Origin of the sequence: Actinoallomurus sp. NPDC050550 (assembly GCF_040655075.1) — a bacterium.
Lineage (GTDB): Bacteria > Actinomycetota > Actinomycetes > Streptosporangiales > Streptosporangiaceae > Actinoallomurus.
Genome location: NZ_JBFAJC010000007.1, coordinates 222563 through 277909, shown reverse-complemented (window position 1 = coordinate 277909; position 55347 = coordinate 222563). Strand labels below are relative to the sequence as shown.

Here is a 55347-nt window from a genome sequence, read left to right as displayed (position 1 = left end):
GCCTGCTGGCCTCGCCCGCGCGGCGTCTCGACTGGGCGCTGATCCTCGCCGTCCTTGCCCTGTCGCTGATCGGCTCCCTCCTGGTCTTTTCGGCGACCCGCGCCGGCCAGGCCGGTGCCGAAGGCTTCCTGGCCAAGCACATCCTCAACGTCTCGATCGGGCTCGTCCTCGGCGGCGTCACGACGGCCCTGGACTACCGGCTGCTGCGCGCGTACGCCCCGATCGTCTACGCCGCCGCCTGCGTCGGCCTGGCCGTCGTGCTGACACCCCTCGGGGCCACGGTCAACGGCTCCCACTCCTGGATCGTGGTCGGCGGCGGATTCCAGATCCAGCCGTCGGAGTTCGCGAAGGTCGGCATGGTCGTGCTGCTCGCGATGATCCTCGGCGAGCCGCGCGACGGCGAGGTCGGCCCGGGACGGCGCGACATCCTGCTGGCCCTGGCACTCGCGGCACTCCCCGCCGGCCTCGTCATGCTGCAGCCCGACCTCGGCACCACCCTGGTGTTCGGCACCGTGATCATCGGCGTGCTCGCGATGTCCGGCGCGCCGAAACGGTGGGTCGGCGGCCTGGTCGGTTCCGGGGCCGCACTCGCCCTGGCCGTCTGGTGGTTCCACCTGCTGAAGCCGTACCAGGTCAACCGTTTCACCGCCTTCGCCGACCCGTCGGCCGACCCGCAGGGCGCCGGGTACAACGCCCAGCAGGCCCGCATCGCCGTCGGCTCCGGCGGCGTCTTCGGCAACGGGCTGTTCCACGGCGAGCAGACCACCGGGCACTTCGTCCCGGAGCAGCACACCGACTTCATCTTCACGGTGGCGGGGGAGGAGCTCGGGTTCGTCGGCGCCGCACTGATCATCGCCCTGCTGGGCGTGGTCCTGTGGCGCGGGCTGCGCATCGCCCGCGAGGCCGCCGACCTGTTCGGCGGGCTCGTCGCGACCGGCGTCGTGTGCTGGCTGGCGTTCCAGACGTTCGAGAACATCGGCATGACCGTCGGCATCATGCCGATCACCGGCCTGCCCCTGCCCTTCGTCTCGTACGGCGGGTCGTCGGCCTTCGCCGACTTCATCGCCGTCGGCCTCCTCCAGACCGTCCACCTGCGCCACAACCCGTACGAGTGATCCGTCACTTTACGTAAACGAGTGGCTACGTTCGAGAGTAATCGCTAGCGTACGGAGCATGCCGTACATCATCTGCCGAAGCCCGAAGGGTTCTGCATGCGCCATGCATGACGCATGTTAATGTCGAGACATGGCGAAGACACTTCAGGTTCGTGATGTGCCCGAAGACGTCCACGCGACCATCACTCGCAAAGCCAGGGCTGCGGGCATGACGATCTCGCAGTACCTCCTTCGTCTGGTGACGGAAGACGCCGCGCACCTCAGCAACGCTGAGGTGATGACACGGGCCAGGAACCTTCCGTTCCGCAAGGAGCGCAGCATCAGCACGTCCGACATCCTCACAGCGCTCGACGAAGGTCGCGCGGAGCGATGACCGTCGTCGTCGATGCGTCAGCGATGGTCGAAGCCTTTGTCGGCGCTCTGAATGGTCAGACCTGTCTTCTCATGGAAGAGATCGAGCAAAACGATGTCGCGGCACCTCATCTGATCGACTCAGAGGTCCTCCATGTGCTTCGTAAGCTCGAGCATCGTAAAGTTCTGAGCGATGACGAGGCGGATCAGGTCTGTGAGTTGTTCACCAGCTTGAAGATCACCCGATATTCGGCGGGAGGTCTCCTCAACCGCATCTGGGCGCTCAGGCGCAATCTCACCTGCTATGACGCGACGTATGTGGCACTGGCAGAGGTGCTCGATGTTCCGTTCCTGACGACTGACGCGAGGATCGCCCGCGCCAGTGGGCATGGCGCCGACGTCCGCGTCTTTGAGGTGGCCCCCGACCGGTAGGGTGAGGGGAATCCCATACCTGTTCCCGGAGGCTTTCCGTCATGGCCGTCGAGTCGCTCTTCGCCCGCCTGGAGCCGCTGCTCCCCAAGGTGCAAAAGCCGATTCAGTACGTCGGCGGGGAGCTGAACTCCACCGTCAAGGACTGGGACTCCGCCGACGTGCGCTGGGCGCTGATGTACCCCGACGCGTACGAGGTGGGTCAGCCCAACCAGGGCGTGCAGATCCTCTACGAGGTGCTGAACGAGCGCGAGGGCGTGCTGGCCGAGCGCACCTACAGCGTGTGGCCGGACCTCGAGGCGTTGATGCGCGAGCACGGCATCCCGCAGTTCACGGTCGACGCGCACCGGCCGGTCGGCGCGTTCGACGTGCTGGGGGTGAGCTTCTCCACCGAGCTCGGCTACACCAACCTGCTGACCGCCCTGGACCTGGCCGGGATTCCGCTGCGGGCGACGGAGCGTTCCGACGAGCATCCGATCGTGATGGCCGGCGGGCACGCGGCGTTCAACCCCGAACCGATCGCCGACTTCCTCGACGCGGCGGTGCTGGGTGACGGTGAGGAGATCGTCCTGGCGGTCACCGAGGTGATCCGCGAGTGGAAGGCCGAGGGGCGGCCCGGCGGGCGTGACGAGCTGCTGATGCGGCTGGCGCGGTCCGGCGGCGTCTACGTCCCCAAGTTCTACGACGTGAGCTACCTGCCGGACGGCCGGATCCAGCGCGTCGCGCCGGGCCGTCCGGGCGTGCCGTGGCGGGTGGCGAAGCACACGGTCATGGACCTCGACAACTGGCCGTACCCGAAGAAGCCCCTCGTCCCGCTGGCCGAGACGGTGCACGAGCGCTACAGCGTCGAGATCTTCCGCGGCTGCACGCGCGGCTGCCGGTTCTGCCAGGCCGGGATGATCACCCGTCCGGTGCGCGAGCGTTCGATCACGACGATCGGGAAGATGGTCGAGACCGGGCTGAAGGAGTCCGGCTTCCAGGAGGTCGGCCTGCTCAGCCTGTCCAGCGCCGACCACTCCGAGATCGCCGACGTCGCCAAGGGGCTGGGCGACCGCTACGAGGGCACGAACACGTCGTTGTCACTGCCGTCGACCCGTGTCGACGCCTTCAACATCACCCTCGCCAACGAGTTCTCCCGCGGCGGGCGCCGCTCCGGCCTGACGTTCGCCCCGGAGGGCGGGTCCGAGCGGATGCGCAAGGTCATCAACAAGATGGTCAGCGAGGATGACCTGATCCGCACGGTCACGACGGCGTACGAGAACGGCTGGCGGCAGGTCAAGCTGTACTTCATGTGCGGGCTGCCGACCGAGGAGGACGAGGACGTCCTCGCGATCGCCGACATGGCCCGGCGGGTCATCCAGGCGGGTCGGCAGGCCACCGGCCGGCGCGACATCCGCTGCACCGTGTCCATCGGCGGGTTCGTTCCGAAGCCGCACACGCCGTTCCAGTGGGCCGCCCAGTGTGACCACGAGACCGTCGACCGCCGCCTGCGCGCGCTCAAGGACGCCCTGCGCCGCGACAAGGAGTACGGCCGCGCGATCGGCCTGCGCTACCACGACGGCCAGCCGTCGATCATCGAGGGACTGCTGTCGCGCGGTGACCGTCGCGTCGGAAAGATCATCCAGGCGGTCTGGGAGGACGGCGGCCGCTTCGACGGGTGGAGCGAGCACTTCTCGTATGAGCGCTGGATGGTCTGCGCGGAGAAGGCGCTGGCCGACGAGCCGGTCGACCTGGACTGGTACACCATCCGGGAGCGGGACGAGGTCGAGGTGCTGCCCTGGGACCACCTCGACGCCGGTCTCGACCGCGAGTGGCTGTGGCAGGACTGGCAGGACTCCCTCGACGAGACCGAGGTCGAGGACTGCCGGTGGACGCCCTGCTACGACTGCGGCGTCTGCCCGACCATGGACACCGAGATCCAGATCGGCCCGACGGGCAAGAAGCTGCTTCCCTTGACAGTCGTCTGACCTCCCGCGCTTGTGGAGCGAGCGCGATCAAGCAGGGAAACAAGAGATCCGGCGGGTCCCCGTGGGGGCCCGCCGGATCGGTTTGTGCTGGGCTGTCCGGCGGCGTCGGTGGCCGGACATGCTCGATGATCGATCATCCCACTGACGGCTCCAGGCGGGGGTCGACGCGATCGGCGGTTCGACGAAGCAGCGTCGCGAGGGCGGTGCGGACGACCGGCGTACGGGGCTCGACGGGCTCGTAGGGCATCTTCGGAGCGTTGGGAAGCGCCGACTGGGCGAGCTCGCGGCCCTTCTCGTGCGCCGCGATGAAGGTGACGACCTGAAGCGGAGTCATCTCTTCCTCTCTTGATCACTTGATCGATTCAGTTACCTCTTCGAGAGTACGTCCTGATGGCTTCTTAATCAATTCAGAACTAGGGTTCGTCTCGTGGAGCGCGTCACACTACAGACGATCGCCGATCGGGTCGGCGTCTCGCGTACGACTGTGTCCAACGCCTTTTCCAGGCCCGACCAGCTCAACGAGGAGTTGCGCCGGCGGATCCTGGAGGTGGCGAGCGAGCTCGGCTACCCAGGCCCGCACCCGGCGGCGCGCACTCTGCGGCGCGGCCGGGCGGGCGTGATCGGAGTGATCTTCACCGAGGCCCTGTCGTACGCCTTCGCCGACTCGTACGCCGTCGGCTTCCTGCGGGGCCTGGCGAGCGTCGCGGAGCAGTCGGGCACCGGGGTCCACCTCATCGGGTGGCCGTCCCCGGACGCCGCCGAAGAGGTGATCGGCGACGCGGTGGTGGACGGGTTCTGTCTCTTCTCGCCCGAAGGGCACCCGCTCGTCGAGACGGTGCTGCGCCGCCGCCTCCCGGTGGTCACCGTGGACTACCCGTACGTCGAGGGCGTGCCGTTCGTGGGGATCGACGACCGGATCGCCGCCCGCCGGGCCGCCGAGTACGCCCTCGGTCTCGGGCATCGGCGCGTCGCCGTGCTGGGCGTGCAGCCCATCGCGGGCCGTACCAACCGCGACTGGCTCGACCTGGATCGGCCCGGAGACCTGCGGTTCGGGGCGGGCCGGGCCCGGCTGGCCGGATACCGGGACGCCTGCGAGGCCGCCGGTCTGGCCTGGAAGGAGGTCGCCGTGGGCCGGACGCCGAACGACCGGGAACTCGCCCGTCAGGCCGCCGCCGGCCTCCTCGACGCGGACCCGCGGCCGACGGTCGTCCTGGCCCCGACCGACGAGGTCGCCTTCGCCGTCCTCGACGTCGCGGCGCAACGGGGGATCGAGGTGCCACGCGATCTGTCGGTGATCGGTTTCGACGACGTGCCCGCGGCCGCGCCGGCCGGCCTGACCACCGTGCGCCAGCCGATCACCGAGAAGGGCACCACGGCGGGGCGCCTGCTCCTCCAGCCGTCCCGGAGCGACACTGCCCCCTGCGTGCTCATGGAGACCGATCTCGTCGTCCGCCGTACGACCGCGCCGCCGCCCGGCGCCGGAGCCTGACGCGGGCCCTGCAGACGCCCCCTGACCGACGCGGAGCGTGCCGCGGGCTCGGCCGGCGTTCCACGTGACGGCGGCCCCCTACCGGCGGCGTACGGCGTGTCCTACGGTGGCGTCTGCCCGCCGAACGACGTCGGACGCGCTCCGGGCGTACGGACGGTCCGGGTCGCCCGAGTGGACGAAACGAGAACGGAAGATCGTGCGTCGAACAGGCGTGAACGAAGGACCCGGGTGCCTCACCGTCCCCGCACTGATCATCGTCGTACCGATCCGGCTGCTCTGGGAGCTGCTCGCCCTGATCGGGCGCGCCGTCGGCCGGTACGTCCTGCGGCCGATCGGATGGCTGGTGTACCAGGTCCTCCTGCGGCCCCTCGGCTGGCTGATCCGCGTGCTGATCGTCATTCCGCTTCGGTGGGTGGCCGAGGCGATCATCGCGCCGCTCGGCCGCGCGATCTACCGCTACCTCCTGCGGCCTCTCGGACGGGGCCTGGCCTGGTGCCTGGCGATCCTCCTGATGCCGTTCGCGTACGCCGCGCACTGGATCGGCCGGGCCCTGGTCGCGCTGTGGCGCGCGGTACGACCGGTACTGGCCGCCATCGGCCGGGGGATCGCCTACGTCTGGCGACTCGCCGGAATCGTGCTCTTCCACATCCTCGTTCGGCCGGTGCGCTGGGTCTGGCGGACGTTCGTCCGGCCGGTCCTGCGGGCCCTGGCCTGGGCGTGGCGCGTCACTGTGCTGACAGCCGCCCGCTGGGTTCGCGTCAACGTCCTGAAACCCGCTGGAGCGGCCGTTCGTTCGGCATTCCGGGCACTGGGGCTGGATACGCGGCGCCCGTGACCCCGTACTCTTAGGAGACAGAGACTTTTGGATTGGCACGAGTAGGAAGGACCGAAACCCTGGCACCCATGCCGGAGGGCCCGGCGCCGGCCCCCGTGACCCATCGCCTGCGCGTGCGGTACGCCAAGCGCGGCAGGATGCGGTTCACCAGCCACCGTGACATCTCCCGGGCCGTGGAACGCGCCGTACGGCGTGCCGGGATCCCGGTGGCCTTCAGCGCCGGATTCTCTCCGCACCCGAAGATCTCCTACACGGGTGCGGCGGCAACCGGGGTCGCCAGTGAGGCGGAGTATCTCGAGATCGGGCTCACCGCCCACCGCGTTCCGGAGCAGGTGCGGACCGCCCTCGACGCCGTGTTGCCCGACGGACTCGACATCGTCGAGGTCGTCGAGGCGCGGGCCGGGGCTCTGGCGGACCGCCTGGAGGCATCGCGGTGGCTCGTGCGTCTCGACGGCGTCGTCCCCGACGTCGCCGACGCGGCCGTCCGTGCGTTCATGGCGGCCGATGAGATCGAGGTGGAACGCCTCACGAAGAAGGGACGCCGGCGCTTCGATGCCCGCGCCGCGGTCATCGCGTGCGAGCTCGATCGGCGTGCCATGGAAGACGCGGATGTCGGCTGTGCCATACTTCGAATGGTTGTTCGGCACACGACGCCCGCCGTCCGACCGGACGACGTCCTCACCGGACTTCGTCAGGTGGCCGACCTCGCGCCGCCGTCACCGCCCATGGTGACGCGGCTGGCGCAGGGGCCGCTCGACGAGCCCACCGGTGAGCTCACCGACCCGCTGGCCTCCGACCGGCAGACCGCACCGGCAGGCGATGACGCCGCCGCGACCGCGGACGCCGTACGGGCCGTGGTGCCGGACGCCGTCGGCGCTCAGCCGTAACCAGATCCGTGCGACGCATGGGTCCTCGGGGACGGCCGGGCGCACCCCTGATGACTTTGTCGGTACGGCCCGCCAGGGCCACGCCGGCGACGACGACAAACGAAGAGCTCCTGTGCGGCGCACCCCTCGTGGGTCGCGCCCGGGAGCCTGACGGGAGACAGCCCGCATGCTTGACAAGGAATTCGGTGACGCCACCGGCGGCACCGAGGACAACGACATTGAAACCGGCGAACAGACCGGGAGGACGTCCCGGCCGCGACGCGCGAGTCGACCGGCGGGGCCTCCGCCGGAGCCGGAGGAGGACACCACTCCGCGTACGGTGACGCGGCCCGCGTCGGCCCAGGTGACGACGGCGGCCGACGCCCCGGCGAGTGCCGGTGACGCCGCGAGCGCCGAGAAGACCGCCAAGCCGACCCGCACGCGCCGCGCCACCCGTAAGGCCGCGCCCCCGCCGGAGCCGGCCGCCGAGGCGCCCGCCGCCCCGCAGCCGGAGTCTCCGGCGACTCAGCCGGCCGTTCCGGAGGCCGCGGCGACCCGGCCCGCCGTTCCGCAGCCCGAGTCGTCGGCGCCCACGGGGCCGGTGACCCGGCCCGCGGGCCCGCCGCCGGTTCCCGAGGCGGCGTTCCAGCCGCCGATGGTCGTCTTCCAGCCGCCGCAGCTGATGGAGGAGAAGGCCGAGCCGGCTCCGCGCACCCGCGCCGAGGCGCAGCCGAAGGTCGAGGCGAAGGCCAAGGCCAAGCCCGAGCCGAAGGAGAAGGCCGAGCCGGCCCCGGCGCCCGAGGAGCCGGAGGACGAGCAGGGCGACGAGGACGACGGTACCGACCGGTCCAGCCGCCGGCGTCGCCGCCGTGGCGGCCGGGGACGTGGCAAGACCCGTGACGGCCAGGAGACCGAGGAGATCACCGGCAAGGCCGAACCCGAGGACGAGCCCGAGGGCGAGTCGCGGCAGGCCGACGAGGAGCCCGAGCAGGACTCCGACGACGACGATCAGACCGAGGGCGGCAGCACCCGCCGCCGGCGCCGCCGGCGTCGCCGCAGCTCCGGCGCTGACGGCGACGATCTCGCGGCCGACGACCCGCCCAACACCGTCGTACACGTCCGTGAGGTCCGCGAGCCGCGCGTCGTCGAGGACGAGGTGCAGGCCGTCAAGGGCTCGACCCGCCTGGAGGCCAAGAAGCAGCGCCGCCGCGAGGGGCGCGAACAGGGCCGCCGCCGCCCGCCGATCGTCACCGAGTCGGAGTTCCTGGCCCGGCGCGAGTCGGTGGAGCGGATCATGGTGATCCGCTCGGAGGGCGACCGCACCCAGATCGGCGTGCTCGAGGACAAGGTGCTCGTCGAGCACTACGTCGACCGGTCCAGCCACCAGTCCTACATCGGCAACGTCTACCTCGGTAAGGTCCAGAACGTCCTGCCGTCGATGGAGGCGGCGTTCGTCGACGTCGGCAAGGGCCGCAACGCCGTCCTGTACGCCGGTGAGGTCAACTGGGACCTCGCGGGCCTGGAGGGCCAGCCGCGCCGCATCGAGTCGGCGCTCAAGTCCGGCCAGTCGGTGCTGGTGCAGGTCACCAAGGACCCCGTCGGTCACAAGGGTGCCCGGCTGACCAGCCAGATCTCGCTACCCGGCCGCTACCTGGTGTACGTCCCGGACGGTTCGATGACCGGGATCAGCCGCAAGCTGCCCGACAAGGAGCGCTCGCGGCTCAAGCAGATCCTCAAGAAGGTCATGCCCGAGAACGCCGGCGTGATCGTGCGCACGGCGGCGGAGGGCGCCACCGAGGACGAGCTGTCCCGCGACGTCTCCCGGCTGGCCGCCCAGTGGGAGAACATCAGGCGCCAGTCGAAGACCGCGTCCGCGCCGGCGATGCTGTACGGCGAGCCGGACCTGACCATCCGCGTGGTCCGTGACATCTTCAACGAGGACTTCACCAAGCTCGTCGTCCAGGGCGAAGACGCGTGGGACATGGTCGAGGAGTACGTCGGCTACGTCGCCCCGCACCTGGCCGACCGCCTGCAGAAGTGGACCGACGAGGACGACGTCTTCACGTCCTACCGGGTCGACGAGCAGATGGCCAAGGCGCTCGACCGCAAGGTCTGGCTGCCGAGCGGCGGTTCGCTGGTGATCGACCGCACCGAGGCGATGACCGTCGTCGACGTCAACACCGGCAAGTTCACCGGGCAGGGCGGCAACCTCGAGGAGACGGTCACCCGCAACAACCTCGAGGCCGCCGAGGAGATCGTGCACCAGCTGCGGCTGCGTGACATCGGCGGCATCATCGTCGTCGACTTCATCGACATGGTGCTCGAGAGCAACCGCGAGCTGGTGCTGCGCCGGATGCTGGAGTGCCTGTCGCGGGACCGCACCAAGCACCAGGTCGCCGAGGTGACCTCGCTCGGCCTCGTCCAGATGACCCGCAAGCGGGTCGGCGGCGGTCTGCTGGAGTCCTTCTCCGAGCCCTGCGAGTGCTGCAACGGCCGGGGGATCCACGTCACCCTCTCGCCGGTCGAGCCGAAGCCGGACAAGGCCGGCACGCCGAGCCGCCGGAAGAAGCGCAAGGGCGAGGTCGAGAAGGTCGTCGAGGAGAAGATGGCCCGCGCCGAGCGCCGGGCCGCCCGCTCCGAGGCCGCCAAGTCCGGCGCCGAGGCCGAGGAGGCCGTGAGTGCCGGGGCCGATGAGGCGGCCGAGGCCGCCTCCGGCCCGGTGGAGGCCGAGCGGACCTCCGCTGGGAGCCCGTCCGCCGAAGCCGCCGAACCGGCCGCCACGGAGGCCGAGGAGGCCGGGCACGAGGCACCCGAGACCGAGCCCTCGGCCAACGGCCGTCGGCGGCGCACCCGCCGGTCCACGCGGGCCCGGTCCGACGCGACCGCGGACTGACGCGCGGTGACGGGCCGCCGCTGATCGGCGGCGGCCCTGTCCAGCGAGGCACCGCGCAGGACGGCGCGCCGCCCACGGTGGACCTCGCTGGTTCGGTGGCACGCCGGAGAAGTCGTACGTATGGCGAACATCCGCCCGTGCGTCTCGGCGCGCGCCGCGCATGTCGTTCGCCGGTCGCTCGTCCACGCGGTCCCTGGCCATAGCCCTTCGGCCGGGATCGCGCCGGTTCGACCTCCGGCCGCAGGATCCGGTACTCTAGGTATCCGGCGCTTTCCCGCGCCGTTGTTAGCGCGCCTGAGGCCCCCGGCATTCGGTGGGAGCGGGCTGCAGCTTCCGAGATGAGCTTGTTCGGTTAGTCGTGCCCGAGGCACGCAAAGGAAAGGTTCCGCGGTGTACGCGATCGTCCGTTGCGGCGGCAGGCAGGAGAAGGTGGCCGTCGACGATGTGCTCACCGTCGACAAGGTGGCCGGTGAGGTCGGCTCGACGGTGACGCTCCCGGCCGTGCTCGTCGTTGACGGCGACAACGTCGTCAGCGCGCCCGGCGAGGTGGCCAAGTACACGGTCACCGCCGAGATCCTTGGCGCGACCAAGGGCCCGAAGATCAACATCATGCACTACCGGAACAAGACCGGGTACAAGCGGCGCATGGGTCACCGTCAGCCGTACACCCAGGTCAAGGTCACCGGTATCAAGGCCGGAAAGTAGGTCGCAGACATGGCACACAAGAAGGGCGCCTCGTCCAGCCGTAACGGCCGTGACTCCAATGCCCAGCGGCTTGGCGTCAAGCGGTTCGGCGGCCAGCTCGTGAACGCCGGCGAGATCATCGTCCGGCAGCGCGGCACCCACTTCCACCCGGGTCCGGGTGTGGGCCGCGGCGGCGACGACACGCTGTTCGCGCTGGTCGCGGGTGCGGTCGAGTTCCGCCGTTACCGTGGTCGTCGCGCCGTGAGCATCGTCCCGCCGGCGGAGTAGGTCCGCCGACGCGACAGGTTTTCAGGACGAGGGCGGACCGTTGATCGGTCCGCCCTCGTCGTTTTTTCGATGAAGGGTGAGGACATGCCGGACGAGACGCTGCCGCCGGCGCCGGTGCTGCGCGGTCATTCGGGGCCGCCGGGGGCGCAGTTCATCGACCGGGTCGTCCTGCACGTCCAGGCCGGTAACGGCGGGCACGGCTGCGCCTCCGTACACCGGGAGAAGTTCAAGCCGCTCGGCGGGCCGGACGGCGGCAACGGTGGGCGCGGCGGCGACGTCCTCCTGGAGGTCGATCCCAGCACCGCGAGCCTGCTCGACTACCACCACCGGCCGAGCCGCAAGGCCACCGGCGGCAAGCAGGGCCAGGGGTCGAACAAGAGCGGCGCCAACGGCGGCGACCTCGTGCTGACCGTGCCGAACGGCACGGTCGTCAAGACGCTCGACGGCGAGGTGCTGGCCGACCTCGTCGGCGCCGGCACCCGCTTCGTCATCGCCCAGGGCGGCCACGGCGGCCTGGGCAACGCCGCCCTGGCCTCGGCCAAGCGCAAGGCGCCCGGATTCGCCCTCCTCGGCGAGCCGGGCGATGAGCTCGACGTCGTGCTGGAGCTCAAGACCGTCGCGGACGTCGCGCTGGTCGGGTTCCCTAGCGCGGGCAAGTCGTCGCTGATCGCGGCGATCTCGGCCGCCAAGCCGAAGATCGCCGACTACCCCTTCACCACGCTCACCCCCAACCTCGGCGTCGTCAGCGCGGGCGAGGTCGTCTACACCGTCGCCGACGTCCCGGGACTCATCGAGGGCGCCAGCGAGGGCCGGGGTCTCGGCCTGCAGTTCCTGCGCCACATCGAGCGGGCCTCCACGCTCGTCCACGTCCTCGACTGCGCCACATTGGAGCCGGGCCGCGACCCGATCTCGGACTTCGAGGTGATCGAGGCCGAGCTCCAGGCGTACGACTCCCTGGGCGACGAGCCGCTGTCCGACCGCCCGCGCCTGGTCGTGCTCAACAAGGTCGACGTGCCCGACGGGCGGGACCTGGCCGAGCTGGTCCGTCCCGAGTTCGAGAAGCGCGGTCTGACGGTCTTCGAGGTGTCGGCCGCGACCCACGAGGGCCTGCGCGAGCTGAGCTTCGCGATGGCCGAGATGGTCGCGGCCCACCGCGCCGCGCAGCCGGTGGAGGAGCCGACCCGGCTGGTCATCCGGCCCGAGCCCGTCGGCGGCGCCGACTTCGAGGTGCGCCCGCTCGGCGACGACACCTACCTCGTCACCGGCGAGAAGCCGTTGCGCTGGCTGCGGCAGACCGACTTCACCAACGATGAGGCGGTCGGCTACCTCGCCGACCGGCTCGCCCGCCTCGGTGTCGAGCAGCGCCTCGCCGAGGCCGGCGCCGAGTCGGGGGCCACCGTCTACATCGGCACCGAGGACGAGTCGATCGTCTTCGACTGGGAGCCCGAGGTGCTCGCCGGATCCGAGCAGGGTCTCGGCCGTCGCGGCACCGACCGGCGGCTGGAGGGCCGGTGATGTCGTGCGTGAGGCGGTGATGCGCGCGCGGCGGATCGTCGTCAAGGCGGGGTCGTCGTCGCTGACGACCCCGGATGGCGCGATCGACGCCGCCCGTATCGACGCGCTCGTCGACGTCCTCGCCGGATGGCGGCGGGCCGACGGCCGGCGCGAGGTCGTGTTCGTCTCCTCCGGCGCGATCGCCGCCGGGCTCGGGCCGCTGGGCCTGCCCGCCCGGCCGCGCGACCTGGCACTGCAGCAGGCCGCCGCGAGCGTGGGGCAGGGGCTCCTGTTCGCCCGGTACACCACGTCGTTCGCGCGGTACGGCCTGGGCGTCGGGCAGGTCCTGCTGACCGCCGACGACATGATGCGCCGCTCGCACCACCGCAACGCCCAGCGCACGCTCGAACAGCTGCTCGCGTTCGGGTTCCTGCCGATCGTCAACGAGAACGACACCGTCGCCACCGACGAGATCCGCTTCGGCGACAACGACCGGCTCGCCGCCCTCGTCGCGCACCTCATCCGCGCGGACGCGCTGATCCTGCTGTCCGACGTGGACGCGCTCTACACCGGTGACCCGCGCGAGCCGGGCGCCCGGCGGATCGAGGACGTCCGCGAGCCTGCCGACCTGGACGGCGTACGCCTGGGCGGCTCGGGACGCGTCGGCACCGGCGGCATGGTGACCAAGGTGGAGGCGGCCCGCATCGCCGGTGTCCCGGTCGTCCTGACCAACGCCGACTCGGCGGGGGCGGCCCTGGCGGGGGAGAACGTCGGAACGTACTTCCACCCGGCCGGCGTCCAGCCGTCCACCCGGAGGCTCTGGCTGGCGCACGCCACGACCGGGCAGGGACGGCTCCGCCTCGACCCGGGAGCGGTCGAGGCCGTGGTCGGCCGCCGCAAGTCCCTGCTGCCCGCCGGCGTGACCGGCGTGGAGGGCGACTTCAGCGCGGGCGACCCCGTCGACATGTGCGACGACGAGGGCCGCGTCGTCGCCCGCGGGCTGGTGAACTACGACGCGGCGGAGATCCCCGACCTGATGGGCAGGTCGACACGCTGGCTGGCGCGGGAGCTCGGCCCGGAGTACGAACGCGAGATCATTCACCGGGACGACCTCGTCGTCCTGGTCACGGAGGAAGCGGCGGCCCGGCGGCCCTGAGGCCGGTGCGGGGCCAGGAGGAGGAGAGATGGGCACCCAGGAGCAGGTTCTCGAGGTGGCGCGGCGCGCCCGGCAGGCCGCCGCCGAGCTGGCCCCGCTGCCGCGCGCCGTCAAGGACGCCGCGCTGCACGCCATCGCGGACGCCCTCGTGGCCCGCTCCGCGGAGATCGTCGAGGCCAACGCCGCCGACGTGGCCCGCGCCCGCGAGGACGGCATGTCCGAGTACATGATCGACCGGCTCAGCCTGACCACCGACCGGGTAGCCGCCATCGCCGCGGCCGTCCGCCACGTGGCGTCCCTGCCCGATCCGGTGGGAGAGTCCGTGCGCGGCTACACGCTGCCGAACGGCCTGGAGCTGCGTCAGGTGCGGGTCCCGCTCGGCGTGGTCGGCATCATCTACGAGGGCCGGCCGAACGTCACCGTCGACGCCGCCGCGCTCACGCTCAAGAGCGGCAACGCGGTGCTGCTGCGCGGCTCTTCCTCGGCGTACGACTCCAACACCGCGCTGGTCGAGGTGATGCGCTCGGCGCTGGCCGGCCGGGTGCCGGCCGACGCGATCCAGCTGGTGCCCGGCCGCGACCGCGACTCGGTCAAGCACCTCATGCGGGCCCGTGGCCTGGTCGACGTGCTCATCCCCCGGGGCGGGGCCTCGCTGATCAACTCGGTGGTCGAGGAGTCGACGGTGCCGGTCATCGAAACGGGCACCGGCAACTGCCACGTGTACGTCGACGCGGACGCCGACCTGGACATGGCCGTGGACATCCTCGTCAACGCCAAGACGCAGCGCCCGTCGGTGTGCAACGCCGCCGAGACGGTGCTCGTGCACCGCGACATCGCCGAGGCCTTCCTGCCGCGCGCACTGCGGGCGCTCGGTGAGAAGGGGGTGACCGTGCACGGCGACGCCGCGGTCCGCACGCACGCCGGCGAGGGAGCGACCGTCGTCGAGGCGACCGACGAGGACTGGGGCACCGAGTACCTCTCCCTCGACCTCGCCGCCGCCGTCGTCGACTCGCTCGACGACGCCGTCGCGCACATCCGCCGGTACGGCACGGCGCACACCGAGGCGATCGTGACGACCTCCCAGTCGGCCGCCCGCCGTTTCACGGCGCTCGTCGACTCGGCGGCCGTCATGGTCAACGCCTCGACGCGGTTCACCGACGGCGAGGAGTTCGGGTTCGGGGCGGAGATCGGCATCTCCACCCAGAAACTGCACGCCCGCGGCCCGATGGGCCTGCCCGAGCTCACCTCGACGAAGTACGTCGTCACCGGCGACGGCCACCTCAAGGGTGCCTGAGCCACGGCATTCGGTGGCCGTCGTACCCGAGAGAGCGAGGCCGGGTCCCCGCCAGGGGACGGGAGACCGGCATGCGGCCGGTGAGGTACGAACCGGCCGCGGAGCGGGTGAGGAGGCGAGCGCGGCAGTGACCGGCCGGCGGCTCAGCCGCAGGCGATCAGCCGGAAGGTGTAGCCGCGCTCCTTCAGCGCCTTGAGGATCTCCGGCAGCGCCGCGACGGTCTGGCCGCGGTTACCGCCGCCGTCGTGCATCAGCACGACGGAGCCGGGGTGTACGTGGGCGAGGACCCGATGGACGATCGCCGACGTGCCCGGCCGCGCCCAGTCCTGCGGGTCGACGGTCCACAGGACGACCTTCTTGTGCAGGGCCCGCGCGCGGGCACGGACCGTGTGGTTCACCGCGCCGTACGGCGGTCGCAGGCACTCCGGAGTGACGCCGGTCGCCGCGCGGATCGCCCGGTCGGTCCGGCGGACCTGGGACCGGAAGACGCTCGCCGAGACCCTGGTCAGGTCGGGGTGCGACCAGGTGTGGTTCTGCACGCTCCCACCCTGCGCGACCACCTTCCTGGTCAGGCCCGGGTGGCGGGTGACGTTCTGGCCGAGCTCGAAGAAGGTGGCCCGGGCGCCGTACCTGGCGAGGACCTTGAGCACCTTCGGCGTGTACGGGCTCGGCCCGTCGTCGAAGCTCAGGTAGACGACCTTCGCCCGGCGGGGCCGGGCCGGCGCGCCGTAGGTCTCCGAGTGGGCGAGCGGGGCCGACGCGGCCCGCGCGCTCCCGGCCGCCGATGCGGGCGGTGCGGCGTGCGCGGGCGTGGCGGAGAGGGTGGCGGCGAGCAGAGCGGTCGCGGTTCCGAGCAGGGCGACGGGCCGGCGGAGTGCGGCCGGTCTTCCTCCGGGCATGGGGGGGTTCCTTACTTCACGGGCAAACGGAGCGGACCTGTGAAGTGTCTTGATCAAGAGGACCGCTCAGCGAGGCGTTTTCCCGCCTTTTAACAAATTGCGCCGGATGTGGCCACCGGGGCGGCTCTCAGGGGAGACGGGGCCGGCTCTCAGGGGAGACGGGGTCGGCTCTCAGGGGAGACCGGGCCGGTTCTCAGCGGAGATCCGCGTCCCCGGCTCGGCGCGTCGCGCGTGTCCTCGGTCACGAGGAGCCCGGCGTCGCGCGCCCGCCGTCCCGTACGGCACCGGCCGCGGCGTACAGCAGCTCGCGGACGGCCTCCTCGCGGTCGGCCCGCCAGACGAGGCGCAGCGTGATGTCCGGCGTCTCCACCGGATGCCGTACGAGAACGCCGGAGGCGAGATCCTCGGCGACGGCGAACTCCGGCAGCACGGCCGCGCCGAGGCCCCGGCGCGCCCATCCGTGGATCACGGTGACCGAGGCGAGCTCGGTGCGCTCGCCATCGACGCCGAACACCCGGTCGGCGACCATGCGGAAGGAACAGCCGGGAGGTGTGACCAGCAGCCGCTCATCAGAGGTTCCGGGAGCGGTGACGTACGCCAGCGGCACGTCCTCCACGTCGAGGAAGTCCAGCCGCGCGGGAACGTCGAATCCGAGGTCGCCCAGGGCCGGCCCGCTGTCCAGGAGCAGTCCGGCGTCGAGGGATCCCGCGTCGATGCCGGTGAGGATCTCCCGGCGGTTGAGCGGCGCGACCTCGACGCCCAGGTCCGGGCGGCGGGCCGCGAGGCGGGCGACGATGCCGGGGACGAGCGTGGCGGCCAGCGTCTCCAGGGCCCCGAGCCGTACGACGGACGGTCGGCCGGTCACCTCGCGCCGCGCCTGATCCGCCTGGTCGAGGAGCCGCCGGGCCCAGACCGTCATCCGCCGCCCGGCCTCGGTGAGACGCATGCCCTCCGGCGTCCGGTCGAACAGGGTGACGCCGAGCGACCGCTCCAGCGCCCGTACCTGCTCCGAGACCGAGGAGGGCGCGAGCTCGACCGCGATCGCCGCGTCGGTGACCGTCCCTTCGGCGGCGACGGCGAGGAAGGTGCGCAACTGCCGTAGTACCACGCTGACCTGGCCTTTCGGTTTCACCGAATGAGGGGTTCGCCGTCGCCGGTGGAGGAGACGAGCGGGCGACGTGAGGGTGGGCGCATCCCATTCTCCTGGAGTCGCACGTGGTTTCCGAAACCGTCACGATGTCCCGGCCGAGCCGGCTGTTCGGCCTGTCGCTCGGCTATTTCATGGTCCTGCTGGACACCACCGTCCTGACCGTCGCCCTGCCGGACCTGCGCGCCTCGCTCGGCGGCGGAATCGCCGGGCTGCAGTGGGCGGTCACCGGCTACACGGTGACGTTCGCCGCGCTGCTGCCGACCGCCGGCGCGGTGTCGGACCGGTTCGGCGCGCACCGGGTCTTCGCCGCGGGCGTCGCCGCCTTCGGCCTGGTGTCCCTGCTCAGCGCGGCGGTGCCGAACCTGGCCGTCCTCGTCGTCCTGCGCGCCGTGCTCGGCGCGGCGGGCGCGCTGTGCCTGCCGAGCTCACTGGCGATCATCACCCGGCTGTACCCCGTTCCGGCCGAGCGCGGTCGTGCCCTCGGCACCTGGGCGGCGATCACCGGCTGTGCGCTGGCGGCCGGTCCGGTCGCGGGCGGGCTGCTGGTGTCCGCCGGTGGCTGGCGGGCGGTGTTCCTCGTGAACGCCCCGGTGGCGCTGCTGAGCCTCGTGCTCGTCCGCGACATCCGGGTGCCCGCGACTGGACGGGCCATCGACTGGCGGGCGCAGCTCGTGGCCTGTGCCTTCCTGGCGGTGCTCACCGACGCCATCGTCGACCGGCACGTCGTCTCGGCGATCGCGGCGGCCGTCCTCGCCGTGGTCATGGTCGTCGTCGAGCGGCGCAGCGCGTCCCCGGCCGTCCCGGGCGCGGTGGTCGCCGAGCCGGGCGTGCGCCGTGGCCTCATCGCGGGCGCGGCGGTGAACTTCGCGCTCTCGGGCGGCCTGTTCGTGCTGACGCTGTCCTTGCAGCGTCACCTGGGCCCGGTGGCCACCGGTCTGGCGTTCCTGCCGCTGACGCTGCCGACCGCGTTCAACCCGCTGGTGACCGGCCGGCTGGTGGCGCGGTACGGGCCGCGCCCGCCGGTCCTGGCCGGGCTGACCCTGCTGACCCTCGGCTGCCTCGCCGCCACCCCGGTGCCGTGGCTGGGCATGCTCCTGATCGGCTTCGGCGTGTCCTTCTCCCTGCCCGCCCTGGTCACGGGAGTCGTACAGGCGGCGCCCGAGGGCGCGGCCGGCGTGGCGAGCGGCCTGCTGAACGCGGTGCGCCAGGTCGGCGCCACCGTCGGCGTCGCGGTGATGGGCGGCCTCGCGGCCGGCACGGCGTTCACCGTGGCGGCGGCGCTGTGCCTGGCAGCAGGCCTCGCCCTGGCCCTCGGCGGCCGACGTCCCTGATGCCAAGAGAACCCACGATCGATTCCGTGCGTTCACGGCGCCGTGTCAACGACGCTCGAATCCTGGTTCTGGCACGCGGTGATCGCCGTACGTGTTCGGGGTCGCCGGGATGCCCAGGAGTTCGCTCGCGATCGTGAGAGCCGTAGCTGATCGCTGGTCGGTTGTGCCGCCGAGCTGGTCACCACGGCCGGCGGCCATCACCAGGGCGTTCACGGCGAGACGCCCCCGCATGAGGCCGTCGACGTCGGTTCCCGCGGCGAGCAGCCGCGTGAGGTCCTCCAAGCGGTTCAGCAACGCGGACGCGGCCGGTATGCCGCGCATGGCGTGTTCGTTCACCCTGGCGCAGACGAGCAAGGGTCCGTCCTCGCCGTGGAGGAGCGCGCTGAGTTCACGCAGAGCCCCGGCTCGTGACGGAGTCGCCGTCCGCAGAGACGCGACGAGTTCTTCCAACGCCGGCAGGAGCCTGTCGTAGGAATTCGTGAGCAGGTCTTCCTTGCTGCGGAAATGGTGGTAGACCGCCGGTCGTGTGATGCCGAGCCGGTCCGCCACCTGGGCCAACGTGGTCAGCTCGTAACCCTGCGTTGTGAACATCTCCAAGGCTGTGACACGAATGCGTTCACGAGTGTCGGTACGCCGGCCGTCGACGCGCTGGGGCATGCCGCCATCATCCCACCCCATTAACTGACTTACGCGAAAGTAAGCTAATTTGGCTGGCGCGACCGAAGGCCGGTCGCGGACACCAAGGAGCAGCGATCGTGGAACGTGATCAGAACACACCGGCCGGCGTCGACGAGGAGCTGACCGGCCGTCGGGTGCTCGTGACCGGGGGAAGCCGGGGACTCGGGGCGGCGATCGTCCGGCGCTTCCACGCCGCCGGCGCCACCGTCCTGGCCGCGGCACGCAAGCCGCCGGAGGAGGACCTGCCCGCGACGTTCATCGCCGCGGACCTGGCCACGGCCGACGGCGCCGCGGACCTGGCCCGTCAGGTCATCGACCACACCGGTGGCGTCGACATCCTGGTCAACAACGCGGGCGGCGGCTCCGCACCAGAGGAGACCCTGCGCCGAACCGAGGAAACGTGGGAGGCCGACCTGCACCTGAACCTGCTCAGCGCGGTCCGGATGGACCGCCATCTCGTCCCGGGCATGGTCGAACGCGGCACCGGCGTCGTCGTCCACGTCTCTTCCATCGCCAGTCATCTCCCGCCGCAGGGCCAGGCCGCGTACGCTGCGGCCAAGGCCGCGCTCAACGCCTACAGCCGCTTGCTGGCGGTCGAGTTGGGCCCGGCAGGCGTCCGGGTGGTCTGCGTACTTCCGGGCTTCATCCCCACTCCCGGCGCGATCGCCCAGCACCGCAAGTACGCCGAAAACCGCGGCGTCACCCTCGAACAGGTCCAACGCGACCTCGCCACCAGCCTGAACGTCCCCATGGCGAAACCCGGCAGGCCCGAAGACGCAGCGGAACTGGTCACCTTCCTGGCCTCCAGCCGCGCCCGCTGGCTGACGGGAGCCCAGTACCGAGTCGACGGTGGCATCATCCCGGTCGTCTGACACGCGCAGGGCACGGATGACGGCGCGGTTGCCGCGATGGCCACGGTCGCGGAGTTCCTCCCAGGGAAGTGGTGGGAGGCGGGACGTTGGGGCCCGTCAGGTGTCGCCGGCCGACGGGGGTTCGGTGAAGGCCCCGGCGGATGCGGCGAGGGCGGCGGTTCTGGCCGCGTGGTCGGGTAGGTGCGGGTCGGGTGGCGTACGGAGAAGCACCAGGTGGTGGTACAGCGGCGCGGTGGCGGCGATGAGCAGCCGCCGAGCGTCGGTGTGCGGCGGGAGTTCGCCCCGCCGGACGGCCCGGCTGACGACGATCTCGCAGCGGGCGTACCGGTCCTCCCAGAGCCGCTGTTGGGCCTGGGCGGCCTTCTCGGAGCGGAATGAGGCCGCGATCAGGGCTGCGACGATCGGCGGCTCTGCGGTCAGTGCGTCCTGGATCTCATGGTTCAGCCCTGCCAGGTCCCCTGTCAGGGAGCCGGTGTCCGGTGGCCGCCAGGCGTCGTCGCTCGCCGCGTCGAGGACGTCGGCGAGCAGGCCGCCGACGTCTCCCCAGCGCCGGTACACCGTCGCGCGGTTCACGCCCGCGCGGGCGGCGACGACGTCCATGGTGAGCCCGTCATAACCGCGCTCGCCGAGCTCCGCGAGGACCGCGTCGAGCACCTGCGTACGGATACGGGCGGTACGGCCGCCGGGGCGGCGCTGCGGCGGTGGCACGGGGCGGGTGTCCTCTGGCCGTGGTGCTGGGGGAGTCATCGCTGGTGGTCCGGTTGCTCGGTGGAACAGCGTCGTGGCAGTATCTTAGTGCATCAACTGTCGCACTAGTGGAGTAAGCGATGCTTTTCCGAAGCGTTCACCCGGCCGCGGCGGGTGGGAAACGATTCGTGATGCCGGCTGTTCCCGCCGACCCGACCGTGGTCCATCCAATGCCCGAGCAGCCGCGTGTGGTGCTGCTGAAGCCGCTGATCACCTCGCCGCTGATCGAAGTCGGGGAGTTCTCCTACTACGACGATCCGGATGATCCGAACCGCTTTCAAGACCGTAACGTGCTGTACCACTACGGGCCGGAAAAACTGGTCATCGGGAAATTCTGCGCGCTGGCCGAAGGCGTGCGGTTCATCATGAACGGCGCCAACCACCGCATCGATGGCCCCTCGACGTTCCCCTTCCCGATCATGGGCGGTTCCTGGGCCGAGCACTTCGACCTCATCACCGGCCTGCCCGGACGGGGTGACACCGTCGTCGGCAACGACGTCTGGCTCGGCTACCGGGCCATGGTGATGCCCGGCGTCCGCATCGGCCACGGAGCGATCATCGCCTCCGGTTCCGTCGTCGTCGACGACGTCCCCGACTACGGCATCGTCGGCGGCAACCCGGCCAGACTCATCCGCCGCCGCTACAGCGACGCGGACATCGCCCGCCTTCTCGCCCTGGCCTGGTGGGACTGGCCGCTCCAGCACATCACCGAACACGTCCGCACGATCATGTCTGGCAGCATCGACGGCCTGGAGAACGCGGCGCCCCCGCTCCAGTGATCCACTCTCGTTCCTCTAACGGAAGGACCGGCACATATGACCTTCACCCGGGCCGAACTCGACTACCTGGCCACACAGCACATCGGGCGGCTGGCCACCGTCTCGCCCGACGGCCAGGTGCAGAACAACCCGACCAATTTCCACCTCGACGCCGGCACCGGCACGATCTTCATCGGCGGGGGCGCGATGGGCAGGTCGAAGAAGTTCCGGAACGTCCAGGAGGGCAGCACGGTCGCGTTCGTCGTGGACGACCTGGCGACGATCGATCCCTGGGCGCCCCGGGGCATCGAGATCCGGGGCAAGGCGGTGGCGCTGACCGACCAGGAGCCACCCGTGCCCGGCATGTCCCGAGAGATGATCAGAATCACACCCACCAAGATCGTCTCGTGGAATCTCGACGGGCCGCGGGCGAGCCGTACGGTATGAAAACGCGGAGGCCGCGGGGCGATCGTGGATCGCCCCGCGGCCTCTTCGTGATCAGTCGTGGCCTACGGCCGGTCCGTCAGCCGATCGTCAGGTCGGCGGACTTGTCGCCGGCGACGATCTTGTACAGGCCCGGGAGCACCGCGCGGGTGCCGGAACCGTCGATGTCGCCCTGGGTCACCGCGAGGCGGGACCGGGGGAAGGACAGCGACACAGTGGTCGACTGGCCCGCCTTGAGCGGCACCCGCGTGAAGGCGACGAGGCGGTTCGGCGGGGCGACGATCCGGCTGACCGGCTGCTGGGCGAACACGGGCACCACGAAGTCGCCGTCCCGTGAACCGGTGTTGGCGACCTTCACCGACACCTTCACCGTGCTCCCGCCGGAGACCGTCACGCCCTGCACCGCGTACGTCGTGTAGGACAGGCCCGCGCCGAACGCGAACAGCGGGTCGTAGCCGGAGCTGGTGCCGCCGTTCGTGCCCGGCAGCTGCTGGTAGAACATCGGCTCGTCGCCGGTGGTCTTCGGCCAGGACACCGGGAGGCGCCCGCTCGGGTTGGCCTTGCCGAACAGCACGTTCGCCACGGCGGTGCCGCCCTCGCTGCCCGGCAGCCACGCCATGAGCAGCTGCTTGGCGTCGGCCGCCTTGCCGAGCACCAGCGGCCGGTCGGCGACGACCACCACGATCACCGGCTTGCCGGTGGCCTGCAGGCGGTCGACGAGGTCCTGCTGGTCGGCGGCGAGCTCGGGCTGCTCCTGGTCGTTGACGCCCTCGGCGCCGGGCTTGTCGCCCACGACCACGATCGCCGCGTCGGCGTTCTTGGTCTCATCGACCGCGTCGTCGGCCTTCGCGACGAGCTTGGCGTGGTCGCCGATGACGTTCTTGATGCCCTGGTAGACGGTCACACCCGGGTCGTTCACGCCGGCGGGGATGCCCTGCCACTGGATGGTCCAGCCGCCGTTCTGGTTGGGGATCGAGTCGGCGCTCGGGCCGGTCACGACCACCTTGCCGGTGCCGGTCGACAGCGGCAGCACGTTCCCGTCGTTCTTCAGCAGCGTCTGCGACTCGGTCGCGGCCTGGACGGCCAGGTCCTTGTCCGCGCCCAGCACGGCCGCGTCGGCCTTGGACGGGTCGACGTACGGGTGCTCGAACAGGCCGAGCTTGAACTTCAGGGCGAGGACCCGGGACACGGCCTCGTCGAGGCGGTGCTTGCTGACCTGGCCGTTCTTGACGTCGTCCAGCAGGCCCTGGACGAACCCGTCGACCTCACCGGGCGGCAGCATGCCCATGTCGACGCCCGCGTTGATCGCGATGGCCACCGCGCCCGCGTAGGTGTCGGTCAGGTGGTACGCCGTCCGCAGGCTGTCGACGTCGTTCCAGTCACTGACCACGACGCCCTTGAAGCCCCACTGGCGGCGCAGCAGGTCGGTGAGCAGGTAGTGCGAGGCGTGCGCCGGGATGCCGTTGATCGACCCGGAGTTCACCATGACCGTGTCGGCGCCCGCGTCCACGGCCGCCTTGTACGACGGCAGGAACGTGTCCTGGAAGTAGCGCGGGTCCAGGTGCGCCTCGGTACGGTCGTGGCCGGCGAACGGCTGGGAGTACCCGGCGAAGTGCTTCACCGTCGCGCTGACCTCGCCGGTCTTCTGCAGGCCCTGCACATTGGCCGCGCCGAGCGCGCCCGCGAGGTAGGGGTCCTCGGAGTAGGTCTCGTAGTAGCGGCCCCAGCGGGTGTCGCGCGAGATGTCCTGGACCGGCGCGAAGTCCCACTGCGGTCCGGTGGCCTTGACCGCCTTCGCCGTCGACTCGCCCATCGCGTGAGAGAGCTGCGTGTCCCACGTCGCGCCGACGCCGATCTGCTGGGGGAACTTCGTCGCACCGAGCACGTTGTTGTGCCCGTGCACCGCGTCCACGCCGTACACGATCGGGATGTGCAGCCGCGAGTGGTCGATGGCGTACTTCTGGACCGTGTTCACCATCTCGGCCCAGTCCTTCGGCGTGTTGTTCACCGGGGTCTCGCCGCCCCCGGACAGCACCGAGCCGACCTTCAGGTCGCCGAGAACGTGCTGCATGCAGGACTCGACCAGGGCGCCGCCGGACCACTGGCAGTCGCCCTGCATGTTCACGACTGCGGGCTGGGCGAGCTGGCCGACCTTCTCCTCGATCGTCATGCGCTTGAGGAGGTCGGCGACGCGGGTGGAGACGGAGGCGTGCGGGTCGAGGTAGGGCGACTGGGCGCTGCTGGCGCCGGTCGCGGTCAGGGCCAGGCCTGACACGGTGATCGCCAGGGCCGTCCCGATACGGGCAGCCTTGATCCGGAGTCTCATGAAGCGTGCTCCAGGCGGGGTCAGGAGGGACGAAGCCCTGTGATCAAAGACCCAACACCAAGATCAAATCAAGACCTGAATTAAGATCTGGCCAAAGTGTGCCATTTGCGTTCACTAGTTAAACGGTTTCCCACGCGTTCATGACCAGGGCCAACGCCCCGAGGACCTCCGCCCGGTCGCCCAGCACGCCGGGCACGATCGACACGAGCGCGGCGGCGCTGGAGACGGCCGAGCGCCGTACGGCCTCCAGCATGGGCTCCAGCAGGAGGTTCTCGGCCCGGGCCAGGTCGCCGCCGACCACGACCAGGCGGGGATTGAGCAGGTTGCACAGGCTGGCCACACCCGTGCCGACGTACCGCCCGGCGTCGCCGACCGCCCGCCGGCACGGGGCGTCGCCGGACAGAGCCAGCTCCACGATCCGCGCCGTCGTCAGGCCGTCGCCGTGGGCCGGCCGCAGCAGCTCGGCGAGGTAGCGGCCGCCGGCGTAGGTCTCCAGGCAGCCGCGGTTGCCGCAGCGGCACATCGGGCCGTCCTCGTTCAGCGTGATGTGCCCGATCTCGCCGGCCGTCCCGCCCGGCCCGTGGTACACGCGGCCGCCGATGACGATGCCCGCCCCGACCCCAGAGCTGATCTTGATGTAGGCGGCGTCGGCGTGGCCGCGCGCGGCGCCCCACGTCACCTCGGCCAGCGCGCCGAGGTTGGCGTCGTTGTCCACGTGCACCGGGCGGCCGAAACGCCGCCGGGCCTCCTTGGCCGCCTTGATGCCGGCCCAGCCGGGCAGGATGGTGCTGGATCCGAGGGTGCCGCCGGCCGCGTCGATCGGGCCCGGCACACCGAGCCCGATCCCCGTCACGTCGGCCCGCGTCGCGTCGACGGTGGCGAGCAGCTCGTCCATCAGTCGCTCGGCCGCCGCGAGCCCGTCGGCCGCCGACGCCCCGACGTCCAGGGGCATCGCCCGCTCGGCGACGACCTCGCGGGCGAGGTTGCCGACCGCCACGCGCAGGTGCGAGTGGCCGAAGTCCACGCCGACGGCCAGCCCGGCGGCGGGCGCCAGGGACACCGCGCGGGCCCGTCGGCCGCCCGCCGACGTCGGCGTCGTGATGAGCACCCCGTCCGCCGCCAGTTTCCGCACGATGTTGGAGACGGTGGCCCGCGACAGCCCCGTGCTTCGGGCGATCTCGGCCTGGGTGGGCGCTTCGGCGGACCGCACCGCCTGGATCACCCGCCGCTGGTTCGCCTCCCGGAGCGACGACTGCGAACCCGGGGTCGTGGACGAGCCTGGCCTCGGCATGGAGTCCCCTAGCGTGTTCAAGAAGTGAACCCAAGGTTACGCGGAAACGCCACGCCGCTCACGCCGAAGGCCAGGAGCGGCTTCGGCCGAGGCCGCCCCGGCAGGCTCAGTTCTGGCGGCCATCGTCCCCTGCCCCGGCTGAGGCCGCCCCGGCCGGTTCAATTCTGGCGGCCGTCGTCCCCTGCCCCGGCTGAGGCTGCCCCGGCGGGTTCAGTTCTGCTGGTTGTCGTCCGGGCCCCGGCCGAACCGGCCGAAGAGTTTCTCGCCCGCGTTGACGGCCCCTTCGGCGACCCCCTTCACCGCGCCGATGAACGGGTCCGCGCTGCGGCTCCACGACTCCTGGTAGGCCTTGGCGGCGTTCTTGATCTCCTCGGAGATCGAGGCGCTCGAGTCGTCCGCGCGCCGCTCGTAGTCGCCGCCGAGGACCCGGGCGTACTCGCCGTCGCGGGCCCACCGGTCGAGCTCGGCGAACCGGATCACGGCGTACGGGTGCGAGCGGTTCAGCAGGTTGAGGAACTTCAGCAGACCGTCGCGGACGTCGCCGGCCGCGTCGTACTCCCGAGCCTGCTCCAGAAACGACTCGGCGTCCATCTCCGACAACCGCGCGCCGCCCGCGAGCTTCATCAGCGCCCGCTTGGCCGCCTCGACGTCCTGGCCGGCCAGCAGGCCCGCGCGGTCCGCCGACAGCTCCGACTTGCGCTGCCATTCGTTCAGGCCCATGAGGATCGCCGCGATCGCGATGTTGCCGAGTGGCAGCCACGCGATCCGGGCGCCGAGGTTGGTGAGGATCATGGCCATCGTGCGGTACACGGCGTGCCCGGACAGCACGTGCCCGACCTCGTGCCCGACGACGAACCGCAGCTCCTCGTCGTCGAGGAGGTCGATCAGGCCGGTGTTGACGACGATGAACGGATTGTCGACGCCGATCGTCATGGCGTTCGGTGTCGGGTCCTGCGTGACGTACAGCTCCGGGACCTCGGGAAGGTCGAGGATGTAGGCGCTGTCCCGCATGATGTCGTACAGGTGGCGGTACTGGCTCTCGCTCGCGCGTACCGTGCCGCCGAGGAACATCAGGCGGATCGCGCGCTCGCTGAACAGCCCGGCGAGGCGCCGCAGCACCGTGTCGAAGCCGCTGAGCGACCGGAGGGCGACGAGCGCCGACCGGTCCGCGGGATGCTCATAGGCGCGGGAGCTGATCCCGGGGAAACGCGTGCGAGAACGGTCCGGCGTGTTGCTCGTCATATTCGGCATGCTATGTCTGACGGGCCGTCGTGGCCCGGAGTTCCCCACAGCGGGTGGCGCGGGATTCGACCTGTGCGCTCTTGCGCGGTGGGGCGAGGCGGGATCTACTCCCACCATGGCGGAGTCATACGGGCCGGTGCCCGCGGAGACGATGTCGCGCGACGAGCTCACCACGGTGCGCCAACGTCGGCTGCGCGACCTGGTCGACCGGCTGATCGCCGCGGACGGCCTGCAGGGCGGGCGGCTGCGGGCGGCCGGCGTCGCCGGCGGCCCGGATGTCACGCTCGACGACCTGCACCGCCTGCCCTTCACCACCAAGCAGGACCTGTGGGACTCCTACCCGTACGGGATGCTCGCCGTGCCGATGGAGGAGGTCGCCGCCGTGCACGGCTCCAGCGGCACCGGGGGACGGCCGACCCTCGTCGCGTACACGCGCCGCGACCTGGCGTTGTGGGGGGAGATGTGCGCGCGGTCGCTGGCCTGTGCGGGGGCCGCGCCCGGCAGCGTGGTCCACAACGCGTACGGGTACGGGCTGTTCACCGGCGGCATCGGCATCCACCAGGGCGCGATCGCCCTGGGCGTCACCGTGGTCCCGATGTCGGGCGGCATGACCGAGCGCCAGCTCCGCCTGCTCGCCGACCTGCGACCCGACATCCTGACGTGCACGCCGTCCTACGCCGTACGCCTCGGGGAGGCGGCGCGCGAGGCGGGCGTCGAGCTGAACCTCAAGGCGGGCCTGTTCGGGGCCGAGCCGTGGTCGGAGGGGCTCCGTTCGACCATCGAGGACCTGCTCGGCCTGGCGGCGCTGGACCTCTACGGCCTGTCGGAGATCATCGGTCCCGGGGTGGCCACCGAGTGCCTCGAACGTTCCGGGCTGCACGTCAATGAGGACCATTTCCTCGTCGAGGCGGTGGACGCCACGGGTGCGCCGGTCCCGGATGGCACGCCGGGGGAGTTGGTGTTCAGCACGCCGAAGGAGGCCATGCCGCTGCTGCGGTACCGCACCGGCGACGTCGCCTCCCTGTCCCACGATCCCTGTCCGTGCGGGCGCACGCTCGTACGGATGAGCAAGGTGCTCGGCCGCCGCGACGACATGCTCGTGATCCGGGGCGTGAACGTCTTCCCGCGGGAGATCGAGACCGTCGTCCTGCGGCACGCCTCCCCGCACTACCAGGTCGTCGTCGACCGCCGGAAGGCGATGGCGCGGATCCTCGTCGCCTGCGAAGGGGCCGGGCCGGGGCTGGCGGACGAGCTGTCGGCCGAGCTGGGTGTGTCGTGCGACGTGCGCGTTCTGCCGACCGGGACCATTCCGCGCGTGGAGGTCGGTAAGGCGATCCGTGTCGTGACCTGGGAATCGGGCGAACCGCCGCTCCCGGGGCTCGAGTAATTCGTCCGAGCCTGGCCGGTATTCGCTATGGAGGGCGAACAATTAACTGTTAAAGTTCTTCATAAATAACAGATAAGTCAGGTAAGGCGAGAACATGACGACTGGGCAGGGCGGCGGGCCCGAGTATCAGAACTCGGGATGGGGCACCCCGTCGCAACCGTACGGCGGAGCGCCGTACTACGGCGGGCCGATGCCGGGCGGGGGCGGCACGGTGCCAGGAGGTGGCCCACCGCCGGGCGGTCCCGGGCCGTGGCAGCCGTACGGACCCCCTCCCATGCCGCCCAGGAAGAGCCGCGCCGGCCTGATCATCGCGCTGTCCACCGCGGGTGCCGTCGTCGTCTTCGGGGGGCTCGCCATCCTCATCGGGCTGTCGTCGTCCGGGGACAAGCAGAAGCCCGGCGCGGCCACGGCGGCGCCGTCCGCGTCGTCGAGCGCTCCGGATGCCGCGCCGACGGACACCCCCCGCTCCATCGACGTCCCCGCGTCGATCGGCGACTACAAGCGCATCACGGGCAGCGTCGCCGACCGGATGATCCAGAACATGCGCAAGTCGATGGGCAACAGCACGGGCACCACCGCGGCGGTCTACGCCAAGGCCAAGATCGCCATTTACCTCAAGAAGGGCGACACGCAGCAGCCCCTCGTCTTCGTCGGCATGTCGGGCGACGACATCCCCGAACTCCGCGCGGAGCTGCAGTCCCGTTCGGCCTCAGAGGAGGTCGACTCCATGTTCCTGGGTATGGGGGTCACGGACACCAGTGACTTTCCGGCAGGACCCCTCGGTGGCGTCCTGCGCTGCGGGAAGGGGACGACGGGGGCGAGCTCCGCCTGCGCCTGGGCCGACGGCTCGGTCGTGGGCATGGTGCTGACGCCTCTCAGTTCGGACACCGTCACCCTCGGGGCGACCACGCTCGCCCTGCGGAACGCCGCCGAGCACTGATCGCCGGCGCGGTGGGCGTTCGCTCCGCGCGCTCGCGGAGCGAACGCGACCGAGCCCGCAAGGAGGGGCGTGCTGAAAGGACCGATCCAAACGCTCACTAAGGTCGGCGCATGAGCACCGCCCCGGAGCGCCGCCGTCTCGGAATCATGGGTGGCACGTTCGACCCGATCCACCACGGCCACCTGATCGCGGCGAGCGAGGTCGCTCACCTGTTCCGGCTCGACGAGGTCATCTTCGTGCCGACCGGCCAGCCCTGGATGAAGGAGGGCCGCAAGACCTCGGCCGCCGAGGATCGCTACCTGATGACGGTCATCGCGACCGCCTCGAATCCGAGGTTCTCGGTCAGCCGCGTCGACATCGAACGTCCCGGGCTCACGTACACGATCGACACCCTTCGGGAGATGCGCGAAATACACGGCCCCGACGTCGAGTTGTACTTCATCACGGGGGCAGACGCGCTCGCCCAGATGTTGACGTGGCGTGACACGGATGAGCTCTTCAGGCTCGCGCATTTCATAGGCTGTACCCGGCCCGGCCACCATCTCGCCGATCCCGGCCTTCCCGAGGGCGGTGTCAGCCTGGTGGAAGTGCCCGCGCTGGCGATCTCCTCGACCGAGTGCCGAGAGCGCGTACGGGCCGGAGAGCCGGTCTGGTACCTCGTCCCAGACGGAATCGTGCAGTACATAAACAAACGAGGGCTTTATCGTGACGGTTGACGGTAACGCCCCCAAGGAGGAAAACGACCACACCGTGACCGCATCCGAGAGGGCCACCCAGCTGGTCCAGATCGCCGCCGAGGCCGCGGCCGAGAAGCTGGCTGACAACATCATCGCCTACGACGTGAGCGACCAACTGGTCATCACGGACGCGTTCGTCCTGTGCTCGGCCGCCAACGACCGCCAAGTGCGCTCCATCGTGGACGAGATCGAGAAGAGGCTGCGCGAGGACGCCGGCGCCAAGCCCATCCGCCGTGAGGGAGAGCGCGAAGGCCGCTGGGTGCTCCTCGACTACGCCGACATCATCGTGCACGTCCAGCACGAAGAGGACCGCGTCTACTACGCGCTCGAACGGCTGTGGAAGGACTGCCCCCCGGTCCCCCTGCCCGACGACATCAACGCCCACTCGGAACAGCGCGTACGGGCCGGTGACGGTCAGTGACCGAATCGCGCAAGATCGTGCTGTGGCGGCACGGTCAGACCACCTGGAACGTCGAACGCCGTTTCCAAGGCTCCACCGACATCCCGCTCGACGACACCGGACGCGAACAGGCCGTCCGGGCCGCGCGCCTCCTCGCCGCGCTGCGCCCGACCGCCATCCTCGCCTCCCCGCTGCAGCGCGCCGCCCACACGGCCGAGGCGCTCAGCGCGGTCACCGGCCTGTCCGTCACCCTCGACCGCGACCTGATCGAACGCGGCGGAGGGGAGTGGGAAGGCCTCACCAATTCCGAGATCCGGGCGAAGTACCCCACCGAGCACTCGCTCTGGCAGCCGCCCGGTGGCGAGACCACCGAGCAGGTCTCCAAACGGGTCACCGCGGCCATCGACAGGGGCCTGACCGAGATCCCCGCGGGCGGCCTGCTCGTCGTCGCCTCTCACGGCGCCGCGCTACGACTCGGCATGCTCCGCTGGCTCGGCTTCCCCGAGGAGCTCTGGAGCCGGTTCGGCGGGCTGTCCAACTGCTGCTGGTCCGTCCTCGAAGAGGGCCGCAGCGACTGGCGCCTCGTCGAGCACAACGCCGGCACCCTCCCCGAACCGGTCCTCAGCGACGACCGGGCCGACAGCGAAACCTGAGGTCATAGGACGCTCGCGTATTCGATTACAGGTCTGGTCGCGAAGTCCTATAGACTGGCGCAGCACCGAGCGGGGGAGACTCCGGTCGGGAAGCGCGGGGCTATGGCGCAGTTGGTAGCGCGCCTCCATGGCATGGAGGAGGTCTGGGGTTCGAATCCCCATAGCTCCACAAATGGCCTGGGGTCAGTGTGGTCGCGGCGGAGCCGCTCCCCACTGGCCCTTCGTCATGCTGGCCCGGGGGGACGACCCCCCGGAGCCCTCCGATGTGGGGGGCTGCCGCCCCCCACGCCCCCCTTGTGGTGGCCGTCTGATTGTCGCTGCGGGTGGTTCGCCCAGAAGGGCCGTGACGCAGGCGATTTGATATTCGGCCTCAACGGGAGCATCCGGGGCGATCGGAGCGGCGACCGGGGACAGCCGCCATGTGGTCCTCCAGTCGCGGACCAGTAGGTGCAGTTCATCGTCGAGGGCAGGGCCGCCTGATTCGGCTGCGACCACGATCCGCAGCAGGTCTGTGGCATCTGCGGAGAGGTAGCCGGCGGCATATCCGGCCAGTGCCCGGCCTCGCCGGTCCAGGTCGCCCCGAGAGTCCAATGTTCATCTCCGAGGTCCAGGTTCAGGATCAAGATCAACAATAGCCAGGACCGGAAGTACCTTCCCACCAGTAGTCCCGCCCATTGGTTGGCGTATTCGAGCGATGGGTGGCAGCATCACCGGGTCATGCGATCTTGTTGCTGTGCACCGGGCCCGGCCGGAGGCACACCTTCATCTCAGACGACGGGGAGATAACGGCCTATGTCTTCAGCGGTGGCTGCCGGTGGGTACGGATCGGCAGCCTTGAAGACGCCCCGCGTTGGTTTCGGCCCCCGCTGCCGGGTCGCATCCGCTGACAGGATGCGGTACCGCTCGCGGCGGTCGTGGTGATTCACTCCGTGCTCAGGATCAGATGATCAAAGAGGCCGAGCCGGCGCAGGGGGTGTGCTGGACTGTGGGGCATGGAGAGTTCGCGATTCCTCGACTGTCTTGAGGCCGACTTCGCCCGGCTGCGGGCCGTCGTGCCGGGTGACCTGTCCGCGGCGGTGCCGAGCTGCCCCGGTTGGACGGTCGCCGACCTGACCCGCCACGTCGGCCGGGTGTACCTGCACAAGACCCTCGCGATGCGGGAGGGCGCCGAGCCGGACGTCTGGCCGCCGAAGGAGCTCGCGGATGAGGAACCGCTCGCGCTGCTCGACAAGGCGTACGCGGGGCTGCGTCAGGAGTTCGCCGCCCGCAGGCCGGAGGACCCGGCCGGCACCTGGTACACCCCCGACCAGACCGTCGGCTTCTGGATCCGGCGGATGGCGCAGGAGACGGTCATCCACCGCATCGACGCCGAGCTCGGCACCGGGCAGCCGGTCGCGCCGATCCCGGATGACCTCGCCGTCGACGGCATCGACGAGTTGCTCAAGGTCTTCGTGGCGTTCGGCGTCGCCGAGTGGGGCGACTACTTCACCGACATCCTGGACGGCTCGCCGGGCCGGACGTACGTGGTGCGGACCGACGGTGCGGCGTGGCGGGTGCGGACCGGTCCGGGTCTGTTCGCCGTCGAGGACGGTGCCGGTGACGACGCGGCGGACGTGACGGTGAGCGGTCCGCCGGCGGCCGTGCTGCGCCGGCTGTGGAACCGGGAGAGCGCCGGTGAGCCGAGTGAGGTCACGGTCGAAGGCGCCCCGGAGGCGGTCGAGGAGCTGCAGCGTTGTCTCGTCACGGCGACGCAGTGAGGCCGGTCCGCCGGGTCCGGTGAGGAGTTCCGGTGCGCGTCGACGAGCGGGATCGATCGGCCCGCCGTCGCGGCGGCTCTTGAAGCGGCAGGTCGCCGAGGTGCGCCGGCGGTTCTACTCCCGGTGAGGTAGCCGGAGGCCCGGCTGCCTACCCTGCGGGGCGCAGCGATGGTTCGTCTCGGCGTGCGACGACGTCCGCCGGAGCACGCGGAGAGCCTTTCCAGAGCAGACGAGCTCGAGGAGAGGCGCGATGAGAGACGAACCGGTGGCCCGGGCGGTGGCCGCGACGAAGGTGTACGGGGCCGGTGACGCGGTGGTGCGGGCGCTCGACGACGTCACCGTGGCGTTCCCCGGCGGGCGGTTCACCGCGATCATGGGGCCGTCGGGGGCGGGGAAGTCCACGTTGATGCACTGCGTCGCCGGCCTGGACGCCGTGACGTCCGGTCAGGTCTTCATCGGCGAGGTCGAACTCGGCGAGCTGACGGACCGGCAGCTCACGACCGTGCGGCGGGAGCGCGTGGGATTCGTGTTCCAGTCGTTCAACCTGGTCCCGGCCCTGAACGCCTGGGAGAACATCACCCTGCCCATGACCCTCTCGGGGGCGCGGCCGAACCGGGACTGGCTCGACACCGTGATCGACACGGTCGGGATCGGCGACCGGCTCTCGCACCGGCCGGCCGAACTGTCCGGCGGACAGCAGCAGCGGGTCGCGGTGGCCCGGGCGCTCGCGGGCCGCCCGCAGATCATCTTCGCCGACGAGCCGACCGGGAACCTGGACTCGCGGACCGGCGCGGAGATCCTCGCGTTCCTCCGCGAGGCCGTCACCGAGCTGGAACAGACGATCGTGATGGTCACGCACGATCCGGCCGCCGCCGCGTACGCCGACACGGCCGTCTTCCTGGCCGACGGCCGTGTCGCCGGCCGGATCGAGGCGCCCACCGCCAGGACCGTGCTCGATCGGATGAGCGTCCTCGCCGACGGCGGCACCGTACGGGGGCGGCGATGACGCGCATCGCGCTGAAGGCGCTGTGGGCGCGCAAGCGTCGTCTCGCCGGTTCGTTCGTCGCCGTCTTCCTGGGCGTGTCCTTCCTGACGGGGACGCTCGTGCTGGGCGACACCCTGGACCGCTCGATCGGCCGGTTCTTCGCGCAGGCGTACGCGGGTACGGACGTGTCGGTGCGCAACGCCACGAGCGTCAGCGACAGTCCCGGGGCGATACGCGGACCGATCGACGCCTCCGTCGCCGACCGGGTGCGGGGTGTGCCGGGCGTGGCCGTCACCGAACCGGTGATCCAGGGCATCGGCCAGCTCCTGGGCAAGGACGGCCGGCCGATCGAGGTGCTGGGGCCGCGGACGGCCGGGAACTGGCTCACCGACGCGCGGCTCAACCCGTACCACCTCGTCGAGGGGCGCGCGCCGTACGCCCTGGACGAGGTCGTGGTGAACCGGGCCGTCGCCCGCCAGGGGCGGCTGCGCGTCGGCGACGTGACCGCCGTGCTCACGCCGCGGCGGGTACCGGTGCGGATCGTCGGGCTGGCGAAGTTCGGCGACCAGGACGGGTTCGGCGGGACGTCGTTCACCGCCTTCACCCTGGAGGGCGCCCGCCGCTATGTGGCGGGGGCGCCGGACCGTGTCACCAGTGTGTCGATCCGCGCGGCGGCGGGCGTGTCGCAGGCCACGCTGGCCGAGCGCGTACGCCGGGTGCTGCCGCCCGGGACCGAGGCGGTCACCGGCAAGGCGCTCGGCGACGAGGGCATGTCGGCCGTCACGAAGGGCTTCTTGACGATGTTCCGGGCGTTCCTGCTCGTCTTCGCCGGGGTCGCGCTGCTGGTCGGCTCGCTCAGCATCCACAACACCTTCTCGATCACCGTCGCGCAGCGGGTCCGGGAGTCGGCGCTGCTGCGGGCGCTGGGCGCGTCGCGACGGCAGGTGCTCGGCTCGGTCGTCGTCGAGGCGCTGGCCGTCGGCCTGGCGGCCTCGCTGGCCGGTGTGGCGGGCGGTCTCGGCTTCGCCACGCTGCTGGGCGGCGTGTTCGCCGCGATGGGTGCGGCCCTGCCCGTCGGCGGGCTCGTGCTCACGCCGGCGACGGTCGCCGTCGCCGTGCCCGTCGGCCTGCTCGTCACGCTGCTGGCCGGCCTGGTCCCGGCGGTCCACGCCGCGCGGACGCCGCCGCTGGCCGCGCTCCGCGAGACGGCGGCCGAGCCGCCCGGCGTTCCCCGGGCACGGGCCGTCGTCGGCGGGGGTCTGCTGGCGATCTGCGTCGTCCTCGTCCTCGGCTCGGTGGTCGGCGGCGACTCGATGCCGGTCGCCGGCGTCGCCGCGGTCGCCGGCATCGTCGGCATGGTGGTGTTCGGACCGGTCGCGGCCCGGTACGCCGCCGCGCTGCTCGGCGCGCCGCTGCGCCGCCTCACCGGCACGCTCGCCCGCCGGAACGCCGTGCGCGCCCCGCGGCGCACCGCCGGGGCGGCGACCGCGCTCATGGTCGGTGTCGGGGTGGTCACGCTGGTGACTGTGCTGGCCGCCTCATCCGAGGCGTCCGTGCGGAGCACCGTCGCCCGGTCGTTCGGCGGCGACCTCGTGATCTCCGCTGCCGGCACCTCCGGCACCGCGGGGTTCAGCCCGCGGCTGGCCGAGGACGTCGCGCGTCTTCCCCAGACGTCGGCCGCCGCCGGGGTGGGCGTCGGCGACCTCCGGATCGGAGGCAGGTCCGTACAGGTGCGATACGCCGATCCGGCCGCGCTCGGCCGGGTGATCGACCTCGGCCCCGCCGCGCGGATCGGGCCGGGGCGGTTCGCGGTGGCCGCGGACGTCGCGGCGAAACGGGGCTGGCACACCGGGACGCCGGTGAACGTCCGGTTCTCCGATGGAACGTCCCGGACGCTCATCGTGGGCGGGGTCTATCCCTCCGGCGGTCCCGTCGGCGGCTACCTGATCCCGCGCGCGGAGTGGACGCCTCACGACCGGCAGTCCCAGGACACGACGGTGCTCATCACGCTCCGGGCCGGTACGGAGCCGGCGGCGGCCAAGCGCGCCGTCACGGACGCCGCGCGGCCGTACGGCGCACCGTCGGTACGGGACCGGGCGGAGTACCTCGACGCGCAGGCGTCCGGCGTGCGGACCTTGCTGACGCTGGTGTACGTCCTGCTGGCGCTGGCGATCGTCATCGCCCTCCTCGGCATCGCCAACACCCTCGCGCTGTCGGTGCACGAGCGCACCCGCGAGCTCGGGCTGCTGCGCGCGGTCGGCATGACCCGCGGGCAACTGCGCTCGATGGTCCGCTGGGAGTCGCTCATCGTCGCGGTCTTCGGCACGGCGGGTGGGCTGGGGCTGGGGCTGCTGCTCGGCTGGGCCGTGGGCCGGGCGGCGAGCGACGGCGCCTTCGCCGCGCCGGTGGCGCAACTGGCGATCATCGCGGTCGTCGGCGCGCTCGCCGGGGTGGTCGCGGCCGTCCGCCCGGCTCGGCGAGCGGCACGGCTCGACATCCTCGACGCGATCGCGGCGACCTGACGCGACCTCGGCCATGTCGAGCAGCCGCCGGACCCCGGGCCGCCGTCCGGCCGTGTGCCACCGCGTGGCCGGACGGCACAAGGCCGGAACCGTCGGTATTCGGCAGCGCTGTTCTCTGGCGTTGGGCGTCACGGAATTGCCGGTGTTTCCTCGGCGCGTGCTGGAATTCACCTGAGGTCTTACACGTTCTCACGGACATTGACGCGTTGAGGAGGGCTTTGTGGCCGATCAGAGTGAGCTTTACACGCTGGCCGAGGAGATTCCCGAGCTGGACCGGCCGGTGCTCGTGTACCACCTGGACGGTTTCATGGACGCCGGGCGTGCCGGGCGGCTGGCCACCGAGCACCTGAGGACGCTCGGCGCGCAGCGGATCGCGACCTTCGACGTCGACTCGCTGATCGACTACCGGTCCCGGCGACCGCCGATGATCTTCGACACGGACCGCTGGGTCGACTACGAGGCTCCCGAGTTGGCCGTGTACGCGTGTGAGGACGCCGTCGGGGTGCCGTTCCTGGTGATGACCGGACCGGAGCCGGACCGGGCGTGGGAGCGGTTCGCCGCAGCGGTGATCTCGCTCGGGGAGCGGCTCGACGTCCAGCTGGCGATCGGCGTGCACGGCATTCCCATGGCGGTGCCGCACACGCGGGAGACCGGCCTGACGCCGCACGGCAACCAGCCCGACCTGCTGGGGGAGCACCCGGCGTGGATCAACCGGGCCGAGGTGCCCGGGAGCGCGGCCGGGTTGATCGAGTACCGCATGGCGGAGGCCGGGCACGACTCGATCGGGTTCGCGGTGCACGTGCCGCACTACCTCGCCCAGGCGGCGTACCCGACGGCCGCGATCGCGCTGCTGAACGGCATCAACTCCGCCACCGGGCTGATGTTCCCCACCGCGGACCTCGATGAGGCCGCGGCGGAGGCACGTAAGCAGATCGACGGAGAGGTCGCCGCCTCCGAGGACGTCGCGGAGGCGGTGCGCAACCTCGAGGTGCAGTACGACGAGATCATGGAGGCGGGCCGGAACAGCCTGCCGCTGGCCGGATCACCGGCCCGGATGCCGGACGGCGAGGAGATCGCCGCGGAGTTCGAGCGGTTCCTCGCCGAACAGAACGATCAGTAGGCCCGGCTGATCCGGCGCAGTGTCCTTCGGGGGCCGCTGCGCCGGATCGTCGATTCAGGGGATACGGGCGGGGTCGGCCACGGTCGGCGTGCCGCCCTCTTTGTGCGCGCGGCGAGCGTCCTCGATGAACTCCCGCGAGAACATGGCGGACAGCACCGCCACGCCGGCGCGGTTCACGCGGATCTCACCGTGCCGGATCCGCCCGCTGAGGTGAATGCGGCGGCCCGGCGTCTCGACGGCCGCCCCCTCCGCGTCCTTGACCTTGCCGCGGCCGAGCCACTCCAGGTCCCAGTGGTCGATGACGGCGTCGTCGGGGACGAGCAGCTTGACCATCGCGTGGTCGAGGTCGACGCGCACCTCGATGTCGCCGTCCAGGATGTGGGGCGAGCGCAGGTCCAGGACGACGCTGCCGCGGCGGGCGCGGACCTCGAAGTCGCGGCTGGTCGTCCAGTGGCCGAGGTGCTTGACGGAGTCGTAGTGGGCGTGGACGCGGACGGTGTCGGTGCTGGTGGCGTTCATCGCGGTTTTTCCTCCTCGGAAATCGGGCAACGCCGGGGTTGCTGTGCTCTCTGTTTGAGAGCCTCTCGATATGAGAGATAATACGGCATGTGGAGGCCCTGTCAACAGGTGTCCCTGCCGGGAAGTCGTCCGGTCAGGCCTTTACCACGGATGACGCCGAATACGGAAGAGGTCGTGCATACCCGGCCCGATCGGGGGAACCATCCGGCCACCTGGAGCCCAGAGTGAAAAGGAAGCCCTGGATATGCACGTCACTGGGATCATCACCGCCATCATCATCGGCCTGATCATCGGTGCGCTCGGTCGGCTGGTCGTTCCCGGCCGTCAGCACATTCCGATCTGGCTCACGATCATCATTGGCGTCGTCGCGGCGCTGATCGGTACCGCCATCGCCGGTGGTCTCGGCGTCGCCGACACCAAGGGTGTCGACTGGATCGAGTTGATCATTCAGATCGGCCTGGCCGCCATCGGGGTGGCTCTCGCCGCGGGCATGTACGGCCGCCGAGGGGTGCGCTGACCACGGACCTTCCCGCCGCGGGCCGGCCGACGTCACGTCGGCCGGCCCGCGGCGTTCATGCGCGGCGTTCTGCGGCGGTCCGAGCACCGGGCCTGCGAGGTCCTGCGATGGCTACGCGGCGGGTCCTACGGCGTCTGTGTGGCCGGTCCCGCGATGCGGCCGCGGAGCAGGTCGACGAGCGTCGCGTGTACGTCGGTGAGCGGGCGCGCGGGCTGCAGCGTGCGCCAGTCGAGTGCGACCGTCAGCACCATGCCGAAGACCGCCGACGCCGCCATGCCGACGTCCAGGTCGGCGCGGAGATCCCCGTGGGCGACGGCGGCGCGCAGCACGTCGGCGATCACCCCGACCGCGCGCTCCCGGATCAGCCGCGCCGTCGCCTGCCAGTCGCCGCCCGCCCGCCAGGTCTCCGCCAGCAGGATCCGGGCGAACGCCTCGTACTCGCCGATGAAGGCGAGTTCCGCGCCGACCACGGAGTCGAGCGCCTCCAGCGGAGGGCGGCCCTCGGCGGCGGCGCGCAGCGTCTCGGCGAGCCGCTCGATGCCGTACTCCAGCAGCTCGCCGAAGAGCGCGGCCTTGCCGGCGAAGTTGTAGTAGACGGTCCCCTTGGCGACTCCGGCCCGCTCGGCGATCTGGTCGACGGTCGTGGCGGAGTAGCCGTGCTCGGCGATCAACTCGACGGCGGCGTCGTACAGGCGTTGCCGCGTGCGTTCCCGTCGGGTGGGCATGGTCTCCCTACAACTTGAGCACTGGGTGCAGGCGCTTGAGCGTCCACACGCGTTCGTGGCGAACGGTGAACATGGTCAGTGCCAGGCCGCCCACGAGGTAGGCCAGCAGCACCGCACAACACTCCCATACGGAGGTCAGCGGCCCGCCGCTGATCAGATGGCGGAGCGCGGTGACCACCCAGCCCATGGGCAGGATGGGGTGCAGGACCTGGAAGAACCTCGGGCTGGTCTGGATCGGGTACGTCCCGGCCGACGAGGTTAGCTGGAGCATCAGCAGCACCAGCGCGATCACCCGTCCGACCGGCCCGAACTTGCCGTACACGAGCTGCACCACGGCCATGAACGAGGCGGCGGTGAGGATCAGGAGGCCGATCATCCCGACCCAGCGCACGGCCGTCAGCCCGAGGGCGAACTTCAGCACGAGCAGCAGCACCGCGACCTGGGCCACGCCGACCATGACGGCCGGGAACCAGCCGGCGAACGCCACCCGCCACGTCGGCGCCGCCGCTGCCAGCGCTCGGGGGTTCAGCGGGCGCAGGACCATGTAGACGAACATCGCGCCGACCCACAGGGCGAGGGGCACGAAGAACGGCGCGAAGCCGGTGCCGTAGTCGGGGGCGGGGTTGGACTTCGCCGTCGCCAGGCGTACGGGGTCGCTCATCACACCGGAGCGCTGGTTCCGCTGGTCCTTGGTGTAGTCGGGGACCTGCCCGGCCCCTTGGTTCAGGCCGTTGGCCAGCCGGTGGGCGCCGCTGGACGCCTGGCTCAGCCCGGACTCCAGCTGCTGGGCGCCGGTGTAGAGCCGGCCGAGCCCGGAGTCCAGCTGCGCCGCTCCGGACTGCAGCTTCCCGAGGCCCTGCGACAGCTTGACCTCTCCGGCGTAGGCGGTGCCGATGCCCTGGTGCAGGGTGACCAGGCCGGCGGCGACCTGGTGCGCGCCGTTGTTCAGGCGGTGGATCTCCTGCCGTGCCTGCTCGACCTTGCCGGCCAGGTGCGGCGCCTCCGCGGCGAGCTTGCGGGCGTCGCCGGCCAGCCGCCGGGCCTGGGCGGCGACCCGGCGCAGCTCTCCGGTGTGCGCCCGCACCTGGGCGTTGACCTCCTTGGCGGTGGTGAGCACCGTCGTGGCCGCCGAGCAGGCGGGCGCCGCCTCCGGATGCGTCTCGGCGAGCGCGCAGATCGTCTTACGGGCGGCCGCGGCCTGGCGTACGGCCTGCGCGGTCTGATCGGGAAGGGCGTCGAGGGCGGTTGCCGCGGCGTCCGCGCCCTGGGCCACGAGCAGGGCGGCTTTCCTGATGTCGCCGGGGTGCTCCCGCAACACGGGCAGGAGCTTGTCCGTGACCTGGTCGAACGTCGTGGTGAGCCGCTGGGTTCCGGCGGCCACCTGCGCGCTGCCCGACTGCAGCTTCGCCGCGCCGGAGTCCAGCTTGGAGAGGCCGGCCACCAGCTGGTCGGCGCCGCTCTTCGCGGTGGCGAGCCCGCTCGTCAGCCGGCCGGCGCCGTCCTTGGCCGTCCCGATGCCCTTCCGCAGCTGCGCGGCTCCGCTCTCGGCCTTGTCGATGCCCTGGGCCAGTTTGTCGGCGCCCTCCGCGGCCTGCTGGAGCTTGTCGTGCAACTGCCCGAACGAGACGAAGATCTGGTCGAAGTACCCGTGGACGGCGCTGGACGCGGCGGCCGCCTTGATCTCGTTGAAGGCGGCGTTCGCGATCGTGCTGGCGATGTAGCTGTTGGCGTCGTTGAGGTGCACCTGCAGGGCGGCCGGCTGCGGCGCGTTCTGCTGGTCCTGCGGGGAGGCGATGCCCGAGCTGAAGCCGGCCGGGATCGTGAGCGACATGTAGTAGCGGCCGTTCGCCACGCCGTCGGCGGCCGTACGGTCGTCGACCTGGTGCCAGTCGAAGACCTTGCGGCGCTCGAGCTCGTGGGCCAGCTCCTGCCCGGCGTTCACGGTCTTCCCGCCGACGGCGGCGGGTCTGTCGTCCACCACCAGGGCGACGGGAAGCCGCGAGATCTTGCCGTACGGGTCCCAGAACGACCACAGGTACAGCCCGGCGTACAGCAGGGGCAGCATCACCAGCGCGATGACCGCGAGCCGGGTGAGCTTGGCCCGGGCGAAGCGTCGCAGCTCCAGCCCGGACAGGGACACGGAGGGGAACCTCACAGCACGACCTCCAGGTCGGCGAGGTCGGAGGCGGGGGTGGCGTCGACACAGCTCGCGACGATGGTCACACCCGCCCGCGCCGTGAGGGCGCGCAGGGACTCCCACATCTCGCGCTGGTGGTCGCCGCGCATCCCGCGGTCGATGTCGTCGAGGACGAGGAGCCGGGGCCGGCCCATGAGGGCGAGCGCCGCCCCGAGCAGCTGCCGGTCGCGCGGGCCGAGATCCCCGGTCGGCGTGCCGGGATCGAGCGCGAGTCCCACCGGGGCGAGCGCGGCGGCGACCTCCTCGTCCCGCCTGGCCGGTCGGCGGGGGAGGAACCCGGCGCGCAGGTGCCTGCGCTCGAAGACGTGCTCGGCGACGGTGAGCGCGTCGTCGAGGTCGTTGACGCCTCCGGTCTCGCCGAGCGCCGCGACACGCTGGATCGCGGTCGGCGTCGCCTTCCCGGCGACCGTGATCTCCCCGGAGCCGGGACGCATCCGGCCCGCCAGAGTGAGCAGCAGGCAGGTGCGGCCGGTGCCGGCTTCGCCGGAGACCACCGCGAGCCCGCCCTCGGCCAGGGACAGGTCGACGTCGCGGTACACCCAGCCCCGCGGACCCTTCAGCGACAGCCCCCGAGCGGTCACGAGAGGCGCGGGGGATCGTTGCTCGGCGGACTCCGGTGAGCCTGAATTCAGCGGCTCCGTCGCGGTCTCTTCGGGGTGAGCGTTGCCTGTCACGGTCGTCCCTGGTCGTTTTTGTACTGACTGGTCAGTTCAAAAATACTCCGGACCGATGGAAGCCCAAGCGAGATCTGTGGTGATATGACTCACCCGTGGGGCGTCGTCTGCCCTCCGAGCCGGGCGCGAACCGGCGCCCCGGCCACCGACGCCGCGCTCAGCACGTGTTCGCGGCCGTCGGCACGTGCGCGCCCGCACCGCCGACGAAGTCGGCGATGAACGTCTCACATGGGCCGAACACCTCTGCGCCACGATGGGCTGGCCCTGACCGATCCGCCGGTGCGCCGGTGGTGCGTCGGGGCGCGGGAGTCCACGTCGAGGACACGCCGTTCGGACCTACCCGGCGCTCCTCCCCACCGGCCCGTCCTACGGCCTGAACGCCCAGGCGGCGCCGGTCAGTCAGGCGGCGGTGCGGCCAGGGTGTCGAGGATCTGCTGGCCGTACTTGGCGAGCTTGCTCTCGCCGACACCGCTGATGGAGGAGAGCTCGGCGAGGGACGCCGGAGAGCGGGTGGCGATCTCGCGGAGCGTCGCGTCGTGGAAGATGACGTACGCGGGGACGCCCTGCTCCTTGGCGGTGGCCGCGCGCCAGGCGCGCAGGCGCTCGAAGACGGGAAGGGCCTCCTCCGGCAGCTCGGCGGTGGCCGCGCGAGCCTTGGCGGCCTTGGCCGCCTTGGGCGCCGTACGCGCGGGGTCGCGTCGCATGCGGACCTGCCGCTCGCCGCGCAGCACGTCCGCGCTGGTGTCGGTGAGCACGAGCGTCCCGTATTCGCCCTCGACGGCCAGCAGGCCATGGGCCAGGAGCTGGCGGACGACGCCGCGCCACTCCACGTCGCTCAGCTCGGTGCCGATCCCGAACACCGTCAGGGTGTCGTGGTCGTGCTGGATGATCTTCGGGGTCTTCTTGCCGAGCAGGATGTCGACGATGTGGCCCGCGCCGAACTTCTGACGCCGCTCGCGCAGCAGCCGCACGACCGTCGACAGGACCTTCTGCGCGGCGACCGTGCCGTCCCACGACTCCGCCGGTGACAGGCAGGTGTCGCAGTTGCCGCACGCGGTGCCCTCCTGGCCGAAGTAGCCGAGGATCTGGACGCGACGGCACTCCACGGTCTCGCACAGCGCGAGCATCGCCTCGAGGTGCGCCGCGAGCCGGCGCCGGTGCGTGGCATCGCCCTCTGAACCGTCGATGAGCTTCCGCTGCTGGACGACGTCCTGCAGGCCGTACGCGAGCCAGGCGGTGGACGGCAGGCCGTCGCGCCCGGCGCGGCCGGTCTCCTGGTAGTAACCCTCGACGGACTTGGGCAGGTCGAGGTGGGCGACGAAGCGCACGTCGGGCTTGTCGATGCCCATGCCGAACGCGATGGTGGCGACCATCACCACGCCGTCCTCCCGCAGGAACCGCGATTGGTTCGCCGCGCGGGTGGCCGGGTCGAGCCCCGCGTGATACGGCAGCGCCGTGACGTCGTTCTCCACGAGGAAGGCGGCGATCTTCTCCACCGAGGCGCGGGACAGGCAGTAGACGATGCCGGCGTCGCCGGGGTGCTCGGTGCGCAGCAGGTCCAGCAGTTGCCGCTTGGGCTCCTTCTTCGGCGCGATGCGGTACTGGATGTTGGGCCGGTCGAAGCTCGCGACGAAGTGACGGGCGTCCTCGAGACGCAGCCGGGCCGCGATCTCCTGGTGCGTCGCCGGGGTGGCGGTGGCGGTCAGCGCGATCCGGGGCACGTCGGGGCGGCGCTCGTGAAGCACCGACAGCGCCAGGTAGTCCGGCCGGAAGTCGTGCCCCCACTGCGCCACGCAGTGCGCCTCGTCGATGGCGAACACCGAGACGTCGGCGCCGTCGATCAGCCGCAGCGTCGACTCCATGCTCAGCCGCTCCGGCGCGAGATAGAGCAGGTCCAGCTCGCCCGCCGAGAACGCCGCCTCCACCGCGCGCCGCTCGTCCGGGTCCTGGGTGGAGTTGAGGAACCAGGCGCGCACGCCGAGGGCCCGCAACGCGTCGACCTGGTCCTGCATCAGCGCGATGAGCGGTGAGACCACGACACCGACGCCCTTCCGGACGAGCGCCGGGATCTGGTAGCACAGCGACTTCCCGCCGCCGGTCGGCATGAGCACGAGCGCGTCGCCACCGGCGATGACATGCTCGATGATGTCCTGCTGGCCCTCCCGGAACTCCTCGTAGCCGAAGACACGCCGCAGGACCTCGGAAGCCTCGCTCATCGGGAAGTCGTCTTGGGGGGAAGCCATTTCGCCACCCTATGAGGAACCACACCCTCCCGGGCTCGGAAACTCGCGGGCTGTGGACGACCCCAGGTGGAATGATCTCCCCATGGACGTTCCCGAGCTGGTGGAGACGTGGCGGCGCATCATCATCGGTGACCACAAGTCGTGGGTGCTGTTCGCCAACGGGACCTGCGTGATCCTCATGGAGCCCGCCGCGGATCTCGCCGCCCAGGCCACGGAGATCCTGCGGGAGTACGGCCCCGTGCACGCGGGGACCTCGGCCGGTGACTTCGGGACCATCACCCTCGACCCGGGGCCGGGCTGGGTGGTGTACGGCCACCACAACGACGTGCTGACCTATGTCGCGCCCGACGAGCTGTCCGGCGACGGCGAGCCGTCCGACCTGAACGTCGGGCTGCACGGGCGCGCCAAGCGCGACCAGGACGGGCAAGAGCTGCGCGTCGTCCACGTCGAGGACCGGCGCGCCGCCTAAGGCCGGCGCAGGCGTGCCGACGCGGATGTCAGCGCCGTGTCGGTCTCCTTGGCGAGGATGCCGACGAGCTCGCCTGCGGGCACGTCCCGGGCGAGCGTGTACGCCTGGCCGGCCCAGAGGTTCACCAGGTCGGCGTCCCCGGCGGCGCGCGCGGCCTGCCGCAGCGGTGCGGTGACGTGGTGGATCTCCGGGTAGGCGACCGGTGCCTCGTCGCTGTGCTCGTCGAGGAAGCGGTTAAGGACGCCGCGTGCGAGGCGGCCGGTGAACGCGCGCGTCATCGCGGTCGGGACGGAAGAGGCCAGGGCCTGCCGGTGCACCGGAGCGGTGCCGGCCTCCGGACAGCGGAGGAACGCGGTGCCGAGCTGCGCCGCCGATGCCCCGGCCGCCAGCGCCGCCGCGACGCCGGATCCGGTGGCGATGCCCCCGGCGGCCACCAGCGGAACGGCGACCGCGTGCCGGACGAGCTGCAGCAGGGACAGCAGGCCGATCCCGTCGGCGCGGTCGTCGGGGTCGTCGACGAAGGCGGACCGGTGCCCCCCGGCCTCGGCGCCTTGGACGACGAGCGCGTCGGCGCCCGCTCCGACCGCCTGGACGGCCTCGTCCTCCCGGGTGACCGTCACCCATACCTCGCTGCCGACTCCGTGGAGCCGCTCGATCACGTCGGGGGCGGGGCAGCCGAAGGTGAACGAGACGACGGTGACGGGGGTCTCCGTCAGGAGGTCGAGCTTGGGCCGCCAGTCGTCGTCCTCGAAGCGGGGCTCGCCGAGCGCCGCGCCGACGCGTGCCGCCTCGTCGGCGAGCCCGGCGGAGTACCGCGCGACGGTCTCGGCCGCCGTCGGACGGCCGGGGACGAAGAGGTTGACGCCGATGGACCGCTGCGTCAGCGCGCGCGTCTCGTCGAGGCGGGCCCGCAGGGTGTCGGCGGTGAGATAGCCGGCGGCGAGGAAGCCGAGCCCGCCCGCCTCACTGACCGCCGCGGTGAGCCGCGGGGTGGACGGGCCGCCGGCCAGCGGCGCCAGCACGATCGGCACGGGCAGTTCGTCGAGGATCATCCGTCCTCCGTTCGGCCAGGTCCGTGGGTTCGGTCAACGAACCATCGTACGGGACCGGTCTCGGCGGCGAATATCCGACCGTCGTACGGGTATCGGTGCGCACGTCTCCCGTCCGCTCGCCCCAGGGACCCGAGGGATGACCGGGGCGGCCCCGCGTCAATGATCGCGAGGCCGCCGGGCCGGGTCAGTTCACCGTGAGCGTCTCGGCGACGGGAATCGGGCTGTTCGGGGTGCACGTGGCCGTGATGTTGCCGACGAGCACGACGTTCGCGTTGATCGAGACGTTGCCGCCCGAGATCTGGTCGGTTCCCGCCGCGGTCGGGGTCCAGTTACCCGCGACGTCGGCGGCGACGGGCTGGTTCGCGGGGATCGAGCCGCCGGATCCGGTGGCCTGGAAGGACGCGGTCTGCGCCCCGCTCACGTTGGCGGTCAGGGTGGCGCTCCAGGAGTTGATCGCCAGGGGCGACGACAGGCTCGTCGCGATGTGGGCCGTGAAGTGGGTCGAGCTGCCGACCGTCGTCGGGTTGGGCGACGCGGTGGCGGTCCCGTTGACGGTGATGGTCTGGTTCCCGAGGGGTGAGTTGCAGGTGTACGAGGCGGTGAAGGTGGACGCGCTCGCCGGTGCCTGTGCCGCGACGACTCCGAGGCCGCCGAGCGTGATGACCGCGGCGGTGGTGGCCGCGCGCCGTCCCAGGGACTTGCTCATGGGGGACTCCTTCCGGCCCGGGAGATGCGGGGGAGGTCTGACCCGGGCCTCTTACTTATCTGTAACAAGCCCGTAATTTTCGTCAACTTACTTGTGAGTAAGTTTCATGTTCTGTGTACAAAAGTGAGCGTGAAGGGACCCCGCACCATCACATCGGTGCGGGGCCCTTCGCCGATGGCGCCCGGCCGCATCGCGCGGTTCGCGGGCGCGCTCACGGTCCTCTAGTCGCTGTCCGGACTCAGCACCAGCAGTCGTCCCAGCAGTCGTCCCAGCCGCCCCACCAGCCACCGCAGCCGCCCCACGAGCCGCAGGTGGCGAGTGTGGCCGTGTGCTGAGGGGTGCTGCTCACCGTCTGGGCGCCGGCCGGTGCCGCGGCACCCATCGTCAGCGCGGTCGCTCCCGCAAAGGCCAGGCCGGAGATGGCGAGTGCCATCCGCTTCGGAATCATCATCTGAAGCAACCTCCATGGGTCGGCTTGTGGCGTGCCGTGATCGACCACGCCAGGCAATTGGACTATTCGGGTCCGATCGCCACAAACAACACCACATGGTCAGTCGGCGAGAATCAACAGCATCAGCCTAGATATGGTGATAATTGACTCTCATTCGCCATAGCTCATGTCTTGACTTTAATGCACAGATATGGCCACTTTGTTCCCGGGGGTTCCGGGTCTCCGTGCGAGGTCGTACGGGGTGCGACCAGCGGGGTCGGGGATCGTTGGCGGTCCGCGCCGCTGCGGCCCAAGGCCCAGGGATGTCGGACGCGTCAATGCGCGATGCGTCGCGGAGTCGAGGTCGGGCGCCGACGGATATCGTCCGCTGCTCGTTCTCGGGGATTCGCTCGCTTCCGCAGCCCATTCATCAATGGCGTATCGGCGATTAATCGGCCCGCAAGGGGCGGGGAAGCGTTTTGACGGTCTGCACAATGGAATCCTCATGCGCGGGGTTTCGGCCGGCCATGGAAGGCCAACGGAGTTCCCGCCAGGTCACGATGCGGGGCGGCCCGTCGCCGCGATCGGCATCCGGGACGAACGTGGGGATTTCAAGGACCTTTCGCCCCTAGGGAGCCCCCCTCCGCACGGCTGTGCTGAAGGTGGGACGCCGGGCGGGCCGTCGTCCGCCTCGGTGCCCGGAGGAGACGGTGATCATGAACGTGGTGCTCGTGGGAACGGACGGATCGGACAGTGCCACGTCCGCCGTGGCCTGGGCGGCCGAGGAGGCGAGCCGGCGCGGCCTGCCGCTGCGGGTCCTGCACGCCGTCGCGCCCTGGCTGTACGACACACCGGTCGATCCCCGCTTCGCCACCGTACGGACGTGGCTGCTGTCCACGGGCGGCGAGGTCGTCGACGCGGCCGTGGCGGCCGCGCGGGAGCGTGACCCGGCCGTGGTGGTGGAGGGCGAGCTCGTGCCGGGGCCGGCGGCTCGGGCACTCCTGGGCCGCGCGGACGACGCGGCCATGATCGTGCTCGGCGGCCACGGGACCGGCCCCGCCACGGGCCTCCTCCTGGGGTCCACGACGCTCCAGGTCGTCTCGCACGCAAGGGTTCCGGCCATCGTGGTCCGGGGACTGGAACCGGAGGTACGGCGCGAAGTGGCGGTCGGGGTGGACACCGTGACGGCGGGGGAACCCTCGATCGGCTTCGCGTTCGAGGAGGCGACGCTGCGGGGAGCGCGGCTGCGGGTGGTGCACGTGTGGTCGCACCCGGCGTCGACCGGACCTGGGGACATGCAGCCTCTGGTGTACGACCCGCAGGTCGTCGCCGGGGAGGAACTGCGGAGGCTCGAGGAGTCCCTCGTCGCCTGGCGGGACAAGTTCCCCACCGTCGATGTGGCCTCGGAGGTCGTGCACGGCCGCCCGGCGAGGGTGCTCGCGGGCGCCTCCGCCCAGGCGGATCTGCTGGTGGTCGGGACCCGCGGGCGGGGCGGCTTCGTGGGGCTGCTGCTCGGTTCGGTCTCACACGCGCTGCTGCACCGGGCGCACTGCCCGCTGGCCGTCGTGCCGACCGCGCCCTGAGATCCAAGGGGTGGTGACCACAGGAGGAGACATGACCGAATCCCCGGACACCTCGGAGCGCGGCGAACTCCTGCAGCAGCTCGTCGAGGCCGCGGTGTGGGCTCCCTCGGCGCACGACACCCGGCCCTGGTGGTTCGACACCCACGGCGAGACGGTGACGCTGCACGCCGACACCGACCGCCGCCTGAACGTCGTGGATCCGCACGGCAGGGAGATGCTGATCAGCTGCGGCGCCGCGCTGTTCACGCTCCGGCTCGCCGTCCGCCGCCTCGGACGCCGGCCGGAGGTGCGCATGGGGTCCGACCCCGACCGGCCGGGGCTGATCGCCGACGTGAGCCTGGGGCAGCCGCAGCCCGTCTCCGACGACGAGCGACAGATGTGCGAGCAGATCGAACGGCGGCGTACGCACCGTGGCGGCTTCCGGGCCTGCGCGCTGCCGGTCGGGCTCCTGCAGGACCTGCGGGCGCACGCCTGCGCCGAGCACGTCTCGCTGCGCATCGTGGCCGACCCCCGCGTGCGCGTCGCGCTCGCCGCGCTGTCCGATGCCGCCGAGCAGATGCAGCGGATGGACCCGGCGTACGTCGCGGAGGTCGCCCGCTGGGCGCCTCCCCCGGGGAGCGACCGGCAGGACGGAGGGCACGAGGAGGCCCCTCCGCGAGACCCGGACGACACCGGGCCGCACGTCGACGAGCGGGACTTCGCGCGCGGCCAGGGCTGGGGCATGACCGGCGGAGAGCCACGGGAGGCCACCGGGGTCGTCGCCCTGCTGACGACCGCCGGGGACGGCCGTACCGACTGGCTCCGGGCCGGACAGGCCCTCCAGCGGGTACTGCTGCGGGCCGCCGAGGACGACGTGTCGGCCGCGTTCCACACGCAGGTGCTCGAGGTGCCGGAGTTGCGGGAGTTCATCCGGACGCGCTTCTGCGACGCGACGTACCCACAGATGATCATGCGCTTGGGAGCGGCCGACGACGAGTTCGCCGGTGCCCGGCGGCCCGCCGCGGACATCGTGGCGGACGACCTGTGACGGCGCACCACTCCGCCCCTTCGGGCGGGCCGGGCCGCGCGGGGATCTGCTCGGGCGGTCACGTTCGTCTGCGCGGCGACCCGCTCGGGCCATGACATCCGTGCTCACCCGCGCGCGGGCGGCCCGCGGTCGGGCTCTGGCGGGCCGGTCAGGAGCGGCCGGTCCAGCGGGGTGCGGTGGCGGCCCACGCGTCCTCCCACAGCGCCATCCGCCGGCGTTCGAGACGGCGGTTGACGGCGGCGTACACGCCGGCGTGCAGGATCGTCAGCGAGGTGAGAGCCGCGAACACCGCCAGGGTGGTGTCGGTCAGCGTCTGCGCGTGCGTGCGGGGCCGGGCGGTCAGGTGGCCCTTCTGGTTGATCCAGACCTGGCGATGGACGCCGACGCGGTCGTCGCCGGTGGGCACGACCGTACCCGTGTGGACCCCGCCCGTCCGGTCCTGCCAGCGGAGCCGTGTCTCTTGACCGATGCCGTTCCTGGAGGCCGCCGTGCCGGTCGCGGTGACCAGGGCGTCGACCTGGTAGCGGGCCCGAGCCTGATGGTGTTCGGCCCGCAGCCCGGCACCGCCGACGAAGTGGATCATGAGAAGAGCGGCGATGACGCCCGTGACGAGGAACACCGCCGCCAGCACGGCCACGAGCCGCGCATGGACACGGTCGACCGGGCGCCGAAGGGGGTTGCGGTCCGGGCGCAGGTAACGGATGCAGCCCAGCACCTGGATCGTGAGTGCACGCATGGGACACCTCCATCACGGCCCTTCTACCCGCAGGTTAGGCGTCCTTGCATGAAATTGGGGAGGGTCTCTGGTCCTGGCCTGAAGGTCCGAGAGTCCTTCCCCTCCGTGGGCTTTGGCCTCTCCTCCGAGAAGGCCTGGTGCGGTTGGCTTCAAGTAGGCCGGACGAGCCGGCGTCACGCCGGCCCGTGGTACCCGCGCCTGACGGGGGAAGGTCGCCGGGTGGGAGGGAATAGGGGCCCTCACACCCGGCGGCGACAGCGGGAGGAAGATCCGATGAGATCCTTCGACGGCAGTTACGTCCTGGTGGGTTTCGACGGCTCCCCGGGGGCCGAGCGCGCGCTTCGCCGGGCGGTCGAAGAAGCGCGGACACGGAGGCTCTCGCTCACCGTCTGCCACGCCTGGCACTGGCCGTACCCGGTCCCGCCCTCGGGGCCCGAGGCGCTGGAGACGGTGCGGAAGATGGGCAGACACACTCTTGACCACGGCGTGTTCCTGGCCCGCCGGATCTGCCCCGCGCTGACGGTACGCCCGCGTTTCGCGGCCGGCCCCGCCTCGGCGATCCTCATCGAGGAGTCGGAGAACGCCGCTCTCGCGATCGTCGGCTCGCATGGGCGGGGTGGGTTCGCCGGGCTCGACGCGGGCTCGACGGCCCTGCAGCTGGCCGCGTACGGGCACTGCCCGGTGATGGTGATTCGCGGGGATCCGGGGGCGGGCAGCCCGGTCGTCGTGGGCGTGGACGGGTCCACGAGCTCGGAGGCCGCCCTGGCCTTCGCGTACGAGGAGGCGGCGCTGCGCGGCCGGCCCGTACGCGCGGTGTACGCGTGCTGGGAGGCGGAGGCGATCGCCTCCGCCGAGATGGGGATGTTCCGCGATCCCGAACAGCTCCGGATGCTCAGCGCCGCCCGGCTGGAGCGGACGGTGTCGCCGTGGCGGGAGAAGTACCCCTACGTTGAGACCGAGACGCGGCTCGTGATGCGGACTCCGCGGCACGCCCTGCTGGAGGCGGCCTCGGACGCCGGCCTCCTCGTCGTGGGGGATCGCGGGCTCGGCGGGGTCACGGGGCTCCGCCTGGGGTCGGTGAGCCACGCCGTGCTCGACCACGCCCCCTGCTCGGTCGCGATCGTACGGCCGCGCAGATGAGCGCGCGTCAGGCGACGGGCTCCCCGATCCGGAGGTCGGACAGGTCGGTGATGACCCGGTCCGCTCCGTACTCGGGGAGGATCAACGAGCGCCCGCCCCGGTCCACGCCGACGACGAGGCCGAAGCCGCCACGCCGGGCGGCCTGGACCGCGGTGAGGCTCTCCTCGACGACGGCGGTCCGTGCGGGAGGGGTCCGCATCCGCCGTGCGGCCAGCCGGAACAGGCCGAGGTCCGACGAGGCCGGAAAGCCGCACCCGGATGCGTCCAGGCCGTCCAGGCGGACGTCGAACAGGCCCGCCAGGCCCGCTCTCCTGAGCAGCTCGGCGGCGTACCGGCTTGCGCACACGGCCGCCGTACGGAGGCCGCGCAGGCGCACCGCGTGGAGCACCGTGACGGTCGAGGCGAAGGCCTGGACCCCGCGCTGCCGGACGGCCGTGAGGAAGAGCTCCTCATGGCGCGCGGTCAGGCCGCGCAGGGCGTCGTAGCACAGGGGAATGTCACAGGTCGCCAGATACTGCCGTACGCCGTCCAGCGGGGTCCGGCCCTGCATGTGCCGCCGGTAGTCGGTGACCGCGTCGTAGTACCGGCACTGCGTCTCGTACACGGCGGCGTGCGAGCGCAGGAACGGGTCGAGGACGGCCTTCCAGGCCGAGGCCGACGCCTGCGAGGTGTCGACGACGACGCCGTCCACGCCGAAGATCACCGCCGCGATGTCCCCGCTGAGTACGCACTCGTGGGATGTGGTCCGCATGGGCGTTGCCTTTCTCGTGCTCTCCTTCCGCACGCTTCACGACCGCCCACCCGCGACGCGTGATCTGCATGATCATGGCGGCATCACGACGGTGAGCGGCCACGAGGACGTCTCACCGTCCAGGCTGCGGGCCGCCCGCGAGGTGAGGACGACGATGGCGACGTCGGTGCCCAGGGAGCGCCAGGCGGCGCGGACGGCCTCCGGCTCCTCGGCGGGCAGAACGATCGCTCCGGTGAGCCCGAAGCGCGTCACCTTGGTCCCTTCCCCGATGATCGCGATTTTGGCCATGTCATGCCTTTCTTTCTGGTCTTCCCTTAATCGCCGTGGTCACGCGCTTGGGAGAGGTAGGCCAAAACGGGGCGCATCCCCATGATCCGGATGTACAGGCGGCCGGGGGAGGGCCTCCCGGCTCCGGAAAAGGGGACGTTCGGCCCACATGGCCCGGCAAAAGTTGGAAAGGAAGTAATGGATCACGTACGGGCCCCTCGTCCCGTCTGGCGGCGCTCGCCCTCGCCTCGCCGATCCGGAGACTCCGAGGCCGATCGAGCGGCATGCGGGAGGAGCGGCATGGTCGCCGGGGGAACCGATCGCGGGGCACGGCGATGAGCGGCGCCGATGTCCCCGCGCAGGCGGGATCCGTCATCGCCTACGTCGACGGAACACCTTCCGGAGACGAGGCCGTGACCTGGGCGATCGAGGAGGCGGGCCGGCGGAACGCCGTCGTCCGGGTGCTGCCGCGGCGTGACCCGGACCGGCTGCTCGCCGAGACCGCCGACGCCGCCCTGATCGTCGTCGGCTCGACCGGATTCCTGGCCATGTCCGATCTGGCCGCCGGGTCGACCGCGATGGAGGTGGCCGTACGCGCGGACGTCCCCGTGGTCGTCGTCCGTCCCGGCCTGCCGGGCACCGCGTCCGGTCCGTCCGCCGGCCGTGTGGTCGTCGGCGTGGACGGCACCGGGCTGTCGGAGGCGGCGATCGGCTTCGCCGCGGCCGAGGCGGACGATCGCGGCTGCGGCCTCACCCTCGTCCATGCCATGGAGCGAGAAGAGCACCGGGGCGTGGCCGAGGCCATGCTCGCGCGGGTCGCGGCCGCACGGCGCGATGTCCGGACGGTCGCCCGGGTCGGAATGGCGAGCGTGGTGCTGATCGAGGAGTCCGCCGGCGCGGAGCTCCTCGCGGTCGGCTCGCGGGGCCGCGCCGGCCTGAGCGGCATGCTCCTCGGCTCCGTCAGCCAGGCCGTCGTCCACCGCGCGTACTGTCCGGTCGCCGTGGTCCGCGCGCCCGTCGACTGATCCCGCCGCCGTGAGCGCGCCCGGCCGCCGGTGGCTGCCGCACCGGCCTGCGGCGGTGCCCGGGCGTCGGGCGGCGCCCTGGTCGGCGCTGCGGTCCGCCGTGTCGTCGGTGTCCCTGGCCGCCTGTGGCCAAAGACCCTGGGGCGAACTCGGCGATATGACCGAAGTCATGACGTCTGGTCAAGCAAAACTTTCGAAGATCCCCTACGCTGCGGTGAGTGCGGCTTCCTCCCAGACGAGTTCGTCCTGTCCGTCGTATCTACTTGACCACGGCGGTCAGTGTCGCCTCCGTCGGCCTGGTCGCCCTGGCCGGTGCCGAGGCGGGCGAGGGCGGCAAGCTCAAACCCTTGTGGATCGTGCTCAGCATCGTGATGAGCGTGACGGGCGCCGCGGTGCCCGGGTACGAGCAGATCCGCAAGGAACGCCTGCGCAAGGAGGCCGAGCAGGCGGCGATCGAGGCCGCCGTCGAGATGCGGGTCACGCTGAACGACGCGCTCGACCCGATCGTCCGGCAGATCGGGCGCATCGCCACCGCCACGAACCGCCAGGAGCGGAGCAACCTGCGGGAGGCGACCGTCCCGATGATCCTGGACTCGGCGGCGCACCTCCTCGACGGCGAGCGCGTCCGCGCATGCTGGTTCCGCCTGGACGACGTGAAACCGCGCAGGCTGGTGCCGGCGCTTTACGCCGGGCGCGCGGACGAGCCCGTGACGATCTTCGAGGAGGGTACGGCCGTGGGCGACTCGGCCCTCGCGATGATCCGGCACAACCACCATGCCGTGGCGCTGGACGTGGAGACCGACCCGCCGCCGGGGTGGCACGGCTCGGCGCAGCACGGATATCGGTCCTTCATCGCGGTGCCGGTGGTCGCCGGACATCGGGCGTTCGGGATGCTGACGGTGGACGCGATCGACGTTGCCGGGGTCACCGAGGCGGAAGTGCCGTTCGTGCGCCTGCTGGCCGGCCTTCTCGCGGACGCGCTCGCCACCGGCGCCCCAGATGAGGGCCTCCTGCGGCTCGGCCGATAACACATTAGGTATTGATCCAAATTGACCTTTGCCGTGGGCCCACCGACACTTGCGCATAGGGAGGGAGTTGGCTATGGCTGACGACATCGTCGTGCAAGATTCCGACGATCGGTCGGAGCGCATGATCCGTGACCCCAAGCGTTACTTCGAGGAGGCTCGGCGCAAGGCCGAGCGAGAGGTGAAGCGCGAGGTCGAGGCGCGGCCGCACCGAAACGGCCGTGTAGAGCACGGCTGACGAACCGAGATGAGCGACGCGGGCCCCATCCGGGCCCGCGTCGGCATGTCTGTACCCCGCTGGGCCTCGGCGCGTCGCGCGTCGCGCTCCGGATCCATGGGTCTTCCCCCTCCTGTGACGGCGTGCTCCTCGAGCCGGGCGTCCGCCCGCGCGTTCAGCGGTGGATCAGCTCCGCCATCTTCGTCTTGATCCCCTTCCGTACGACGCCGACGCGGTCGGGATCGCCCTTGAGGATCGCCTCGGTCATGTCCTTGACCTGCGAGAACTCCGCGTGCGGCGGGATCGGCGGGATGTCCGGATCGCAGCGGATGTCGAGCACGACGGGCCAGCTCGAGCTCAGCGCGCGGTCCCAGGCGGGGCCGATGTCGTCGGGCTTCTCCACGTCGATCCCCTCCAGGCCGATCGACCGGGCGAATCCGGCGTACGAGATGTCGGGCAGCACCTGCGACTCCTCGAACTTCGGGGCGCCGCCCATCGCCCGCAGCTCCCAGGTGACCTGGTTCAGGTCGTTGTTGTGCAGGACGGCGACGATGAGCCGCTGGTCGCGCCACTGGTGGAAGTAGCGGCGGATGGTGATCAGCTCGGCCAGGCCGTTCATCTGCATGGCGCCGTCGCCGACGAGGGCGATGGCGGGCCGGTCGGGGTGGGCGTACTTCGCGCCGATGGCGTACGGCACGCCGGGGCCCATCGTGGCGAGCGTGCCGGACAGCGAACCACGGACGCCGGCGCGGAACTTCAGGTCGCGGGCGTACCAGTTCGCCGCCGAACCGGAGTCGGCGGACAGGATGGCGTTGTCGGGCAGCCGCTCGTTCAGCTCCCAGAAGATCCGCATCGGGTTGATCGGGTCGGCGTCGACCATGGCCTCGCGCTCGACCGTCTCCCACCAGCGCGCGACGTTCTTCTCGATCTTCTTGCGCCAGGCG

General features: G+C 71.3%; 54 protein-coding genes and 1 tRNA gene (2 of these 55 only partly in view). 35 read left to right on the top strand and 20 right to left on the bottom strand.

Annotated elements, in window-relative coordinates:
* From rodA to AB0I04_RS13280, 4 genes are all read left to right on the top strand, one after another.
* A protein-coding gene (gene rodA, locus AB0I04_RS13295; RefSeq protein ID WP_360883122.1) for a rod shape-determining protein RodA crosses the window boundary here: on the top strand, positions 1-1115 show its 3' portion. It extends 52 nt beyond the left edge of the window; 1115 of the gene's 1167 nt are visible here — the last part of the coding sequence; the start codon falls outside the window, past its left edge; its stop codon occupies positions 1113-1115.
* A 130-nt stretch (positions 1116-1245) separates the two neighbouring features.
* Complete coding sequence (locus AB0I04_RS13290; RefSeq protein WP_360883119.1) at positions 1246-1488, top strand: hypothetical protein; 243 nt, start codon at positions 1246-1248, stop codon at positions 1486-1488.
* Positions 1485-1898, top strand: a complete 414-nt coding sequence (locus AB0I04_RS13285; RefSeq protein WP_360883117.1) for a type II toxin-antitoxin system VapC family toxin — start codon at positions 1485-1487, stop codon at positions 1896-1898. The genes AB0I04_RS13290 and AB0I04_RS13285 overlap by 4 nt, the downstream gene beginning before the upstream one ends.
* A gap of 41 nt (positions 1899-1939) precedes the next feature.
* The gene (locus tag AB0I04_RS13280) at positions 1940-3862 is read left to right on the top strand and encodes a TIGR03960 family B12-binding radical SAM protein (protein WP_360883115.1); all 1923 of its coding nucleotides are present in this window, start codon (positions 1940-1942) and stop codon (positions 3860-3862) included.
* A 133-nt stretch (positions 3863-3995) separates the two neighbouring features.
* Here the strand turns inward: AB0I04_RS13280 and AB0I04_RS13275 are convergent, their stop codons facing one another.
* Positions 3996-4196 (bottom strand): hypothetical protein, encoded by a 201-nt coding sequence (locus AB0I04_RS13275; protein WP_360883112.1) that lies wholly within the window; start codon positions 4194-4196, stop codon positions 3996-3998.
* Between the two features lie 93 nt (positions 4197-4289).
* Between AB0I04_RS13275 and AB0I04_RS13270 the strand changes: the two genes are divergently transcribed.
* From AB0I04_RS13270 to AB0I04_RS13230, 9 genes are all read left to right on the top strand, one after another.
* On the top strand, positions 4290-5351 hold the full coding sequence (locus AB0I04_RS13270; RefSeq protein WP_360883109.1) for a LacI family DNA-binding transcriptional regulator: 1062 nt from the start codon (positions 4290-4292) through the stop codon (positions 5349-5351).
* 211 nt (positions 5352-5562) lie between these two features.
* Positions 5563-6186 carry a hypothetical protein gene (locus AB0I04_RS13265; protein WP_360883107.1) on the top strand — a complete coding sequence of 208 codons (624 nt, stop codon included), beginning with the start codon at positions 5563-5565 and terminating at the stop codon, positions 6184-6186.
* 68 nt (positions 6187-6254) lie between these two features.
* Positions 6255-7073 (top strand): TIGR03936 family radical SAM-associated protein, encoded by an 819-nt coding sequence (locus AB0I04_RS13260; RefSeq protein WP_360883104.1) that lies wholly within the window; start codon positions 6255-6257, stop codon positions 7071-7073.
* A gap of 166 nt (positions 7074-7239) precedes the next feature.
* Positions 7240-9945 carry an Rne/Rng family ribonuclease gene (locus tag AB0I04_RS13255; protein ID WP_360883101.1) on the top strand — a complete coding sequence of 902 codons (2706 nt, stop codon included), beginning with the start codon at positions 7240-7242 and terminating at the stop codon, positions 9943-9945.
* Positions 9946-10335: 390 nt separating this feature from the next.
* Positions 10336-10650, top strand: coding sequence for a 50S ribosomal protein L21 (rplU, locus tag AB0I04_RS13250; protein ID WP_345442702.1), 315 nt, complete (start codon positions 10336-10338; stop codon positions 10648-10650).
* A 9-nt stretch (positions 10651-10659) separates the two neighbouring features.
* Positions 10660-10917 carry a 50S ribosomal protein L27 gene (rpmA, locus tag AB0I04_RS13245; protein ID WP_345442704.1) on the top strand — a complete coding sequence of 86 codons (258 nt, stop codon included), beginning with the start codon at positions 10660-10662 and terminating at the stop codon, positions 10915-10917.
* Between the two features lie 84 nt (positions 10918-11001).
* A complete protein-coding gene (obgE, locus tag AB0I04_RS13240) occupies positions 11002-12432 on the top strand; it encodes a GTPase ObgE (RefSeq protein WP_360883096.1) in 1431 nt (476 codons plus the stop codon).
* Positions 12433-12451: 19 nt separating this feature from the next.
* A complete protein-coding gene (gene proB / locus AB0I04_RS13235) occupies positions 12452-13567 on the top strand; it encodes a glutamate 5-kinase (protein WP_360883195.1) in 1116 nt (371 codons plus the stop codon).
* 28 nt (positions 13568-13595) lie between these two features.
* On the top strand, positions 13596-14861 hold the full coding sequence (locus tag AB0I04_RS13230) for a glutamate-5-semialdehyde dehydrogenase (protein ID WP_360883093.1): 1266 nt from the start codon (positions 13596-13598) through the stop codon (positions 14859-14861).
* A gap of 143 nt (positions 14862-15004) precedes the next feature.
* Here the strand turns inward: AB0I04_RS13230 and AB0I04_RS13225 are convergent, their stop codons facing one another.
* Positions 15005-15760, bottom strand: a complete 756-nt coding sequence (locus AB0I04_RS13225) for a polysaccharide deacetylase family protein (protein ID WP_360883090.1) — start codon at positions 15758-15760, stop codon at positions 15005-15007.
* Positions 15761-16001: 241 nt separating this feature from the next.
* On the bottom strand, positions 16002-16892 hold the full coding sequence (locus AB0I04_RS13220; protein ID WP_360883087.1) for a LysR family transcriptional regulator: 891 nt from the start codon (positions 16890-16892) through the stop codon (positions 16002-16004).
* Between the two features lie 83 nt (positions 16893-16975).
* On the opposite strand from AB0I04_RS13220, the gene AB0I04_RS13215 reads away from it, so the two are divergent.
* The gene (locus AB0I04_RS13215; protein WP_360883085.1) at positions 16976-18241 is read left to right on the top strand and encodes an MFS transporter; all 1266 of its coding nucleotides are present in this window, start codon (positions 16976-16978) and stop codon (positions 18239-18241) included.
* Between the two features lie 45 nt (positions 18242-18286).
* Here the strand turns inward: AB0I04_RS13215 and AB0I04_RS13210 are convergent, their stop codons facing one another.
* Positions 18287-18898, bottom strand: coding sequence for a helix-turn-helix domain-containing protein (locus AB0I04_RS13210; RefSeq protein WP_360883082.1), 612 nt, complete (start codon positions 18896-18898; stop codon positions 18287-18289).
* A gap of 98 nt (positions 18899-18996) precedes the next feature.
* On the opposite strand from AB0I04_RS13210, the gene AB0I04_RS13205 reads away from it, so the two are divergent.
* Positions 18997-19791, top strand: coding sequence for an oxidoreductase (locus tag AB0I04_RS13205; protein WP_360883079.1), 795 nt, complete (start codon positions 18997-18999; stop codon positions 19789-19791).
* 96 nt (positions 19792-19887) lie between these two features.
* Here AB0I04_RS13205 and AB0I04_RS13200 read toward each other — a convergent pair whose 3' ends face one another.
* Positions 19888-20499: a TetR/AcrR family transcriptional regulator gene (locus tag AB0I04_RS13200; RefSeq protein ID WP_360883076.1), complete on the bottom strand. Its 612-nt coding sequence runs from the start codon at positions 20497-20499 to the stop codon at positions 19888-19890.
* A 170-nt stretch (positions 20500-20669) separates the two neighbouring features.
* Here AB0I04_RS13200 and AB0I04_RS13195 point away from each other — a divergent pair, with 170 nt between their 5' ends.
* Both AB0I04_RS13195 and AB0I04_RS13190 read left to right on the top strand, forming a co-directional pair.
* The gene (locus tag AB0I04_RS13195) at positions 20670-21317 is read left to right on the top strand and encodes a CatB-related O-acetyltransferase (RefSeq protein ID WP_360883073.1); all 648 of its coding nucleotides are present in this window, start codon (positions 20670-20672) and stop codon (positions 21315-21317) included.
* 36 nt (positions 21318-21353) lie between these two features.
* Positions 21354-21743, top strand: a complete 390-nt coding sequence (locus AB0I04_RS13190) for a PPOX class F420-dependent oxidoreductase (RefSeq protein WP_360883070.1) — start codon at positions 21354-21356, stop codon at positions 21741-21743.
* 76 nt (positions 21744-21819) lie between these two features.
* Here AB0I04_RS13190 and AB0I04_RS13185 read toward each other — a convergent pair whose 3' ends face one another.
* From AB0I04_RS13185 to AB0I04_RS13175, 3 genes are all read right to left on the bottom strand, one after another.
* A complete protein-coding gene (locus AB0I04_RS13185; protein WP_360883067.1) occupies positions 21820-24066 on the bottom strand; it encodes a glycoside hydrolase family 3 N-terminal domain-containing protein in 2247 nt (748 codons plus the stop codon).
* A gap of 118 nt (positions 24067-24184) precedes the next feature.
* Positions 24185-25357 (bottom strand): ROK family transcriptional regulator, encoded by a 1173-nt coding sequence (locus AB0I04_RS13180; RefSeq protein WP_360883065.1) that lies wholly within the window; start codon positions 25355-25357, stop codon positions 24185-24187.
* Positions 25358-25567: 210 nt separating this feature from the next.
* Positions 25568-26599, bottom strand: a complete 1032-nt coding sequence (locus AB0I04_RS13175) for a M48 family metallopeptidase (protein WP_360883062.1) — start codon at positions 26597-26599, stop codon at positions 25568-25570.
* Positions 26600-26714: 115 nt separating this feature from the next.
* On the opposite strand from AB0I04_RS13175, the gene AB0I04_RS13170 reads away from it, so the two are divergent.
* From AB0I04_RS13170 to AB0I04_RS13125, 10 genes are all read left to right on the top strand, one after another.
* Positions 26715-27986, top strand: a complete 1272-nt coding sequence (locus AB0I04_RS13170; RefSeq protein ID WP_360883059.1) for a phenylacetate--CoA ligase — start codon at positions 26715-26717, stop codon at positions 27984-27986.
* A gap of 94 nt (positions 27987-28080) precedes the next feature.
* Entirely contained in the window at positions 28081-28926 is an 846-nt protein-coding gene (locus tag AB0I04_RS13165; protein WP_360883056.1) for a hypothetical protein, read from the top strand.
* Positions 28927-29036: 110 nt separating this feature from the next.
* The gene (gene nadD / locus AB0I04_RS13160) at positions 29037-29642 is read left to right on the top strand and encodes a nicotinate-nucleotide adenylyltransferase (RefSeq protein WP_360883054.1); all 606 of its coding nucleotides are present in this window, start codon (positions 29037-29039) and stop codon (positions 29640-29642) included.
* A gap of 34 nt (positions 29643-29676) precedes the next feature.
* Positions 29677-30084 (top strand): ribosome silencing factor, encoded by a 408-nt coding sequence (gene rsfS / locus AB0I04_RS13155; protein WP_360883192.1) that lies wholly within the window; start codon positions 29677-29679, stop codon positions 30082-30084.
* A complete protein-coding gene (locus AB0I04_RS13150; RefSeq protein WP_360883051.1) occupies positions 30081-30716 on the top strand; it encodes a histidine phosphatase family protein in 636 nt (211 codons plus the stop codon). Before rsfS ends, AB0I04_RS13150 begins: the two co-directional genes overlap by 4 nt.
* Positions 30717-30812: 96 nt before the next feature.
* A tRNA-Ala gene (locus tag AB0I04_RS13145) sits at positions 30813-30885 on the top strand.
* An 823-nt stretch (positions 30886-31708) separates the two neighbouring features.
* Positions 31709-32473, top strand: a complete 765-nt coding sequence (locus tag AB0I04_RS13140) for a maleylpyruvate isomerase family mycothiol-dependent enzyme (protein WP_360883048.1) — start codon at positions 31709-31711, stop codon at positions 32471-32473.
* Between the two features lie 250 nt (positions 32474-32723).
* On the top strand, positions 32724-33479 hold the full coding sequence (locus AB0I04_RS13135) for an ABC transporter ATP-binding protein (RefSeq protein WP_360883046.1): 756 nt from the start codon (positions 32724-32726) through the stop codon (positions 33477-33479).
* Complete coding sequence (locus AB0I04_RS13130; protein ID WP_360883044.1) at positions 33476-35980, top strand: FtsX-like permease family protein; 2505 nt, start codon at positions 33476-33478, stop codon at positions 35978-35980. The genes AB0I04_RS13135 and AB0I04_RS13130 overlap by 4 nt, the downstream gene beginning before the upstream one ends.
* Before the next feature lie 220 nt (positions 35981-36200).
* Entirely contained in the window at positions 36201-37100 is a 900-nt protein-coding gene (locus AB0I04_RS13125; protein WP_360883042.1) for a PAC2 family protein, read from the top strand.
* Between the two features lie 54 nt (positions 37101-37154).
* Here the strand turns inward: AB0I04_RS13125 and AB0I04_RS13120 are convergent, their stop codons facing one another.
* Positions 37155-37619 carry a hypothetical protein gene (locus AB0I04_RS13120; RefSeq protein ID WP_360883040.1) on the bottom strand — a complete coding sequence of 155 codons (465 nt, stop codon included), beginning with the start codon at positions 37617-37619 and terminating at the stop codon, positions 37155-37157.
* A gap of 244 nt (positions 37620-37863) precedes the next feature.
* Between AB0I04_RS13120 and AB0I04_RS13115 the strand changes: the two genes are divergently transcribed.
* Positions 37864-38136 carry a GlsB/YeaQ/YmgE family stress response membrane protein gene (locus tag AB0I04_RS13115; protein WP_360883038.1) on the top strand — a complete coding sequence of 91 codons (273 nt, stop codon included), beginning with the start codon at positions 37864-37866 and terminating at the stop codon, positions 38134-38136.
* Between the two features lie 125 nt (positions 38137-38261).
* Here the strand turns inward: AB0I04_RS13115 and AB0I04_RS13110 are convergent, their stop codons facing one another.
* The 4 genes from AB0I04_RS13110 to recQ all read right to left on the bottom strand — a co-directional run bounded on the left by AB0I04_RS13110 (position 38262) and on the right by recQ (position 43975).
* Positions 38262-38861, bottom strand: coding sequence for a TetR/AcrR family transcriptional regulator (locus AB0I04_RS13110; protein ID WP_360883036.1), 600 nt, complete (start codon positions 38859-38861; stop codon positions 38262-38264).
* Positions 38862-38868: 7 nt separating this feature from the next.
* Positions 38869-41016, bottom strand: coding sequence for a YhgE/Pip domain-containing protein (locus tag AB0I04_RS13105; protein ID WP_360883034.1), 2148 nt, complete (start codon positions 41014-41016; stop codon positions 38869-38871).
* Positions 41013-41639, bottom strand: a complete 627-nt coding sequence (locus tag AB0I04_RS13100; RefSeq protein WP_360883032.1) for an ATP-binding cassette domain-containing protein — start codon at positions 41637-41639, stop codon at positions 41013-41015. The genes AB0I04_RS13105 and AB0I04_RS13100 overlap by 4 nt, the downstream gene beginning before the upstream one ends.
* A gap of 488 nt (positions 41640-42127) precedes the next feature.
* Positions 42128-43975, bottom strand: a complete 1848-nt coding sequence (gene recQ, locus AB0I04_RS13095) for a DNA helicase RecQ (RefSeq protein ID WP_360883030.1) — start codon at positions 43973-43975, stop codon at positions 42128-42130.
* A gap of 82 nt (positions 43976-44057) precedes the next feature.
* On the opposite strand from recQ, the gene AB0I04_RS13090 reads away from it, so the two are divergent.
* Positions 44058-44444, top strand: a complete 387-nt coding sequence (locus AB0I04_RS13090; RefSeq protein ID WP_360883027.1) for a hypothetical protein — start codon at positions 44058-44060, stop codon at positions 44442-44444.
* Here the strand turns inward: AB0I04_RS13090 and AB0I04_RS13085 are convergent.
* The 3 genes from AB0I04_RS13085 to AB0I04_RS13075 all read right to left on the bottom strand — a co-directional run bounded on the left by AB0I04_RS13085 (position 44441) and on the right by AB0I04_RS13075 (position 46653).
* Positions 44441-45496: a nitronate monooxygenase gene (locus AB0I04_RS13085; protein WP_360883024.1), complete on the bottom strand. Its 1056-nt coding sequence runs from the start codon at positions 45494-45496 to the stop codon at positions 44441-44443. The two genes, AB0I04_RS13090 and AB0I04_RS13085, sit on opposite strands and share 4 nt — an antisense overlap.
* 184 nt (positions 45497-45680) lie before the next feature.
* The gene (locus AB0I04_RS13080; RefSeq protein WP_360883021.1) at positions 45681-46202 is read right to left on the bottom strand and encodes a hypothetical protein; all 522 of its coding nucleotides are present in this window, start codon (positions 46200-46202) and stop codon (positions 45681-45683) included.
* Between the two features lie 238 nt (positions 46203-46440).
* Positions 46441-46653 carry a hypothetical protein gene (locus AB0I04_RS13075; protein ID WP_360883018.1) on the bottom strand — a complete coding sequence of 71 codons (213 nt, stop codon included), beginning with the start codon at positions 46651-46653 and terminating at the stop codon, positions 46441-46443.
* Between the two features lie 695 nt (positions 46654-47348).
* On the opposite strand from AB0I04_RS13075, the gene AB0I04_RS13070 reads away from it, so the two are divergent.
* A complete protein-coding gene (locus AB0I04_RS13070; RefSeq protein ID WP_360883015.1) occupies positions 47349-48215 on the top strand; it encodes a universal stress protein in 867 nt (288 codons plus the stop codon).
* Positions 48216-48246: 31 nt separating this feature from the next.
* The gene (locus AB0I04_RS13065) at positions 48247-49242 is read left to right on the top strand and encodes a hypothetical protein (RefSeq protein WP_360883012.1); all 996 of its coding nucleotides are present in this window, start codon (positions 48247-48249) and stop codon (positions 49240-49242) included.
* A 148-nt stretch (positions 49243-49390) separates the two neighbouring features.
* Here the strand turns inward: AB0I04_RS13065 and AB0I04_RS13060 are convergent, their stop codons facing one another.
* Positions 49391-49978, bottom strand: coding sequence for a hypothetical protein (locus AB0I04_RS13060; protein ID WP_360883009.1), 588 nt, complete (start codon positions 49976-49978; stop codon positions 49391-49393).
* A gap of 273 nt (positions 49979-50251) precedes the next feature.
* Between AB0I04_RS13060 and AB0I04_RS13055 the strand changes: the two genes are divergently transcribed.
* Positions 50252-51118 carry a universal stress protein gene (locus tag AB0I04_RS13055; protein ID WP_360883007.1) on the top strand — a complete coding sequence of 289 codons (867 nt, stop codon included), beginning with the start codon at positions 50252-50254 and terminating at the stop codon, positions 51116-51118.
* Positions 51119-51125: 7 nt separating this feature from the next.
* On the opposite strand, the gene AB0I04_RS13050 is transcribed toward AB0I04_RS13055, so the two are convergent.
* Both AB0I04_RS13050 and AB0I04_RS13045 read right to left on the bottom strand, forming a co-directional pair.
* Positions 51126-51869 carry an HAD family hydrolase gene (locus tag AB0I04_RS13050; protein ID WP_360883004.1) on the bottom strand — a complete coding sequence of 248 codons (744 nt, stop codon included), beginning with the start codon at positions 51867-51869 and terminating at the stop codon, positions 51126-51128.
* 72 nt (positions 51870-51941) lie between these two features.
* Positions 51942-52157: a V-type ATP synthase subunit F gene (locus AB0I04_RS13045; protein ID WP_360883001.1), complete on the bottom strand. Its 216-nt coding sequence runs from the start codon at positions 52155-52157 to the stop codon at positions 51942-51944.
* A gap of 314 nt (positions 52158-52471) precedes the next feature.
* On the opposite strand from AB0I04_RS13045, the gene AB0I04_RS13040 reads away from it, so the two are divergent.
* From AB0I04_RS13040 to AB0I04_RS13030, 3 genes are all read left to right on the top strand, one after another.
* Entirely contained in the window at positions 52472-53161 is a 690-nt protein-coding gene (locus AB0I04_RS13040; protein WP_360882998.1) for a universal stress protein, read from the top strand.
* Positions 53162-53424: 263 nt separating this feature from the next.
* Positions 53425-54189 (top strand): GAF domain-containing protein, encoded by a 765-nt coding sequence (locus AB0I04_RS13035; RefSeq protein ID WP_360882995.1) that lies wholly within the window; start codon positions 53425-53427, stop codon positions 54187-54189.
* 73 nt (positions 54190-54262) lie between these two features.
* Positions 54263-54424 carry a hypothetical protein gene (locus tag AB0I04_RS13030; RefSeq protein WP_360882992.1) on the top strand — a complete coding sequence of 54 codons (162 nt, stop codon included), beginning with the start codon at positions 54263-54265 and terminating at the stop codon, positions 54422-54424.
* 154 nt (positions 54425-54578) lie between these two features.
* On the opposite strand, the gene AB0I04_RS13025 is transcribed toward AB0I04_RS13030, so the two are convergent.
* Positions 54579-55347, bottom strand: the 3' end of a protein-coding gene (locus AB0I04_RS13025) for a thiamine pyrophosphate-requiring protein (RefSeq protein ID WP_360882989.1). Its footprint extends 1016 nt past the window's final position; 769 of the gene's 1785 nt are visible here — the last part of the coding sequence; its start codon lies off the right edge, out of view; its stop codon occupies positions 54579-54581.

What these genes read in the sequence shown, in the direction of transcription:
- AB0I04_RS13290 (WP_360883119.1), top strand. Translation starts at nt 1,246, where the DNA reads ATGGCGAAGACACTTCAGGTTCGTGATGTGCCCGAAGACGTCCACGCG.
- AB0I04_RS13285 (WP_360883117.1), top strand. Translation starts at nt 1,485, where the DNA reads ATGACCGTCGTCGTCGATGCGTCAGCGATGGTCGAAGCCTTTGTCGGC.
- AB0I04_RS13280 (WP_360883115.1), top strand. Translation starts at nt 1,940, where the DNA reads ATGGCCGTCGAGTCGCTCTTCGCCCGCCTGGAGCCGCTGCTCCCCAAG.
- AB0I04_RS13275 (WP_360883112.1), bottom strand. Translation starts at nt 4,196, where the DNA reads ATGACTCCGCTTCAGGTCGTCACCTTCATCGCGGCGCACGAGAAGGGC.
- AB0I04_RS13260 (WP_360883104.1), top strand. Translation starts at nt 6,255, where the DNA reads ATGCCGGAGGGCCCGGCGCCGGCCCCCGTGACCCATCGCCTGCGCGTG.
- AB0I04_RS13255 (WP_360883101.1), top strand. Translation starts at nt 7,240, where the DNA reads ATGCTTGACAAGGAATTCGGTGACGCCACCGGCGGCACCGAGGACAAC.
- rpmA (WP_345442704.1), top strand. Translation starts at nt 10,660, where the DNA reads ATGGCACACAAGAAGGGCGCCTCGTCCAGCCGTAACGGCCGTGACTCC.
- obgE (WP_360883096.1), top strand. Translation starts at nt 11,002, where the DNA reads ATGCCGGACGAGACGCTGCCGCCGGCGCCGGTGCTGCGCGGTCATTCG.
- proB (WP_360883195.1), top strand. Translation starts at nt 12,452, where the DNA reads ATGCGCGCGCGGCGGATCGTCGTCAAGGCGGGGTCGTCGTCGCTGACG.
- AB0I04_RS13230 (WP_360883093.1), top strand. Translation starts at nt 13,596, where the DNA reads ATGGGCACCCAGGAGCAGGTTCTCGAGGTGGCGCGGCGCGCCCGGCAG.
- AB0I04_RS13225 (WP_360883090.1), bottom strand. Translation starts at nt 15,760, where the DNA reads ATGCCCGGAGGAAGACCGGCCGCACTCCGCCGGCCCGTCGCCCTGCTC.
- AB0I04_RS13210 (WP_360883082.1), bottom strand. Translation starts at nt 18,898, where the DNA reads ATGCCCCAGCGCGTCGACGGCCGGCGTACCGACACTCGTGAACGCATT.
- AB0I04_RS13195 (WP_360883073.1), top strand. Translation starts at nt 20,670, where the DNA reads ATGCCGGCTGTTCCCGCCGACCCGACCGTGGTCCATCCAATGCCCGAG.
- AB0I04_RS13190 (WP_360883070.1), top strand. Translation starts at nt 21,354, where the DNA reads ATGACCTTCACCCGGGCCGAACTCGACTACCTGGCCACACAGCACATC.
- AB0I04_RS13185 (WP_360883067.1), bottom strand. Translation starts at nt 24,066, where the DNA reads ATGAGACTCCGGATCAAGGCTGCCCGTATCGGGACGGCCCTGGCGATC.
- AB0I04_RS13180 (WP_360883065.1), bottom strand. Translation starts at nt 25,357, where the DNA reads ATGCCGAGGCCAGGCTCGTCCACGACCCCGGGTTCGCAGTCGTCGCTC.
- AB0I04_RS13175 (WP_360883062.1), bottom strand. Translation starts at nt 26,599, where the DNA reads ATGACGAGCAACACGCCGGACCGTTCTCGCACGCGTTTCCCCGGGATC.
- AB0I04_RS13170 (WP_360883059.1), top strand. Translation starts at nt 26,715, where the DNA reads ATGGCGGAGTCATACGGGCCGGTGCCCGCGGAGACGATGTCGCGCGAC.
- AB0I04_RS13165 (WP_360883056.1), top strand. Translation starts at nt 28,081, where the DNA reads ATGACGACTGGGCAGGGCGGCGGGCCCGAGTATCAGAACTCGGGATGG.
- nadD (WP_360883054.1), top strand. Translation starts at nt 29,037, where the DNA reads ATGAGCACCGCCCCGGAGCGCCGCCGTCTCGGAATCATGGGTGGCACG.
- AB0I04_RS13140 (WP_360883048.1), top strand. Translation starts at nt 31,709, where the DNA reads ATGGAGAGTTCGCGATTCCTCGACTGTCTTGAGGCCGACTTCGCCCGG.
- AB0I04_RS13135 (WP_360883046.1), top strand. Translation starts at nt 32,724, where the DNA reads ATGAGAGACGAACCGGTGGCCCGGGCGGTGGCCGCGACGAAGGTGTAC.
- AB0I04_RS13130 (WP_360883044.1), top strand. Translation starts at nt 33,476, where the DNA reads ATGACGCGCATCGCGCTGAAGGCGCTGTGGGCGCGCAAGCGTCGTCTC.
- AB0I04_RS13120 (WP_360883040.1), bottom strand. Translation starts at nt 37,619, where the DNA reads ATGAACGCCACCAGCACCGACACCGTCCGCGTCCACGCCCACTACGAC.
- AB0I04_RS13115 (WP_360883038.1), top strand. Translation starts at nt 37,864, where the DNA reads ATGCACGTCACTGGGATCATCACCGCCATCATCATCGGCCTGATCATC.
- AB0I04_RS13110 (WP_360883036.1), bottom strand. Translation starts at nt 38,861, where the DNA reads ATGCCCACCCGACGGGAACGCACGCGGCAACGCCTGTACGACGCCGCC.
- recQ (WP_360883030.1), bottom strand. Translation starts at nt 43,975, where the DNA reads ATGGCTTCCCCCCAAGACGACTTCCCGATGAGCGAGGCTTCCGAGGTC.
- AB0I04_RS13090 (WP_360883027.1), top strand. Translation starts at nt 44,058, where the DNA reads ATGGACGTTCCCGAGCTGGTGGAGACGTGGCGGCGCATCATCATCGGT.
- AB0I04_RS13085 (WP_360883024.1), bottom strand. Translation starts at nt 45,496, where the DNA reads ATGATCCTCGACGAACTGCCCGTGCCGATCGTGCTGGCGCCGCTGGCC.
- AB0I04_RS13080 (WP_360883021.1), bottom strand. Translation starts at nt 46,202, where the DNA reads ATGAGCAAGTCCCTGGGACGGCGCGCGGCCACCACCGCCGCGGTCATC.
- AB0I04_RS13075 (WP_360883018.1), bottom strand. Translation starts at nt 46,653, where the DNA reads ATGATGATTCCGAAGCGGATGGCACTCGCCATCTCCGGCCTGGCCTTT.
- AB0I04_RS13070 (WP_360883015.1), top strand. Translation starts at nt 47,349, where the DNA reads ATGAACGTGGTGCTCGTGGGAACGGACGGATCGGACAGTGCCACGTCC.
- AB0I04_RS13065 (WP_360883012.1), top strand. Translation starts at nt 48,247, where the DNA reads ATGACCGAATCCCCGGACACCTCGGAGCGCGGCGAACTCCTGCAGCAG.
- AB0I04_RS13060 (WP_360883009.1), bottom strand. Translation starts at nt 49,978, where the DNA reads ATGCGTGCACTCACGATCCAGGTGCTGGGCTGCATCCGTTACCTGCGC.
- AB0I04_RS13055 (WP_360883007.1), top strand. Translation starts at nt 50,252, where the DNA reads ATGAGATCCTTCGACGGCAGTTACGTCCTGGTGGGTTTCGACGGCTCC.
- AB0I04_RS13050 (WP_360883004.1), bottom strand. Translation starts at nt 51,869, where the DNA reads ATGCGGACCACATCCCACGAGTGCGTACTCAGCGGGGACATCGCGGCG.
- AB0I04_RS13045 (WP_360883001.1), bottom strand. Translation starts at nt 52,157, where the DNA reads ATGGCCAAAATCGCGATCATCGGGGAAGGGACCAAGGTGACGCGCTTC.
- AB0I04_RS13040 (WP_360882998.1), top strand. Translation starts at nt 52,472, where the DNA reads ATGAGCGGCGCCGATGTCCCCGCGCAGGCGGGATCCGTCATCGCCTAC.
- AB0I04_RS13030 (WP_360882992.1), top strand. Translation starts at nt 54,263, where the DNA reads ATGGCTGACGACATCGTCGTGCAAGATTCCGACGATCGGTCGGAGCGC.